Annotated in this window: 55 protein-coding genes; 22 read left to right on the top strand and 33 right to left on the bottom strand. The window is 73.8% G+C overall.

The window, feature by feature from the left end; all coding sequences use genetic code 11:
• Window positions 1–138: 138 nt before the first annotated feature.
• Window positions 139–489 carry a hypothetical protein gene (locus ABZ459_RS49240; RefSeq protein WP_357987267.1) on the bottom strand — a complete coding sequence of 117 codons (351 nt, stop codon included), beginning with the start codon at window positions 487–489 and terminating at the stop codon, window positions 139–141.
• A 247-nt stretch (window positions 490–736) separates the two neighbouring features.
• Here ABZ459_RS49240 and ABZ459_RS49235 point away from each other — a divergent pair, with 247 nt between their 5' ends.
• From ABZ459_RS49235 to ABZ459_RS49220, 4 genes are all read left to right on the top strand, one after another.
• Window positions 737–1,504, top strand: a complete 768-nt coding sequence (locus ABZ459_RS49235) for a hypothetical protein (protein WP_357987264.1) — start codon at window positions 737–739, stop codon at window positions 1,502–1,504.
• Between the two features lie 2 nt (window positions 1,505–1,506).
• The gene (locus ABZ459_RS49230; protein WP_357987261.1) at window positions 1,507–2,283 is read left to right on the top strand and encodes a hypothetical protein; all 777 of its coding nucleotides are present in this window, start codon (window positions 1,507–1,509) and stop codon (window positions 2,281–2,283) included.
• A gap of 234 nt (window positions 2,284–2,517) precedes the next feature.
• Entirely contained in the window at window positions 2,518–3,291 is a 774-nt protein-coding gene (locus ABZ459_RS49225) for an aminoglycoside phosphotransferase family protein (protein ID WP_357987258.1), read from the top strand.
• A 92-nt stretch (window positions 3,292–3,383) separates the two neighbouring features.
• Complete coding sequence (locus ABZ459_RS49220; RefSeq protein ID WP_357987255.1) at window positions 3,384–4,448, top strand: NAD(P)-binding domain-containing protein; 1,065 nt, start codon at window positions 3,384–3,386, stop codon at window positions 4,446–4,448.
• A 216-nt stretch (window positions 4,449–4,664) separates the two neighbouring features.
• On the opposite strand, the gene ABZ459_RS49215 is transcribed toward ABZ459_RS49220, so the two are convergent.
• A complete protein-coding gene (locus tag ABZ459_RS49215) occupies window positions 4,665–5,303 on the bottom strand; it encodes a GNAT family N-acetyltransferase (protein ID WP_357987252.1) in 639 nt (212 codons plus the stop codon).
• A gap of 136 nt (window positions 5,304–5,439) precedes the next feature.
• Here ABZ459_RS49215 and ABZ459_RS49210 point away from each other — a divergent pair, with 136 nt between their 5' ends.
• Window positions 5,440–7,146, top strand: a complete 1,707-nt coding sequence (locus ABZ459_RS49210; protein ID WP_357987249.1) for a protein kinase — start codon at window positions 5,440–5,442, stop codon at window positions 7,144–7,146.
• A 111-nt stretch (window positions 7,147–7,257) separates the two neighbouring features.
• Window positions 7,258–8,253 carry a hypothetical protein gene (locus ABZ459_RS49205; protein ID WP_357987246.1) on the top strand — a complete coding sequence of 332 codons (996 nt, stop codon included), beginning with the start codon at window positions 7,258–7,260 and terminating at the stop codon, window positions 8,251–8,253.
• On the opposite strand, the gene ABZ459_RS49200 is transcribed toward ABZ459_RS49205, so the two are convergent.
• From ABZ459_RS49200 to ABZ459_RS49190, 3 genes are all read right to left on the bottom strand, one after another.
• Window positions 8,250–9,176 (bottom strand): pirin family protein, encoded by a 927-nt coding sequence (locus tag ABZ459_RS49200; RefSeq protein ID WP_357987243.1) that lies wholly within the window; start codon window positions 9,174–9,176, stop codon window positions 8,250–8,252. The genes ABZ459_RS49205 and ABZ459_RS49200 overlap by 4 nt on opposite strands.
• A 58-nt stretch (window positions 9,177–9,234) precedes the next feature.
• Window positions 9,235–10,347 carry an MBL fold metallo-hydrolase gene (locus ABZ459_RS49195; RefSeq protein WP_357987240.1) on the bottom strand — a complete coding sequence of 371 codons (1,113 nt, stop codon included), beginning with the start codon at window positions 10,345–10,347 and terminating at the stop codon, window positions 9,235–9,237.
• A 96-nt stretch (window positions 10,348–10,443) separates the two neighbouring features.
• Window positions 10,444–11,232 (bottom strand): SDR family NAD(P)-dependent oxidoreductase, encoded by a 789-nt coding sequence (locus tag ABZ459_RS49190; protein ID WP_357987237.1) that lies wholly within the window; start codon window positions 11,230–11,232, stop codon window positions 10,444–10,446.
• 105 nt (window positions 11,233–11,337) lie between these two features.
• Here ABZ459_RS49190 and ABZ459_RS49185 point away from each other — a divergent pair, with 105 nt between their 5' ends.
• Complete coding sequence (locus ABZ459_RS49185; RefSeq protein ID WP_357987234.1) at window positions 11,338–11,964, top strand: helix-turn-helix domain-containing protein; 627 nt, start codon at window positions 11,338–11,340, stop codon at window positions 11,962–11,964.
• 13 nt (window positions 11,965–11,977) lie between these two features.
• Here ABZ459_RS49185 and ABZ459_RS49180 read toward each other — a convergent pair whose 3' ends face one another.
• The 5 genes from ABZ459_RS49180 to ABZ459_RS49160 form a co-directional block, all read right to left on the bottom strand.
• The gene (locus tag ABZ459_RS49180) at window positions 11,978–12,706 is read right to left on the bottom strand and encodes a DUF3152 domain-containing protein (RefSeq protein ID WP_357987231.1); all 729 of its coding nucleotides are present in this window, start codon (window positions 12,704–12,706) and stop codon (window positions 11,978–11,980) included.
• A 322-nt stretch (window positions 12,707–13,028) separates the two neighbouring features.
• Complete coding sequence (locus tag ABZ459_RS49175) at window positions 13,029–13,655, bottom strand: SMI1/KNR4 family protein (RefSeq protein WP_357987228.1); 627 nt, start codon at window positions 13,653–13,655, stop codon at window positions 13,029–13,031.
• A 364-nt stretch (window positions 13,656–14,019) separates the two neighbouring features.
• Window positions 14,020–15,432 (bottom strand): FAD-dependent oxidoreductase, encoded by a 1,413-nt coding sequence (locus tag ABZ459_RS49170; RefSeq protein WP_357987225.1) that lies wholly within the window; start codon window positions 15,430–15,432, stop codon window positions 14,020–14,022.
• A gap of 290 nt (window positions 15,433–15,722) precedes the next feature.
• On the bottom strand, window positions 15,723–16,151 hold the full coding sequence (locus ABZ459_RS49165; protein WP_357987222.1) for a type II toxin-antitoxin system PemK/MazF family toxin: 429 nt from the start codon (window positions 16,149–16,151) through the stop codon (window positions 15,723–15,725).
• On the bottom strand, window positions 16,144–17,046 hold the full coding sequence (locus ABZ459_RS49160; protein WP_357987219.1) for an AraC family transcriptional regulator: 903 nt from the start codon (window positions 17,044–17,046) through the stop codon (window positions 16,144–16,146). Before ABZ459_RS49160 ends, ABZ459_RS49165 begins: the two co-directional genes overlap by 8 nt.
• Before the next feature lie 280 nt (window positions 17,047–17,326).
• Here ABZ459_RS49160 and ABZ459_RS49155 point away from each other — a divergent pair, with 280 nt between their 5' ends.
• Complete coding sequence (locus ABZ459_RS49155; RefSeq protein ID WP_357987216.1) at window positions 17,327–17,677, top strand: VOC family protein; 351 nt, start codon at window positions 17,327–17,329, stop codon at window positions 17,675–17,677.
• Here the strand turns inward: ABZ459_RS49155 and ABZ459_RS49150 are convergent.
• A complete protein-coding gene (locus ABZ459_RS49150) occupies window positions 17,674–18,750 on the bottom strand; it encodes an epoxide hydrolase family protein (RefSeq protein ID WP_357987213.1) in 1,077 nt (358 codons plus the stop codon). The genes ABZ459_RS49155 and ABZ459_RS49150 overlap by 4 nt on opposite strands.
• A gap of 50 nt (window positions 18,751–18,800) precedes the next feature.
• Here ABZ459_RS49150 and ABZ459_RS49145 point away from each other — a divergent pair, with 50 nt between their 5' ends.
• Complete coding sequence (locus tag ABZ459_RS49145) at window positions 18,801–19,745, top strand: YafY family protein (protein WP_357987210.1); 945 nt, start codon at window positions 18,801–18,803, stop codon at window positions 19,743–19,745.
• Between the two features lie 7 nt (window positions 19,746–19,752).
• Window positions 19,753–20,526 carry an acyl-CoA thioesterase domain-containing protein gene (locus tag ABZ459_RS49140; protein WP_357987207.1) on the top strand — a complete coding sequence of 258 codons (774 nt, stop codon included), beginning with the start codon at window positions 19,753–19,755 and terminating at the stop codon, window positions 20,524–20,526.
• Window positions 20,527–20,549: 23 nt separating this feature from the next.
• On the opposite strand, the gene gndA is transcribed toward ABZ459_RS49140, so the two are convergent.
• Window positions 20,550–21,974: an NADP-dependent phosphogluconate dehydrogenase gene (gene gndA, locus ABZ459_RS49135; protein ID WP_357987204.1), complete on the bottom strand. Its 1,425-nt coding sequence runs from the start codon at window positions 21,972–21,974 to the stop codon at window positions 20,550–20,552.
• 68 nt (window positions 21,975–22,042) lie between these two features.
• A complete protein-coding gene (locus ABZ459_RS49130; RefSeq protein ID WP_357987279.1) occupies window positions 22,043–22,735 on the bottom strand; it encodes an HAD family hydrolase in 693 nt (230 codons plus the stop codon).
• Window positions 22,736–22,759: 24 nt separating this feature from the next.
• On the opposite strand from ABZ459_RS49130, the gene ABZ459_RS49125 reads away from it, so the two are divergent.
• Complete coding sequence (locus ABZ459_RS49125; RefSeq protein WP_357987201.1) at window positions 22,760–23,404, top strand: SDR family oxidoreductase; 645 nt, start codon at window positions 22,760–22,762, stop codon at window positions 23,402–23,404.
• An 80-nt stretch (window positions 23,405–23,484) separates the two neighbouring features.
• Window positions 23,485–25,989 carry an ATP-dependent Clp protease ATP-binding subunit gene (locus ABZ459_RS49120; protein WP_357987198.1) on the top strand — a complete coding sequence of 835 codons (2,505 nt, stop codon included), beginning with the start codon at window positions 23,485–23,487 and terminating at the stop codon, window positions 25,987–25,989.
• Between the two features lie 4 nt (window positions 25,990–25,993).
• On the opposite strand, the gene ptsP is transcribed toward ABZ459_RS49120, so the two are convergent.
• The 8 genes from ptsP to ABZ459_RS49080 are packed head-to-tail and all read right to left on the bottom strand — an operon-like array spanning window position 25,994 to window position 32,577.
• A complete protein-coding gene (gene ptsP / locus ABZ459_RS49115) occupies window positions 25,994–27,583 on the bottom strand; it encodes a phosphoenolpyruvate--protein phosphotransferase (protein ID WP_357987195.1) in 1,590 nt (529 codons plus the stop codon).
• Window positions 27,576–27,899 (bottom strand): HPr family phosphocarrier protein, encoded by a 324-nt coding sequence (locus tag ABZ459_RS49110; protein WP_357987192.1) that lies wholly within the window; start codon window positions 27,897–27,899, stop codon window positions 27,576–27,578. Before ABZ459_RS49110 ends, ptsP begins: the two co-directional genes overlap by 8 nt.
• A gap of 12 nt (window positions 27,900–27,911) precedes the next feature.
• Window positions 27,912–28,916: a zinc-dependent dehydrogenase gene (locus tag ABZ459_RS49105; RefSeq protein WP_357987189.1), complete on the bottom strand. Its 1,005-nt coding sequence runs from the start codon at window positions 28,914–28,916 to the stop codon at window positions 27,912–27,914.
• The gene (locus ABZ459_RS49100) at window positions 28,913–29,338 is read right to left on the bottom strand and encodes a PTS sugar transporter subunit IIA (RefSeq protein WP_357987186.1); all 426 of its coding nucleotides are present in this window, start codon (window positions 29,336–29,338) and stop codon (window positions 28,913–28,915) included. The genes ABZ459_RS49105 and ABZ459_RS49100 overlap by 4 nt, the downstream gene beginning before the upstream one ends.
• Window positions 29,331–29,639, bottom strand: a complete 309-nt coding sequence (locus tag ABZ459_RS49095; protein WP_357987184.1) for a PTS lactose transporter subunit IIB — start codon at window positions 29,637–29,639, stop codon at window positions 29,331–29,333. Before ABZ459_RS49095 ends, ABZ459_RS49100 begins: the two co-directional genes overlap by 8 nt.
• A 3-nt stretch (window positions 29,640–29,642) precedes the next feature.
• Window positions 29,643–30,803, bottom strand: coding sequence for a PTS mannitol transporter subunit IICB (locus ABZ459_RS49090; RefSeq protein WP_357987181.1), 1,161 nt, complete (start codon window positions 30,801–30,803; stop codon window positions 29,643–29,645).
• A gap of 32 nt (window positions 30,804–30,835) precedes the next feature.
• Entirely contained in the window at window positions 30,836–31,819 is a 984-nt protein-coding gene (gene pfkB / locus ABZ459_RS49085) for a 1-phosphofructokinase (RefSeq protein WP_357987178.1), read from the bottom strand.
• Window positions 31,816–32,577: a DeoR/GlpR family DNA-binding transcription regulator gene (locus ABZ459_RS49080; protein ID WP_357987175.1), complete on the bottom strand. Its 762-nt coding sequence runs from the start codon at window positions 32,575–32,577 to the stop codon at window positions 31,816–31,818. Before ABZ459_RS49080 ends, pfkB begins: the two co-directional genes overlap by 4 nt.
• Before the next feature lie 102 nt (window positions 32,578–32,679).
• On the opposite strand from ABZ459_RS49080, the gene ABZ459_RS49075 reads away from it, so the two are divergent.
• Window positions 32,680–33,540: a hypothetical protein gene (locus tag ABZ459_RS49075; protein ID WP_357987172.1), complete on the top strand. Its 861-nt coding sequence runs from the start codon at window positions 32,680–32,682 to the stop codon at window positions 33,538–33,540.
• A gap of 16 nt (window positions 33,541–33,556) precedes the next feature.
• On the opposite strand, the gene ABZ459_RS49070 is transcribed toward ABZ459_RS49075, so the two are convergent.
• The 5 genes from ABZ459_RS49070 to def form a co-directional block, all read right to left on the bottom strand.
• Window positions 33,557–33,907 carry an MmcQ/YjbR family DNA-binding protein gene (locus ABZ459_RS49070; protein ID WP_357987169.1) on the bottom strand — a complete coding sequence of 117 codons (351 nt, stop codon included), beginning with the start codon at window positions 33,905–33,907 and terminating at the stop codon, window positions 33,557–33,559.
• A gap of 9 nt (window positions 33,908–33,916) precedes the next feature.
• Window positions 33,917–34,333, bottom strand: coding sequence for a CBS domain-containing protein (locus ABZ459_RS49065; protein WP_352325227.1), 417 nt, complete (start codon window positions 34,331–34,333; stop codon window positions 33,917–33,919).
• A gap of 131 nt (window positions 34,334–34,464) precedes the next feature.
• On the bottom strand, window positions 34,465–35,886 hold the full coding sequence (locus ABZ459_RS49060; RefSeq protein ID WP_357987165.1) for a pyridoxal-dependent decarboxylase: 1,422 nt from the start codon (window positions 35,884–35,886) through the stop codon (window positions 34,465–34,467).
• Window positions 35,879–36,508, bottom strand: coding sequence for an XRE family transcriptional regulator (locus ABZ459_RS49055; RefSeq protein WP_357987162.1), 630 nt, complete (start codon window positions 36,506–36,508; stop codon window positions 35,879–35,881). Before ABZ459_RS49055 ends, ABZ459_RS49060 begins: the two co-directional genes overlap by 8 nt.
• Window positions 36,509–36,515: 7 nt before the next feature.
• On the bottom strand, window positions 36,516–37,082 hold the full coding sequence (gene def / locus ABZ459_RS49050; RefSeq protein ID WP_357987159.1) for a peptide deformylase: 567 nt from the start codon (window positions 37,080–37,082) through the stop codon (window positions 36,516–36,518).
• A 124-nt stretch (window positions 37,083–37,206) separates the two neighbouring features.
• Between def and ABZ459_RS49045 the strand changes: the two genes are divergently transcribed.
• Entirely contained in the window at window positions 37,207–38,001 is a 795-nt protein-coding gene (locus tag ABZ459_RS49045; RefSeq protein WP_357987156.1) for a methyltransferase domain-containing protein, read from the top strand.
• Window positions 38,002–38,079: 78 nt separating this feature from the next.
• On the opposite strand, the gene ABZ459_RS49040 is transcribed toward ABZ459_RS49045, so the two are convergent.
• Together ABZ459_RS49040 and ABZ459_RS49035 are read right to left on the bottom strand one after the other, a co-directional pair.
• Complete coding sequence (locus ABZ459_RS49040) at window positions 38,080–38,595, bottom strand: hypothetical protein (protein WP_357987153.1); 516 nt, start codon at window positions 38,593–38,595, stop codon at window positions 38,080–38,082.
• Window positions 38,596–38,694: 99 nt separating this feature from the next.
• Complete coding sequence (locus tag ABZ459_RS49035) at window positions 38,695–39,696, bottom strand: hypothetical protein (protein WP_357987150.1); 1,002 nt, start codon at window positions 39,694–39,696, stop codon at window positions 38,695–38,697.
• 241 nt (window positions 39,697–39,937) lie between these two features.
• Here ABZ459_RS49035 and ABZ459_RS49030 point away from each other — a divergent pair, with 241 nt between their 5' ends.
• Window positions 39,938–40,873: a GNAT family N-acetyltransferase gene (locus ABZ459_RS49030; RefSeq protein WP_357987147.1), complete on the top strand. Its 936-nt coding sequence runs from the start codon at window positions 39,938–39,940 to the stop codon at window positions 40,871–40,873.
• 33 nt (window positions 40,874–40,906) lie between these two features.
• Here ABZ459_RS49030 and ABZ459_RS49025 read toward each other — a convergent pair whose 3' ends face one another.
• Window positions 40,907–41,674, bottom strand: a complete 768-nt coding sequence (locus ABZ459_RS49025) for a nucleotidyltransferase domain-containing protein (RefSeq protein WP_357987144.1) — start codon at window positions 41,672–41,674, stop codon at window positions 40,907–40,909.
• On the bottom strand, window positions 41,671–42,309 hold the full coding sequence (locus ABZ459_RS49020) for a nucleotidyltransferase domain-containing protein (protein ID WP_357987141.1): 639 nt from the start codon (window positions 42,307–42,309) through the stop codon (window positions 41,671–41,673). The genes ABZ459_RS49025 and ABZ459_RS49020 overlap by 4 nt, the downstream gene beginning before the upstream one ends.
• Before the next feature lie 57 nt (window positions 42,310–42,366).
• Between ABZ459_RS49020 and ABZ459_RS49015 the strand changes: the two genes are divergently transcribed.
• Window positions 42,367–44,232, top strand: a complete 1,866-nt coding sequence (locus ABZ459_RS49015) for a propionyl-CoA synthetase (RefSeq protein WP_357987138.1) — start codon at window positions 42,367–42,369, stop codon at window positions 44,230–44,232.
• Between the two features lie 76 nt (window positions 44,233–44,308).
• Window positions 44,309–47,134, top strand: a complete 2,826-nt coding sequence (locus ABZ459_RS49010; protein WP_357987135.1) for a hypothetical protein — start codon at window positions 44,309–44,311, stop codon at window positions 47,132–47,134.
• A 22-nt stretch (window positions 47,135–47,156) separates the two neighbouring features.
• Here ABZ459_RS49010 and ABZ459_RS49005 read toward each other — a convergent pair whose 3' ends face one another.
• Both ABZ459_RS49005 and ABZ459_RS49000 read right to left on the bottom strand, forming a co-directional pair.
• The gene (locus ABZ459_RS49005) at window positions 47,157–48,296 is read right to left on the bottom strand and encodes a HAMP domain-containing sensor histidine kinase (RefSeq protein WP_357987132.1); all 1,140 of its coding nucleotides are present in this window, start codon (window positions 48,294–48,296) and stop codon (window positions 47,157–47,159) included.
• On the bottom strand, window positions 48,293–48,949 hold the full coding sequence (locus ABZ459_RS49000; RefSeq protein WP_357987129.1) for a response regulator transcription factor: 657 nt from the start codon (window positions 48,947–48,949) through the stop codon (window positions 48,293–48,295). Before ABZ459_RS49000 ends, ABZ459_RS49005 begins: the two co-directional genes overlap by 4 nt.
• 155 nt (window positions 48,950–49,104) lie before the next feature.
• Between ABZ459_RS49000 and ABZ459_RS48995 the strand changes: the two genes are divergently transcribed.
• The 3 genes from ABZ459_RS48995 to ABZ459_RS48985 are packed head-to-tail and all read left to right on the top strand — an operon-like array spanning window position 49,105 to window position 52,462.
• Window positions 49,105–50,577 (top strand): hypothetical protein, encoded by a 1,473-nt coding sequence (locus ABZ459_RS48995; RefSeq protein ID WP_357987126.1) that lies wholly within the window; start codon window positions 49,105–49,107, stop codon window positions 50,575–50,577.
• Window positions 50,578–50,626: 49 nt separating this feature from the next.
• A complete protein-coding gene (locus tag ABZ459_RS48990; protein ID WP_357987123.1) occupies window positions 50,627–51,514 on the top strand; it encodes a hypothetical protein in 888 nt (295 codons plus the stop codon).
• A 57-nt stretch (window positions 51,515–51,571) separates the two neighbouring features.
• Entirely contained in the window at window positions 51,572–52,462 is an 891-nt protein-coding gene (locus tag ABZ459_RS48985) for a hypothetical protein (RefSeq protein WP_357987120.1), read from the top strand.
• Here the strand turns inward: ABZ459_RS48985 and ABZ459_RS48980 are convergent.
• The gene (locus ABZ459_RS48980) at window positions 52,432–53,658 is read right to left on the bottom strand and encodes a UDP-N-acetylglucosamine--N-acetylmuramyl-(pentapeptide) pyrophosphoryl-undecaprenol N-acetylglucosamine transferase (RefSeq protein WP_357987117.1); all 1,227 of its coding nucleotides are present in this window, start codon (window positions 53,656–53,658) and stop codon (window positions 52,432–52,434) included. The two genes, ABZ459_RS48985 and ABZ459_RS48980, sit on opposite strands and share 31 nt — an antisense overlap.
• A 164-nt stretch (window positions 53,659–53,822) precedes the next feature.
• Between ABZ459_RS48980 and ABZ459_RS48975 the strand changes: the two genes are divergently transcribed.
• Together ABZ459_RS48975 and ABZ459_RS48970 are read left to right on the top strand one after the other, a co-directional pair.
• Complete coding sequence (locus ABZ459_RS48975) at window positions 53,823–54,782, top strand: Ppx/GppA phosphatase family protein (RefSeq protein ID WP_357987114.1); 960 nt, start codon at window positions 53,823–53,825, stop codon at window positions 54,780–54,782.
• 58 nt (window positions 54,783–54,840) lie between these two features.
• Entirely contained in the window at window positions 54,841–55,218 is a 378-nt protein-coding gene (locus ABZ459_RS48970) for a hypothetical protein (protein ID WP_357987111.1), read from the top strand.
• Window positions 55,219–55,324 lie beyond the last annotated feature (106 nt).

Raw genomic sequence — 55,324 nt, 5'->3', positions numbered from 1 at the left:
CCTGCGCAAGGACGGTTGGCCATCGGGCTGCGCGAGGACGGTTGGGCGCCGCCCCCTCGCCGGGGCGGCCGGTGCGTCGCCTGCTCCCGGCCTGCTCCCGGCCGGCCCTCTGTCGGAGGGCCGCCCGTCAGTGGCCGGTCAGGGGGCCGGGACCTCGGCGCACACGCTGACGTGCAGCGTGTCGTCGCCGTCGAAGCGGAACTCCTCGACCAGGCGCAGCAGCCCGTCCTCGCCCCGCTCGACTCGGCTGCTGCTCTGGCCGCCCGCCTTGCCGCCCGCCTTGAGCGCATGGGCGTAGGAGATGGAGACGTCGGCGCCGTCGCGCGTCCCGACGAAGCGGCCGTGGGTCACGGTGTCGCCCGTGTAGCTGCCCCACACCACGCCGTCGGCCTCCCAGTACAGGAACTCCGTCGGGCTGTCGGGGTCCACCGCGCTCGCCGTCGAGCTCACCATCACGAATTTACGGCCGTTGAGATTCACGCCGTCCATAGTCACCATTTTTCTGGATCATCACCGACCGGCTGGACGTTTGGTCAGAACGCCCGGTCATGATCAACGATCCGTCCAGCGGCGGCGCCGCCCCGGACCCCCGCGCGAGCAGGTTCTCGGCCTCCGGCGCCGCCCGGCGGCGCCCGACACGCTCGCCCGCGACTTTACCTGCCGGTAGCTGACACCAGCGTTGCATAGTGTGATAGTCATGTAACACTGTGTATTCGAGAAGATTTGGGAGATCTTCATGCTGGCGTACACGCTCTCGATCGTGGCGGCCGTGGGCGTGGTGGCGCTCACCGCGCTGGTGTTCCGGCTCACGAAGAAGGGCAGCGAGGACGCCGAGCCCGACGGGGTCTCGGCCGGTCACGCCGGGTCGATGTTGTCGGCCCTGTTCCTGCTGGTGTTCGCGATCGCGATCATCGTGCCGTGGACCACCGCCGACGCCGCCCGCCAGAACGCCCAAGCCGAGAGCCAGGCCGCGATCGACGCCTACTGGGCCGCGGCCGACCTGCCCGGCACGGCTCAGCAGACGGTCCGCACCGCGCTGCGCGACTACATCACCTTCGTGGTCAGAGACGAGTGGCCGCTGATGGCCGAGGGCCGGATGGACCCGGTCGGCGCCGCCCGGCTCGACGCCATGCGCAGCCGGGTGAGCGCCGTCGCCGCCAAGACCGACGACGACAAGGACGCCCGCGACACCGTGCTCGAACGCGTCGCCGCGATCGCCTCCGCCCGTTCGCAGCGCTCGATGGACGCCGCCGCCACCCCGCCCCAGGGGCTGCTGTTCCTGACCGTGCTCACCGGTCTGCTGGTCGTCGTCTTCCCCTACCTGGCCGGCGCGCGGCCACGCGGCCTGGCGTTCCTGCCGCTGCTCGCGATGGCCGCGATGCTCGGCTTCGGCACCTATCTGACCTGGGACATCTCCCACGCCTTCGCCGGGCCGCTGGCGGTCGGGCCGCAGGCGTTCCAGGGCGCGCTGCAGGAGTTCTCCCGCATCGCCGGGGGAATGTGACCGTGGGCGCCAGGCGCGCGCCGCTGCTGCTGGCCGCCGCTCTGCTCGCCGCGAGCGCGGCCGGTCCGGCGGCGGCCGACCTGCAATCCCCGGCGTCCGGCATGCGCGCACGTCCGTCGCAACTCCCGAGCCCGGGGATCACGATCCACGGGAGGCCGGGGAGCGACGGCCGTGGCGGGCCGGTGGTGTCGGTGCCGGGTGCGCAGATCTGGGACGATCCGGGGCCGCGCGTGTCGGTGCCGGGCGCGCAGATCTGGGACGACCCGGGGCCGCGCGTGTCGGTGCCGGGCGCGCAGATCTGGGACGACCCGGAGCCGCGGGCGTCGGTGTCCATGCGGCCCGGCGGGCGGGCGCCGCGGACGGGCGTCCCCGTGCCGCGCGTGTCGATCGGCCCTGACTCGGTGTGCGTGTACGGGCCGAGCGGCAGCGTCGAGGTGGGCGACTGCCACGTCCGCCCGTCCCCGCCGCCTCCGCCTCCGCCGCCTCGCTCGTCGCCGCGGCCGACACCGCGCCCCACGCTGACGCCCGCTCCGCCGCACACGCGGAGGCCGGTGCACCGTCCCACGCCCCGGCCGGTGCGCGTGGCACCTCCGGTGCGGGTGCCCGTCCAGGAGGTCAGGCCGACGCCCAAGCCCACCCCGACGGTCGCGGTGCGCAAGCGGGTCAAGCAGGTTCAGGCGCCGCCGAGGCGCAAGAACCCGCTCGGCACCGTCCTGGTCATGGTGGTCCTGGTGACGGCGATCGCCTCCACGACCGCGGTCGCGTTCAGGGTCCGCTGACGCCTCCGGCGGGGTCGGGCTCGACGGCGGTGGCCGGTGCGCGCCGGGATGCGAGGATGGCGGTGTGTCCGAGCGTGACGAGGAACCGCCCACCGGGGGCGGTTGTGGCGGGGAGTCGCTGACCGGTGGTGGCGGTGACCGGGAGCGGGTGACCGGTGGCGGCCCTGACGAGGGGTTGCTCACCGGGGGTGGTTGTGACGGGGAGTTGCTGACCGGGGGGGTTGTGACGGGGAGTTGCTGACCGGGGGCGGCGTCAACCAGGTGGTGCGGGTCGGTGCCACCGTGCGCCGCCCGACCGGCCCGTGGACGCCGTCCGTGCACGCGCTGCTCGCCCACCTGGCCGCCCGCGGCTTCACGGGCGCGCCGGCCGGGCACGGGATCGACGCCCAGGGCCGGGAGGTGCTCGACTTCGTCCCCGGCGAGGTGCCCGATCATCCGTTGCCCGCGTACGCCCGTTCCGACCGGGCCCTGCGCGACGTCGCCCGGCTGCTGCGCCGCTACCACGACGCCACCGACGGGTTCCCGCCCGACGCCGGGGCCGCCTGGTATTTCCCGCCGCGTGAACCCGCCGAGGTCATCTGCCATGGGGACGTCGCGCCGTACAACTGCGTGTTCCGCGACGGGCGGCCGGTGGCCCTGATCGACTTCGACACCGCCCACCCGGGGCCGCGCATGTGGGACGTCGCCTACGCCGCCTACCGGTTCGTCCCGCTGAGCGATCCCCGCCACGACGGGGCTGGTCCGGTGGAGGAGCAGGCACGCAGGCTGCGGCTGTTCGCCGACGCCTACGGCCTGGCCGAAGGTGACCGTCCGGCGCTGCCCGCCACGGCCGCCGACCGGCTGGCGCACCTCGTACGGCACATGCGCGAACGCGCGGCGGCCGGGGACCGGGCCTTCGCCGCGCACATCGCCCGCGGCGACGACGCGCTGTACGACGCCGACCGCGAGCACGTCCTGTGCCACCGCGCCCTGTTCGCGGCGGCCCTGACCGAGCCGCCACCCGCGTGACCCGGCCGGGCCTCGCCATGGGAACGGCGGGCCTCGCCGCCCGGACCGGCCGGGTGGGAAGAGCGGGCGGGCGCGCGGGGTTGCACTCGACCGTGGAGACGACCGAGGTTGTGGTGATCGGGGCTGGGCAGGCGGGGCTGTCCAGCGCGTACTTCCTGCGGCGGTTCGGGATCGGGACGATCGTGCTCGACGCGGCCGCGGGGCCCGGAGGCGCGTGGCGGCATCGGTCGCCGTCGCTGACCATGGACAAGGTGCACGGGATCTTCGACCTGCCCGGCGTGCCGGACGGGGTGGAGGCGGCCGGTGACCGGCCCGCGGCGGAGGTCGTCCCGGAGTACTACGGCGACTACGAGCGGCGGGTGGGGCTGGAGGTCCTGCGGCCGGTCAAGGTGACGGCCGTCCGGGAGGGGGAGGACGGACGGCTGGTCGTGGCGGCGGACGTGGGGGAGTGGGCAGCCAGGGCCGTGGTCAACGCGACCGGCACCTGGACCCGTCCGTACTGGCCGTACTACCCGGGGGCGGCCGGCTTCCTGGGCGAGCAGCTTCACTACGCGGGGTATCGGGGGCCGGCGGCGTTCGCCGGTCGGCGGGTGGTCGTGGTCGGGGGTGGTGCCTCGGCGATGCACGTCTTGTCGGAGGTGGCCGGTGTCGCCGCCGGCACCGTCTGGGTCACCCGGCGTCCGCCCGTCTTCCGGGGCGACGACTTCGGCGAGGACGCCCGGCGTGAGGCCGTCGCCCTGGTGGAGGCGCGGGTGCGGGCCGGGTTGCCGCCGCAGAGCGTGGTCAGCGTCACCGGGCTCGGGTACAGCGTCGTCGTGCGGGAGGCGATGGCCAAGGGGGCGCTGGAGCGGCTGCCGATGTTCCGCCGCCTCACCCCGTACGGCGTGGAATGGGCCGACGGGCGGCAGACCGCGGCGGACGTCGTCGTGTGGGCCACCGGCTTCCGGTCGGCGCTCGACCACCTCGCGCCGCTGCGCCTGCGTGAGCCGGGCGGCGGCATCAAGGTGGACGGGACGCGGGTCGTCCGGGAGCCGCGGCTGCAACTCGTCGGTTACGGGCCCTCGGCCAGCACGGTCGGCGCCAACCGCGCGGGCCGCACCGCCGCCGGCAACATCCGTGCCCTCCTGACCCCACGCCCGGCGGTCCGGGCCGCCTGACCTCGCGACCGGCCCTTTCCGCGGCCTGGCCTCGCGTCCAGCGGACCGGGCCGCCTGGCCCCGCGTCCGGCCCTTCCCACGGCCTCACTTCGTTTCCGGCGGTTCGGGCTGTGTGCCCTTGCGGCGTGTCACCCGACTGCGCGTCCGGTGGCCTGGTCCGGTGTGTGGTGGGCTGGGCCCGTTTTGCCGGGTCCGGGCCCGGTCCTGCGCGGGGGGTCAGTTCTCGGCGACGCCGAAGGCGGTCCAGCCGAGGTCGGGGAAGCCTGCCGCCTTGGCGACGGCGGCCGAGGCGGTGTTGCTGACCGCGTGCATGTACGTCGGCACCGCCCCCTCGTCCAGCACCCGCCGCGCCGCCTGCGCCACCAGCCGTCTGGCCAGGCCGCGTCCCCGGGCCTCGGGCGCGGTCACCACCGACAGCTCCCGTCCGAAGCGGTCGTGCCGCTTGATGCCCACTCCGGCCAGGTGTTCGCCGGTCTCGGGATCCACGGCCACCAGCACCTCGCCGCCGAACACGCGCAGCCATCCGGGCACGGCGTCGTCCGTCGCGGGCACCCACTCACCGGCGTCGGGCAGGGACGCGGGCTCGGTGGTCCACCGGAAGACGGCGTCGAACCAGCCGCGATCCCCATATCCGATCAGCTCGGGGATCTCCCGGACCGTCCGCGCGGCGCGCACCCGCGCGACGTGCTCGGGCGGCACCGACAACATCGCCCCCTCCGGGGTGCCGACGCCGATGGCCGGGTGCACGCGGCCATCCCAGGCGGGCAGCGTACGCAGCGGCGAGCCCGTGACGTCGAGGTTTCCCGTGGGCGGCCAGGCCCCGAGCCATTCGCGCAGATGATCGGTGAGAGCCACGGACCTACTATAGGAAGTAGGAAAAATACCGATTGCGACAGGGGGTCGGTTACTCCTGCGAAGGGGCTCGACACGGCGTGTTACCTTCGGCTAGCGTCCTGACATAAGGATCTTTATCCGGTCAGGAGGGCCCGACATGGCTGTTCCCGGTTACACGGAGATCCGGGAACTCGGTCACGGAGGAACCGGCCGCGTCATGCTCGCCGTACGCGACTCCGACGGCTTACCGGTCGCGATCAAGCACCTGTCCGAAGCCCTGCGCGCGGACGGCGAGTTCGCCGCCCGCTTCCGCGCCGAGGCCGGGGTCATCGGCGAGATCGACAGCCCCCACACCGCCCGCCTGCTGGACTACGTCGAGGCCGGGGACACGTCCGTCATCGTGATGGAGCTGGTCGACGGCGTCACGCTGCGCCGCCTGATCGCCGCCGAGGGCGGCACCGGCGTGGAGGCCGCGCTCACCCTGCTGAAGGGGGCCCTGCTCGGCCTCGCCGAGGCGCACCGGCGCGGGGTGGCGCACCGCGACTTCAAGCCCGAGAACGTCATCATCACCCCGGACGGCGACAGCAAGCTGGTCGACTTCGGCGTCGCGGCCCGGTTCGGCGAGACCGGCGCCCTGGCCGGCACCCCCGCCTACATGTCCCCCGAGCAGTGGGAGGACGCCCCGGCCGGCCCGGCCTGCGACGTGTACGCCGCCGCCCTGGTGTTCTACGAATGCCTCACCGGCCGCCGCCCGTTCACCGCCGCGAACCTGGCCGCCCTGGCCTTCCAGCACCAGCACATGCCGCCCCCGCTGGAGCACGTGGACGGACGCCTGCGCGGGCTCGTCGAGCACGGCCTGGCCAAGGACCCCGCCCACCGGCCTGCCTCGGCCGAGGCGTTCCTCGCCGAGCTGGAGGAGGTGGCGCGCGGGACGTACGGCGCGGGATGGGAGCTGCGCGGGCGGTCCGGCCTGGCCGTGCTGGCGATGCCGTTCGCCGCGCTGCTGCCGTCGGCCGGGACCGGCGGGGGGATGGTCGAGGGCCTCGGCGGAGGGATCATCGGGGGGAGCGGTGCGGAGAACGGCGCCGCGACTGGCACCAGCGTGGTGCGCAGCTCGTTGGGGGCGCCGGCCAAGCTCGCGGTGACCGGCGGGCTGGTGCTGGCGACGGCGGCGGCGGTGGCGTCGACGTTCGTGATCTGGAGCGGCTCGCCCTCGCTCGACAGCGGCACCGCGATGCCGCCGGAGTCCATGGGGAGCTCGTTCACGACGCCGCCCGTCTCGCCGGATCCGGTGCTGCCCGTGCCGAGCGGGTCCTGGACGGTCTCGCCGCCCGCGACGGCCACCGCCGGGCCCAGCGGGCATCCGACCGTGCCGACCGCGGCGACCGTGCCGACCGCGGGGCCCGCGTCGTCCGCGCCTCCGGCGCCGCCCGCCACGAGGGCCTCGAACAGCCGGCCGCCGAGGCCGACCAGCGGGCCGTCGGAGTCGGGGCCGCCGAAGTCCGGGCCGCCGAAGTCGGAGCCGCCTTCGGAGCCGCCGCCCACGCGGTCGTCGCCGCCGTCCACCCGGCAGTCCGCCACCGGCGGCCCGGTTCCCAGGCCGCCCGCCACGAGCGCCCCCGCTCCTGAGCCCTCCGCCAAGCCGCCCGCCAAGAGCCACGAACCGCTCCTGTCCGTCTCGGTCGGGTTGTCGCTCGGCGGGTCGCTGCTCGGCCGCGGCGGGGGCGGGCTGCTGGACGCCGACCTCGACGTCGGGCTGGGCTCCAGCCTGCTCGGCATGCTCGTGGTGCCCGGGTCTGCCCTGCTCGGAGGGCGTATCGCGGTCAGACGCGCACGAAAATCACGCAGTCAGGAAAAGTCATGAGTTGCGGGGAATGAGGCTTGATCCCCTACTATCAGCGTCGGAAAGAGGGCGTCCCGGACTCTGATTAGCTCCTGACCGGACCCTGCCCTGCGGCTCAGGCTAAGGAGGACAGTGGCGGTCGCCTCCCCCGCCGTGGGCCACGTGGCGCGGGCCGTGGTCGCCGTACTCGCCGGGCTGCTGCTGATGGCGGGCAACGCCTCAGCCGGGCACACGGCCCCCAAGCCCTCGGTGAAGCAGCTCAAGAAGGAGCTGGCCGCGCTGAGCAAGGAGTCGGACCGGCTCATCGAGGAGTACTACAACAGCCGCCGCGCCCAGCAGCAGGCCGAGAAGACGGAGAAGAGCGCGCGCGAGCGGCTGGCCGCCGCCCAGGAGGTCTACGACCGGGAGTCCCTCCAGCTCAGGACGCTGGCCGTGGCCCAGTACATCGGCGGCGAACCCAACCAGATCGCCCTGTTCGCCGGCAGCCAGAACCCGGACGCGCTGCTGAGCCGCCTGGCGCTCAGCCGTCACCTCATCGACGTCCAGGACGCCCGGCTGCGCGGCTACGCCAAGGTCAGGGACGAGCGCCGCAAGGCCGAGCAGGAGGCCGCCGCCCGCGCCGAGGAGCTCGGGACCGCGGTGTCCGACCTGGAGCGGCGCAAGGAGAAGGCCGAGAAGCTGATCGAGAAGATCAGGGACCGGATCGACAAGCTCTACACGGCCCCGGGCGTGCGCCGCCCGGACGGCACGTGGGTGCCGCAGCTCCCGGACGGCTCCGAGAACATCACGCCCCGCATGCGCCTGGTCAAGACGCTGATCAAGGAACGGTTCGTGGTGCCGTACGGGATCGGCTGCTTCCGGACGATCCAGGACGGCGGCGAGCACCCGCTCGGCCGGGCCTGCGACTTCATGCTCAGCCACGGCGGCGCGATGCCGTCGGCGGCCGAGGTCAAGCGCGGCTACGAGATCGCCGACTGGGCCATCAAGAACTCCCGGCGCCTCGGGATCATGTACATCATCTACCGCCAGCGCATCTGGCACGCCAGGACGGGCACCTGGCGGACGATGTCCAACCGCGGCGGCACGACGGCCAACCACTTCGACCATCCGCACATCTCGGTCTACTAGCTCGCTCCGGGGCGTACCCGCCCGCGCGGCTTCAGGCGGATGGAGGGCAGCGCCGGGGCGGGCAGCGGCTCGCCGTCGAAGCCCTCGACGGCGCCGAAGCCCTCGCCCTCCGCCCACTCCTTCCGGAAGGCGGCGATCTCCTCGTGGGAGCGCCCCACGAAGTTCCACCACATGACGATCTCCTCGCCGAACGGCTCGCCGCCGATCAGCAGCACCCGCCCGCGCCCCGACAGCCGCAACGTCTCGGGGCCCGGCGGCAGGTAGCGCAGCGCCCCCGGCACGGCCTGCTCGACCTCGCCGTCGAGCAGCAGCAGCCCGTGCTCGAAGGCGGGGTCGAGCGGCACCTCGCCCGCGCCGTCGACCGTCACCTCGGCGCCCACCAGAGGGGTGTAGGTGGTGGCGGGCGAGGTCACGCCGCCGAGCGTGCCCATGATCACGGTGGCGTCGAAGCCGGGGCCGGACAACACGGGCAGGGTGGCGTGGTGCTCGAAGGCGGGGGCCGTGCGCCGGTGGGCCTCCGGCAGGGCCACCCAGAGCTGGACGCCGTGCAGCGTCGTGCCGGGCGACTCCTCCGAGTGGGAGATGCCGCGCCCGGCCGTCATCAGGTTGAGCCGGCCGGGGCGCACCCGGCTCAGGCTGCCGACGCTGTCGCGGTGGAGCACCTCGCCCGCGACCAGCCAGGTCACCGTCTGCAGGCCGGTGTGCGGGTGGGGCGGCACGCGCATCAGCGCCGGCTCGGGGCCGTAGGCGTCGACGAAGCACCAGGCGCCGACCATCCGGCGGTGCACGCCGGGCAGCGTCCTGCTCACCCGCATCGCGCGCGGGCCGCCCAGCGGCACCTCGCGTCCGGTCAGCACCTCGCTCCGGTCGCCGGCGTCGGCGGCGCAGCGGAGTTCGCGGGGGTCACGTTCCATGTTGCTCACCCCATGACTGTAGGGGGCCGTACGACCCCCCACATCCGGCGTCTTTCGGACGTGACGGCTATCCCAGGGTCTCCCACCAGCCGTCGACGGACTGGACGGCGGTCACGTCCACGCCCTCGCCCGGCCGGGGCACCACGATCTCGACGTCGCGCGCCTTCGCCTCCCGCCACAGCCGGTCGACCGGCTCGGCCCACGGGTGCAGCGCCAGCGTGAACGTCGCCCAGTGGACCGGCAGCAGCAGCTTGCCGCCGAGGTCGAGGTGGGCGTTGACGGCCTCCTCCGGGTTCATGTGGATGTCGGGCCAGGCCGGGCTGTAGGCGCCGATCGGCATCAACGTCAGGTCGAACGGCCCGTGCGTGGCCCCGATGCCCCGGTAGCCCTGGAAGTATCCTGAGTCGCCGGCGTAGAACACCCGCTTGCTCGCCCCGGCCACCACCCACGAGCCCCACAGGGTGTCGTTCCTGGTGAAGGCCCGCCCCGAGAAGTGCCGGGCGGCGGTGGCGACGAAGCGCAGGCCCGCCACCTCGGCCTCTTCGTCCCAGTCGAGCTCGATGATCCGGTACAGCGGCACGCCCCACCGCTCCAGGTGCGCGCCGATGCCCAGCGGGACCAGGAACGGCGCCTTCTGGGTGCGCGTGAGCGAGCGCACGGTGGCCATGTCGAGGTGGTCATAGTGGTCGTGCGAGATCGCGATCGCGTCGACCTGCGGCAGGTCGCCGATGTCCAGCGGCAGCGGGTGGTGCCGCTTGGGGCCGACGAGCTGGGAGGGGGAGACCCGGTTGCTCCACACCGGGTCGAACAGCACCCGCCTGCCCTCGATCTCCACCAGGGTGGAGGCGTGGCCGTACCAGACCGCGCGCAGGCCGTCGGCCGGCGGCGGGCCGGACGGCGGAAGGCGCAGCGGGATGGGCCCGGCCGGATGTCGTTGCTCCTTGTTCCTGGCCATCTCGGCCAGCAGGCCCACGGGGGGCGTGGTCATCAGGGCGGTCGGCTCGGACATGGGGTTGACGAACGTGTCGCCCCTGAACTGCGGCGAACGCCGCATCCTGCCCACCCGGTCCGGCCCTGACGTCAAAGGTCGCACGCCCAGCTCGGCCGGTATCCCGCGCAACGCCCACCCGGCCGCGGCGGCGAGCGCGCCGCCCGCAAGGATCCGCCGTGCGGTCCGCATTCCTGCCATTGCCCACACTCCCCTGGAGATGATGTCCATCCCGCCCAACCGGGCGGGATTCCCCGGTGTTCCCGTTCTACGATATATCGCGATAGTTCATACCGTCTTGATCGCTCCGCCGTCGATGACGTAGTCGGCGCCGTTCACGCTCGCGGCGTGCGGCGAGGCCAGGTACGTCACCAGGGAGGCGACTTCTTCCGGTTCGACGAACCTACCGGTCGTCATTCCGGTGACCGACGGCAGCCCCGCGAGCAACTGCTCGTGCTCCATGCCGAGCGAGGCCGCCAGGGCGGCGCCGTACCCGTCGGGGGCCTCCCACAGCGAGGTGCGCGCGGCGCCGGGGGAGATGGTGGCGACGCGCACCCCTTGCGGGCCGAACTCCTCGGCCAGGGCCTTGCCGAACGCCGTCAGCGCGGCCTTGGCGGTGGTGTAGACGACCGGACCCATGTGCGGCACGCGGGCGCCGTTGGACGAGATGTTGATCACAGTGCCGCCGCGCCGCAACAGGCTGGGCATCGCGGCCCTGGTGGCCCGCACGGCGCTGAGGAAGTTCAGGTCGTACGACTGGCGCCAGGCGTCGTCGTCGAAGCCGAGGAAGCCGTTGAGCTGCCCCTCGCCGCCGTCGCCGCCGCCCACGTTGTTGACCAGGAGATCGATCTCGCCCAGCTCGGCCAGCGCGCGTTCGGCCAGCTCCACCGGGCCCGCCGCGGTGGACAGGTCGGCGGGCACGGTGATCGCGCCGGTGCGCTCCAGCTCGGGGGAGATCGTACGGGCCGCGGCCACGACCCGCATGCCCTCCGCCGTCAGCGCCTCGACGATCGCCAGCCCCAGCCCCCTGCTCGCGCCGGTGACGACGGCGGTCTTGCCGGTGAGTCGCATGTCCATGTGAATCGCCCTTCTTGCATCAGTGGTGATGCGATGACTCTAGAACTTGCAACACTGATGACGCAACTCCGTCTTGAACGGGTACTGTCATGTACCCTCTGGGGTGTGAGTGGGACGACGCGGGCCCTGCGGTCCGACGCGGAGCGGACCGTCCGGACGATCCTGGAGGCCGCCGAACGGGTGCTCAGCAGGAACCCGGCGGCCAGCATGGAGCAGATCGCCGAGGCGGCCGGGGTGGCGCGCACGACCGTCCACCGGCGCTTCGCCTCCAGGGAGGCGCTGGTGGAGGCGATGACCGAGTGGGCCACCCGGCAGTTCGCCGCCGCCGTGGACGCCGCCCGTCCCGAACAGGCGCCGCCCCTGGTCGCGCTCTACCAGGTGACGGCCAACGTGCTGCGGGTGAAGATCGACTGGGGGTTCGCGATGAGCCGCGGGCCGTCGGCGGGGGCCGAGGTGGCCCAGGTGCACTCCGAGGTCGAGGCGAGGTGCGACCAGCTGTTCCGGCAGGCGCGGGTGGCCGGGGTGCTGCGGGAGGACGTGGAGCCGGAGTGGGCCCGGCGGGTGTACTACGCGCTGATCCACGAGGCGGCACAGAGCCGCGACGGCGAGCCGGAGGCGCTGGCGGGCCGGCTGGTGGACACCTTGCTGCGCGGCGTGGGCCCGGGCCACGGCCTTCCCCCCACCCCGAGCCCTCCCGCCGCCCCGCCCGCCTCCCCGAGCCCTTCGGAGTAGGAGGTTCGTTCGGTCAGGGGTTGCGGGCCAGGGCGTCGCGGCGCTCGTCCGGGCGGCGTTCCGGGTGGGGCCACGGGTTCGGACGGCAGCGGCCCAGCGACTTCGACTGCTGGACCATCACCGGAGCCGGCAGGCCGGGGCCCGGGCAGGCGCGATGGCCGTGCCCCAGGCTGTGGCCGACCTCGTGGCTGATGAGGTAGTCGCGGTAGGCGGCCAGGTCGCCGTCGTACTGCGGGACGCCGTCGGCCCAGCGGAGCGCGTTGATGACCGAGCGCGTCCCGTTCCAACATGACAACGTGCCGCCGGTGCGCAACGGCAGGCACTGGCGGACGGTCAGCCCCGGGCTGGACAGTGCCACCCGCACCCGTACCGGGCCGTGGTCGACGCGCTGGAAGCGGGCCCATCCGCGCGGGTCGTTGAGTGTCCGGTGCACGGCGGCCGCGAACACGGGCCCGTCGATCGGCAGGCCGCGTTCGACCTCCACCAGGTACCGCACCACCTCGCCCTCTCCCGGCCGGGCGGGCGCGCCGCCGGGCACCACGGCGTACGAGCCCGAGGCGGCGTACGGCACCTTGACGTGCTCGGCGGGAAGGGGGATCGGCGCGGGGACCGAGGGGAGCGGCGGAGGTGTGGCGGCGGGAGCGGCCCGTTGAGTGGGGGGCTCGGGCCCTTCCGTTCGTTCCGGGGCGGAGGCGCATCCGGCGGCCAGCAGCAGGATGATCAGCAGCGCGAACAGCGGCAACGCGGCCTCCCCACGAGATCACGGTGGGGAGAAATCCACCATATCCGCGCAGTGTCGCCTGGATCATGCCGGGGTCTGGCCAAGGGGTCGCGCGGACAGGCGCGCGACTGCCGCGCCTCGGCTGTTCTTACGAGGCGATCGCCGACACCATCTGTACCTCGACGAGATCGCCGTGGACGGCTCCCTCACCAAGGCTCCCGGAGGTGGAGTGGCGGCCGGGCGTTACCTGGCACGTCGGACGCACCCACTCCTGCCAGCGGACGCCCGCTGCTGCGAGCGGCGCGAATCGCCGGCCATGACCGCGCCCTGCCCGTACGGTCTCCTACGACCCCGGGTGGAAGCCCGGAGAGCCCAGCTCCGCGAACCAGCTCAGTGGCTCGGGCGCGGTGAACGCGGTGGTCATCGCGTCCAGCCAGGCGGCGAACGTGGGGAAGTCCGGGGTGGAGTTGTCCGGGTCCTCCCAGCTCCCGTCCTCGACGTAGCGTGCGCGCCCTTCCTGGTCGTCGTAGTGGTGGTAATAGACCGGGTATTCGCCGTCCGCGTCCGGCTGGGTGACGTCGAAGCACCAGACCGCCTCGTTGTCCGCGTCCGCGAGGGCGAAGCCGACCAGGTGGTTGGTGGACAGCCACCGGCCGTCGCCGCGGTCCACACCCTCGGGCATGTGCACGAGATCGGAGTTCAGCTCGACGATGGCGTCGTCACCGACGACGACGAACTCGATGTACTCGTTGGACGAGACGTCCCGGCGCTTGCAGGCAAAGGTGTTGTGCTCGGCGAGGAAAGCCCGGTAGCTGGGCGGAGCCGTCCAGTCGACGGTTCCGAAATGGGGCTTCAGCCCAGTCTCGCGGTTGCGGACGGCTTCGGCGGAGGCGGGTTCCGACGCCGTGATGATGACCGTTCCGGATTCGGCGGCGCGGTGAAGGATTGCCAGACTCTCGTGTATCGACATCGCGGTCCTTGATCGGGGGATCGTACGGCTATGTGGGCGTGGCTCATCAACTGTCAGGTGCCTGATTGTGGCCGATGACCACGATCGGCGGAGTGGGCACCTCCTGTCCGGGCCCGCGGACAGCCTCCGTCCGCACCGATCCGCGTGGCCTTTTACGCCGACCTACCGCCAACCCCCGCCATCCGGACGCGGCACGCCCCGCTCACGTCCTGGGTCGGCCTGCCGTCTGGGGGCGGCGTCGTCGGTGTCGGCGCCCGATGGACGCCTTTCCTCCATCGCGGGGACCTTCGCCGGGCGTCCACCAGCCGGCCTGGTCGGCGCGGGGGTCCGCGCCGGCCCGCGGTTTCGGCGGGCCTGCTGGTGGTCAGACGGTGCGGGGGGCGTAGGGGGTGAGGTCGATGGGGGGTTGTTCGTCGAGGGCGAGCTTGGCGACGAGTTCGCCGGTGAACGGGCCCGCCGTCAGCCCGTACGCGCTCAGCCCCGTCGCCACGACCACCCGCGGCGTGAGCCGGCCGATGAGCGCGGGGCCGGGGGCGTTGACCGGGCGCAGGCCGACCCTGGTCTCCGACACCGTCGCCCCGAACAGGCCGGGCGCCACCCGCAACCCCGCCTCGATCACCTCTTCGAGCCCGCCCATCGTGACCCGGGGCGCGAACCCGACGTCCTCCACGGTCGCGCCGATCACCACCCGCGAGCCGGGGAACCCCAGCAGGTACGGCCCGCTCCTGGGCAGCACGATGGGCCAGAACGCGGTGTCCACGCCGTCGAGGGTGGCGTGCAGGATCTGCCCGCGCCGGGGGAACACCGGCAGCTCCACCCCGAGCGGACGGCACACCTCGCCCGTCCACGCCCCGGCCGCCACGATCACGACGTCCGCCTCCAGCGGGACGCCCTCGTCGGCGGGCACGCGTTCGGCCACGAAAGGGGCGGCGGGTTCGGCCGGTGGGACGGGCACGACCGGCTCCACGGGCGGGGCGGGCGCGGGGGCCGGGGCGGGGCCGCCGGGGGAGCCGTCCGGAGGGCCGCCGAAGGGCGCGTCGCCCGCTGCGCCGACCGGTCCCTCGTCGGACGCCTCGAACGGGCTCTCGGTCAGGCCGCCGGTGGCGGACGGCGTGTCGCCCGGCGCGTGGGGAGCGGCCTGGCGCCAGGAGGTGGTCCGGCCGCTCACCGCGCCGGCTCCCGGCCCCGGCTGGGCCCACTGCGGCCCGTTCCCCGCCGGGATGTCCTCGTCGGCGGCGTGCAGGCGCACTTGTCCGTCGGGGGTGAGGACGGCGCTGCCGTGCAGCACCTCGGCGCCCCGGGCGACGGCGGCGCGCAGCAGCGCGTCGCGTACGGCGCTGCCGTCCACCCGGGCGGCCCCCGGCACGAGGAGCGCGCTGAGGTCGTCGGACAGCGGCGGGAACAGGTCGGACGGCGTGAGCACGTCGGTGACCTCGCCCATCTCGGGCGCGTCGGCGTAGCGGCGGCGCAGCAGGGCCCGCACCGGTTCGAGGTCGACCGGGTCCTCCGCCACGAGCAGGGCCCCGACCTTGGCGTAACCGATGTCCTCGCCCAGGGCCTCGACCAGCCTGGGGTAGTGGCGGGCGCCCTCGCTGGTCAGCCGGTACCAGGAGTCGTCCTCCGGATGGTCCACCCACGGGCACACGATGCCCGCGCCCGCCTGGGTCGCCTGGCCCTGGGAGCCGCGGTCCACCACGGTCACGGCCACGCCGCGGCCGCTCAGGTAGTAGGCGGCGCTCGCCCCGACGATCCCGCTGCCGATCACCACAACACGCATGCCCACATGATCGCAGGCGCGAGCGATCTCGGACGATGACCGGATCGTGCGCTTACCATCCGGATACTCCCTCACGCCCATCCACGGGGCTACGGGGACCGCTCGCTGCTACAGGACCGTCTGCTCCTACAGGACCGCCCGCCACCAACTGCAGGACCGCCACCAACCACAGGAACGCCCGCCACTGCGGGAGCGGGCCGGTGCGGGCAAGACCTGTGTGGGCAGGACCGGGGCGGGCAGGACCGCGGCGGGCACGGGCGCGGGTCGGGGCGGGCGCCGACCGCACCGGGTCAGCCCACGCCCCACCCGTGCTTCTGCATGAGGACGGAGGCCACTCGCGCGAACCGGTCGCCGTCGAGCACCGCGCCCTCGCGGCGGATGTCGTCCTCGTCCAGCACGAAGACCCGGTCGAGCCGCAGGTACGACACCCGCCCGTCGCGGCCCCACGCGCCGACCTCCAGCCAGTCGGAGCCGTCGTCGCCCTTGCTGGACAACATCATGCCGAGCAGCCTGCGCCCCGTACGGCCCACGACCAGCAGCGGCCGGTCCTTGCCCCGCGACGGATCCTCCTCGTACGGCACCCACGCCCACACGATCTCCCCCGGATCGGCCAGGCCGTCGAGGTCGGGGGAGTAGGCCAGAGAGACGGGACCGCTGAGCGAGTGGACCTCGCGTACGACGCCCCGGGCGGGCCGGGGGTCCTCACCTAGATCACGCATTGGGGGAGCTTACGGCGGCAGGCGACCCGAAATCCACCCGCCCGAGGGCAGCGGGGGAGGTCAGCAGGCGGCGTAGGACCGTCGGGGTGTGGCCGACGTGGCGGCGGATCGTACGGGTCAGGTGGGCCTGGTCGGCGAACCCGAGGTCGGCGGCGAGCGCGGCCAGGCCGGTCTCGCCGCTCTCCAGGCGGTCGAGCGCCCGGCTCACGCGCACCCGGTTGCGGTAGTGGGTCAGCGAGACGCCCAGCTCGCGGGTGAAGGCCCGGCTGAGCCGGTAGGGGGAGACGGCCAGGAACTCGGCCAGCGGCAACAGGCCGGCGGCCGCCGGATGATCGGCCGAGATCGCCTCGCGGGCGGCGGCGGCGATGGCCGCGGTGGAGCGGGCGGGGGACGGGGCGGGCCGATGCGCCGCGGCCGCCCCCTCTGTGGTGGCCGGGGTGGCGGGCCCGGCCAGCTGGTTGAGGGTGGCGCCGGTCAGCGACAGCAGGGATTCCACCAGGGCGAAGTCGGGGTCTCCCACGCGGGCTGCGGCCAGCAGGCGGCGGTGCGCGAGCTCGAAGCGGGCGTCGACGTAGACCGTCGAGCGGGCCAGGCGGGTGGCGTCGCCCGCCAGCGTGCGCCAGAGGGCGGGGGACAGGGAGAGGGAGGTGCAGACGTCGCCGCCCGCCGGGTGGGCGAAGCGTTCCTCCTCGCCGGGCGCCCCGAGGTAGGCCATCGTCGGGTCGACGGCGGCCTGGCGGCCGTCGGCCATGCGGCGGAACGCGCCCCGGTGGACCAGCACCATGCGGTGGGCCCGGCCCACCTCGGGCCGTGACCATCCGCGGTGGTCGTCGACGCAGGTCACCAGGTCGAGGGTGAAGCCCTTCCCACGGACCAGCAGCTTGGAGGATCGCACCCGCCGAACGTTACGCCCCACCACCGACAATCTCGCCCTCGGCACGGCTCGGGGCCTTCGACGACCTCTGCGGCCTCCGGGGTACGCGTCGGCTGGGGTACACGGAGGAGGCATGGCGGTATGCGGCGGGCGTAGGGCGCGGGGGGGCGTGCGGCGTGGGCCGGGTGCGGCGGAGGCGTGTGGTTGCGAGGGGGGGGCGGCCGGTGGGCGGCGGTGGGGTGGGCGGCTGGGTGCAAGGATGTTCAAGACCCTGGGGGGGCGTCACCGGCAGGGTGGTGGCATGACAACAGGGATGTCCTCCATGGTCTTCGACTGCGCCGACCCCGTCGCCCTGGCCGGCTTCTACGCCAAGGCGACCGGCTGGCAGGTAGGCGACTCCGACTCCGACTACGCCACCGTCACCGGCGGCCCCGTGCCGCTGGCCTTCCAGCGGATCGACGGCTACCGAGGACCGGGCTGGCCCAACGACGGCAAGCACGTGCACCTCGACCTCACCGTCCCCGACGTGGAGGAGGCCAGGCGGACGCTGGTCGCCCTGGGCGCCACCCTGCCCGACCACCAGCCGGGCGGCGACGACTGGACGGTCGTGCTCGACCCCGAGGGCCACCCGTTCTGCGTGATGCCGGGCTAGAGCTCGGCGAAGAACGACCTGACGTCCTCGGCCAGCAGGTCGGGGGCCTGCAGGGCGGCGTAGTGGCCGCCGCGCGCCGGCTCCGACCAGCGCACCACGTTGTGGGAGCGCTCGGCGTAGCGGCGGACCGTGCTGTCGCCGGGGAAGACGGCCACGGCCGTCGGCGTCCTGCCGGGCTCGGCGGGCGGCGCCCAGTCGCCGCCGCTCTCGCGGTACAGGCGCGCGGAGGAGCCGGCGGTGCCGGTCAGCCAGGTGATGGTGACGTTGGTCAGGACGTCGTCGGGGGCGACCCCGCCGGCGTCCTGGCCCCAGCTCGCGAACGCGTCCAGGTGCCAGGCGAGCTGGCCGGCCGGGGAGTCGGCCAGGGCGTAGGCGAGGGTCTGCGGCCTGGTGCTCTGGACGGCGGCGTACCCGGAGAACTCGCGGTGCCAGCGCTCGATCCGCCGGGCGCGTTCGGTCTCGGCCTCGGTCAGGCCGTCCAGGTCGTCGGAGACGAACGCCGTGAGCGCGTTCAGGTGAACACCCGCCACGCGCTCAGGGGCCATCCGGGCCAGGGCGGGCGAGACGAGCGAGCCGAAGTCGCCGCCCTGCAGGCCGTACCGGTCGTAGCCGAGACGGTCCATGAGCTCGATCCAGGCGGCGGCGACCCGGCGCACGCCCCAGCCGGTCTCGGCGGTGGGGCCGGAGAAGGCGAACCCGGGCACTGACGGGATGACGAGGTGGAAGTCGCGGCTGAGCGGCTCGGCCACGCGGGAGAAGTCGGCGAACGTGCTCGGCCAGCCGTGCGTCAGCAGCAGCGGCAGCGCGCCGGGGCGTGGCGAACGTACGTGGGCGAAGTGCACGCGCTGGCCGTCGATCTCGGTCGTGAGCTGCGGCAGCTCGTTGAGCCGCGCCTCGTGCGCCCGCCAGTCGTAGCCGTCCAGCCAGTACGCGGCCAGCTCGCGCACGGCCTCGGGCGGCACGCCGTACGACCAGCCGACCCCCTCCAGGGCGTCCGGCCACCGCGTACGGCCCAGCCGCGCCCGCAGGTCGTCGAGCGCGGACTGCGGGATGTCGATGACGAATCGGTTCATGCCGCCCACGCTAGGCAGCATTGCGGCCAGGATCGGGCCACAATGGACCCGTGCTCGACACCTCGGCGCGGCTCCTGCGCCTGCTCTCGCTCCTGCAGACCCGGCGCGAGTGGCCCGGCGCGGAGCTGTCGCAACGGCTCGGCGTGGCCCCGCGCACGCTGCGCCGCGACATCGACCGGCTGCGCAGCCTCGGCTACCCGGTGGGCTCCACGCCGGGGGTGGCCGGCGGCTACCGGCTCGGCCCCGGCGCGGAGCTGCCGCCGCTGCTGCTCGACGACGAGGAGGCCGTGGCGGTCGCGGTCGGCCTGCGCACGGCCGCCGGCGGCACGGTGACCGGCATCGAGGAGACCTCGCTGCGCGCCCTGGCCAAGCTCGAACAGGTGCTGCCCGCCCGCCTGCGGCAGCGCGTGAACGCCCTGCAGACGCACACCGTGCGCGTCGGCGGGCGGGGCCCGACGGTCGACCCCGAGCTGCTGACCCGCATCACCGCCGCCTGCCGCGACCGCGAGCAGCTCCGCTTCGACTACACCGACCACGAGGGCGCCGTCACGCTGCGCAAGGCCGAGCCGCACAGCCTGGTCAGCAAGGGCAGCCGCTGGTACCTGGTCGGCTGGGACGTCGACCGCCACGACTGGCGCACGTACCGGGCCGACCGGATCGAGGTGCGCACGCCCAACGGCCCGCGTTTCGCCCCGCGCGAGCCGCCGGAGGCCGACGTCGCCGCCTGGGTGCGGCACCGGCTCGGCCACCAGATGTGGCCGGTCCAGGCCCGCTTCCTGATCCGCGCCCCGGCCGGACGGCTGGCCGGCCGCATCGGCGGCGAGGTCGAGCCGGTGGACGAGACCACCTGCGTGCTCACCATGCGCGGCGACGACCTGCACCTGATGGCCGTGGCCGTGGCCTTCCTCGACCTCGACTTCGAGGTGCTCGAACCGGCCGAGCTGAAGGAGCGCCTGCACGCGCTGGGACGGCGGCTGCTCTCTTCCAGAATATGATTCGGTCATGGCGACGTCAGCGTTCTTCACGCGCAAGGAGGGCGAGTTCGTGCCCGCCCCGCACGCGCGCAGCCCCTGGTCCCCCGACATGCTCCACGGCCGTCTGCTCGGCGGCCTGGCGGCCGGCGCCCTGGAGGAGCGGCACGCCGAGCCCGGCCTGCACTTCGCCAGGCTGACCGTCGACCTGTTCCGCAACAGCCCCATGCTGCCGGTCACGGTGGTGACCACCCTGGTCAGGGACGGGCGGCGGATCCGGGTCGCCGACGCCGTGCTCTCCACCGAACAGGGCGTGATCGGCCGGGCCTCGGCCGTGCTGCTCCGGCAGGGCGAGCAGCCCGGCGGCCGGCTGCCGCACACGCCAGCCTGGGACGAGCCGCCGCCCGCCGGCGACCCGGCCGAGGGGCAGGGCTGGAAGCCGCCGTTCGACCTGTGGCGGCTGACCGAGTGGGGGCAGGGCGGGCGCGACCGGGTGTGGCTGCGGGAGACCCACCCGCTGGTGGACGACGAGCCGCTGACACCGCTCACCCGCGCCGCCCTGGCCGCCGACTTCGCCAGCCCGCTGGCCAACGTCGGCTCGGCGGGCGTCAGCTTCATCAACGCCGACTACACGCTGACGCTCGCCCGGCTGCCCGAGGGCGAGCTGATCGGCGTCGAGGCCACCGGGCACCTCAGCGCCGGCGGCGTCGCGACCGGCCAGGTCACCCTGCACGACACGGCCGGCCCGATCGGGTTCTGCGCGGTCACGGCGGTGGCCAACCCGGTCGCCCTGACCGGCCGCTGACGTCCGCCCAGCCCTGGGGGCGGTCAGGCGGGGTGCTCGGCGCGGTCGCCCGACCAGTCGGTGTGGAAGACGCCCTCCCGGTCCACCCGGTGGTAGGTGTGCGCGCCGAAGTAGTCGCGCAGCCCCTGCACCAGCGCGGCCGGCAGGCGGTCGCGGCGCAGCCCGTCGTAGTAGGCCAGCGCGGAGGAGAAGCCCGGCGTCGGCACGCCGATCCGCACGGCCGTGGTCACCACGCGCCGCCACGCGTCCTGTGCGGCGTTCAGCACGGCGGCGAAGGTCGGGTCGGCCAGCAGCGTCGGCAGCTGCCGGTCGGCGTCGTAGGCGGCGCGGATGCGGTCGAGGAACTTGGCCCTGATGATGCAGCCGCCGCGCCAGATGGTGGCCATGGCGCCCGGGTCGACGTCCCAGCCGTACTCCTTGGAGGCGGCGGCGATCTGGTCGAAGCCCTGCGCGTAGGCGACGATCTTGGACGCGTACAGGGCCTGGCGCACGTCCTCGATCAGCTCGCGGCCGCCGACGCCGGACAGCTGCGGGCCCTCCAGCGACGCGGCGGCGGCCCGCTGCTCCGGGTGGCCCGACAACGCGCGGGCGAAGACCGCCTCGGCGATGCCGGTCACCGGCACGCCCAGGTCGAGCGCGCTCTGCACGGTCCAGCGGCCGGTGCCCTTCTGCTCGGCCTGGTCCACCACGACGTCCACGAACGGCCTGCCCGTGGCCGCGTCGACCTGCTCCAGCACCTCGGCGGTGATCTCGATCAGGTACGAGTCCAGGTCGCCCCGGTTCCACTCCCTGAACACCTCGGCCAGCTCGGCCGGCGTCGCCCCCAGGGCCTGGCGCAGCAGGTCGTAGGACTCGGCGATGAGCTGCATGTCCGAGTACTCGATGCCGTTGTGGACCATCTTCACGAAGTGCCCCGCGCCGTCGGGGCCGACGTGCACCGCGCACGGCACCCCGTCCACCTTGGCGGAGATGTCCTGCAGGATCGGGCCCAGCGCCTCCCACGACTCCTTCGAGCCGCCCGGCATGATGCTCGGGCCGAGCAGCGCGCCCTCCTCGCCGCCGGAGATGCCGGTGCCGACGAAATGGATGCCGCGCTCGCGCAGCGCCGCCTCACGCCGCCGGGTGTCCTGGAAATGCGCGTTGCCACCGTCGACGATCATGTCGCCCGGCTCCATCAGCTCGGCCAGCTGGTCGATCACCGCGTCGGTGCCGGGGCCGGCCTTCACCATGATGATCGCCCGCCGCGGCCGCTTCAGCGACGCCACGAAAGCGGCCAGCTCCTCGGCCGGCACGAACGTGCCCTCCCCGCCGAACTCCCTGACCAGCTGCTGGGTGCGGGCCGTCGTGCGGTTGTGCACGGCGACGGCGTATCCGTGCCTGGCCAGGTTCCTGGCCAGGTTGCGCCCCATGGTGGCCAGGCCGGTCACGCCGATGTCTGCCAAATCCATCTCAATGCTCCTCTGTGGGGGATACGCACGATCAAGCTGGGAGGTTCGGCGAGATATTCCCCCTTCGCTCAGGACGGGGAGCGCACGCCGAGCTCGTCCAGCCTGTCGAGCATGTCCGCCGGATCGGCGTACACGCGGAAGGCTCCGGCGCGTTCGAGCTCGTCCCTGCCATATCCACCGGACAGCAGCCCGATGCCGAGCGCGCCCGCCCGGCGGGCGGCCAGCAGGTCCCAGACGCTGTCGCCCACCACCATCGCATGCAGCGGGTCCACCTGGACGAGCGCCGCACCGGCCAGGAACAGATCCGGGTCCGGCTTGGCCCGCCGCACCAGGTCGCGGGTGACCATCGGGGTGTCCTCCGGCAGGCCGAGCATGCCCAGCGCGAGCCGGGCCGTACGGGCGTAGCCGCTGGTCGCGATGGCCCACGGCACGCCGCGCGCGGTCAGCTCGCCGAGCAGCTCGGCCGCCCCCGGCAGCGGCCGGACCGACTCCACCTGCTGCTCGTACGCCTCGGCGTGGGTGACCTGCAACTGGTCGATCTGCTCCTGGCTCAGCTTCAGCCCGGTCTCGCGCAGCAGCGCGCTGACGAACAGGCCGCCGCTCATGCCGATGCGCCGGTGGATGCGCCACACCGACAGGTCGATCCCCATCCCGGACAGCGCCTGCCGCCAGGCGATGACGTGCTGGTAGACGCTGTCGATCAGGGTGCCGTCCAGGTCGAACAGGAACGCGGGCGTGGGGGCCTGCGGGAAGTCGTTCATGACGTCCATGACACCATGGGAGGTATGCGGATCATCATCGCGGGTGGGCACGGCAAGATCGCGCTGCGGCTGGCCGAGCGGCTCAGGTCCGGCGCGGTCGGCCTGGTGCGCAACCCCGCGCACGTGGCCGACGTCGAGGCCACGGGGGCCGCGGCCGTGCTGTGCGACCTGGAGAAGGCCACCGCCGACGAGGTGGCGGAGATCCTGCGCGACGCCGACGCCGTGATCTTCGCGGCCGGCGCCGGTCCGGGCAGCGGCGCGGCCCGCAAGGACACCGTCGACCGGGCCGCGTCCGTCCTGATGGCCGACGCCGCCGAGCGGGCGGGCGTGCGGCGGTTCATCCAGATCTCCTCGATAGGCGCGGGGCGCCCGCCCGCGCCGGGCAGCGACCCGGTCTGGGCCGCCTACATCGAGGCCAAGACCGCCGCCGAGGACGACCTGCGCGCCCGCGACGGCCTGGCCTGGACGATCCTGCGCCCCGGCCGCCTGACCGACGAGCCCGGCACGGGCCTGGTCCGGCTGGCCCCCGAGGTGCCGCCCGGCTCGGTGCCGCGCGACGACGTGGCCGCCGTCGTCATGGCGCTGCTGGAGAACCCGGGCACCGCGCATCGCACGCTGGAGCTCGTCTCCGGCGAAACGCCCGTCATCGACCTGGTGGCCACTGAGTAATACGTCCCCTTTGCCGATTGCTGGCTATGAGTTGCGGCTTCTTCGGCTAGATGTCCCCCTGATGCACTAGGGGGAGATCAATGTCCGACATGCCGTTCAGGTCGTTCTTCGGGGGAGATCCGTTCAGGGGGTTCGAGGAGCTCACCGGACGGGTGTTCGGCGGGATGGAAGGCTGGCCGCCGTCGCGTCCCAGCGTGCAGCGGGTCGACGTGGGCAAGCTGCTCAGCGCCTCGGCCAGGGAGGTGCTCAGCCGGGCCCTGGAGGTGGCCGGGCAGCGCGGCGCGCAGGACATGGACGTCCTGGACATCCTCGACGCGCTGACCGAGTCCGACGCCACCCGTCCCCTGATGCAGGCGGCGGGCGTCGACCTCGGCAGGCTGCGCGACCGCATCGACGCCCTGACCGGACCCGGCACCGGGACCGAGCCGCCCACCACGCTCACCCCGGCGGCCAAACGCGCCGTCCTGGACGCCCAGCGCATCTCCCGCGCCCTCCAGTCCTCCTACATCGGCCCCGAGCACCTGCTGCTCGCCGTGGCCGCCAACCCCGACTCCGGCGCCGCCCGCCTGCTCCAGGAGCAGGGCGTCTCGGCCAACGAGCTGCAGCAGGCCATCATGTCCGGCGCGTCCCGTCAGCAGCACGGCGACGGGCGGCAGCCCACCGACACCCCCGCGCTCGACGAGTACGGCCGCGACCTGACCGAGGAGGCCAGGCAGGGCAGGATCGACCCGGTCGTCGGTCGTGAGGACGAGATCGAGCAGGCCATCGAGGTGCTCTCGCGGCGCACCAAGAACAACCCGTGCCTGATCGGCGAGCCCGGCGTCGGCAAGACCGCCATCGTCGAGGGCATCGCCCAGCGCATCGTCAACGGCAGCGTGCCCGACACGCTCAAGGACCGCCGCGTCGTCGCGCTCGACCTGACCGGCATGGTCGCCGGGTCGAAGTACCGGGGCGAGTTCGAGGAGCGCATCAAGAAGGTCATCGACGAGGTGCGCGCGCACGCCGACGAGACCATCGTCTTCATCGACGAGGTGCACACCCTGGTCGGCGCCGGCTCGGCCGAGGGCGGCATGGACGCGGCCAACATCCTCAAGCCCGCCCTGGCCCGCGGCGAGCTGCACGTCATCGCCGCCACCACCATCGACGAGTACCGCAAGAACATCGAGAAGGACGCCGCGCTCGAACGCCGTTTCCAGCCCATCCTGGTCAGCGAGCCCACCGTCGAGCAGACGGTCGAGATCCTGGCCGGGCTGCGCGACGCGTACGAGGCCCACCATCAGGTGCGCATCACCGACGAGGCCCTGGACGCCGCCGCCAACCTCTCTGCCCGCTACATCCCCGACCGTTTCCTGCCCGACAAGGCCATCGACCTGATGGACCAGGCCTCGGCCTGGGTCCGGCTGCGCTCACGCGCCCCCGACAGCGACGTGCGCGAGCTGGAGGAACGCCTCGACGCGCTGCGCCGCGACAAGGACCAGGCGGTCACCTCCGACGACTTCGACCGGGCCAAGGAGCTCACCGTCCAGATCGACAAGCTCCGTCCCGAGCTGGATCGCGCCCGGCAGGGCCACGACACCGTCCCGCAGGTCATGGTGGAGGACATCGCCGAGGTCGTCTCCCGGCGTACCGGCATTCCCGTCACCCAGCTCACCGAGCAGGAGCGCGAGCGCCTGATGCGGCTGGAGGAGCACCTGCACGAGCGGGTCATCGGCCAGGACGAGGCCGTCGTCGCGATCGCCGAGGCGGTGCGCAGGGCCAGGGCGGGCCTGTCGGACCCCAACCGGCCCATCGGCAGCTTCCTGTTCCTCGGCCCGACCGGGGTCGGCAAGACCGAGCTGGCCAGGGCGCTGGCCGCCGCGCTGTTCGGCGGCGAGGACCACATGGTGCGCATCGACATGAGCGAGTTCCAGGAGCGGCACACCGTCTCCCGCCTGATCGGCGCGCCCCCCGGGTACGTCGGCTACGAGGAGGCCGGCCAGCTCACCGAGGCCGTCCGCCGCCGCCCGCACGGCGTCGTCCTGCTCGACGAGATCGAGAAGGCCCACCCCGACGTCATGAACATCCTGCTGCAGATGCTCGACGACGGCCGGCTGACCGACGGCCAGGGCCGCACGGTCGACTTCACCAACACCATCGTCATCATGACCAGCAACATCGGCGCCCAGCTCATCCTGGACGCCGAGGGCGACACCCCGCAGCTCCAGGACGAGCTCATGGACCTGCTGCGCCACTCCCTGCGCCCCGAGCTGCTCAACCGCATCGACGAGGTGATCGTCTTCAAGCGGCTGGAACGCGAGCAGCTGCGCCAGATCGTGGACCTGCTGCTGGAGCGCACCCGGCAGCGGCTGCGCGGCCAGGACGTCACCCTGGAGGTCAGCGACGAGGCCAAGGACTGGCTGGCCCGGCGCGGCTACCAGCCCGAGTTCGGCGCCCGCCCGCTGCGTCGCACCGTGCAGCGGGAACTGGACAACCGCCTGTCCACGATGCTGCTGACCGGCGAGGTGGGCGAGGGCGGCAAGGTCACGGTGGACGTCGAGGACGACCGGCTCCGGCTCAGGGCCCACAACCCCGAGCCGGTCGGCTGACCGGTCAGCGCCGCGGCGCGCGGACGCGCTCGCGGCACTCCTCCAGGGTGAGGGCCGCCAGCGCCTCGCGGACGACGGGCACGCACACCGGGGCCATCGACAGGCTCGACACCCCGAGCCCCACCAGCAGCGGCGCGACCGCCGGGTCGCCGGCGGCCTCGCCGCACACCCCGACCGGCTTGCCCGCCCGCAGCCCGGCCTCGGCGCACATGCCGACCAGCCGCAGCAGGGCGGGCTGAGCCGGGTCGAGCAGGTCGGACAGGCCGGGATGCTGCCGGTCGGCGGCGAAGGTGTACTGGGCCAGGTCGTTGGTGCCGACGCTGAGGAAGTCCACCTCGGCCAGCAGCTCGTCGGCCTGGAGGGCGGCGGCGGGCACCTCGACCATCACGCCCGCGCGGGCGATGCCGCGGGCGCGCACGCGGCAGGCGAAGTCGGCCGCCTCGCGCGCGGTGGTCACCATGGGGGCCATCACCCGCACGTCGGCGCCCGTGGCGCGGGCGGCCTCGGCGATGGCGTCGAGCTGGGCGTCCAGGACGCCGGGCAGCACGCGGTCGACGCGCAGGCCGCGCACGCCCAGCGCCGGGTTGGGCTCGGCCGGCAGGCCGAGGAAGGGCAGCGGCTTGTCGGTGCCGGCGTCGAGCGTGCGCACGGTCACCGGCCCGCCCCCGGCGAACACCTCCGCGTACGCGGCGACCTGCTCCTCGTGGGAGGGCGGCCGCCTGCGGTCGAGGAACAGGAACTCGGTGCGGAACAGGCCCACGCCCTCCGCGCCCGGCCGCAGGTCCGCGGCCGAGCCGATGTTGTGCAGCAGCCTCACCGGGTGGCCGTCGGCGGTCCTGCCGGGGCCCGCGCCGGCCGCCAGCCGCTCCCGGTCGCGCCGGTCGGACTCCTGTACGCGGTCGGCCTCCGGGCCGGTGAGGCCGACCGTGACCTCGCCGGTGACGCCGTCCACGCCGATCATCGTCCCGTCGGGGACGTCCAGGACGCCCGCGCAGGCCACCACGGCGGGCAGGCCCCGGCCGCGGGCCAGGATCGCGGTGTGGCTGGTGGGCCCGCCGCGCTCGGTGACCAGCGCCAGCACCCGCGGGCCCAGGCCGGCGGTGTCGGCGGGCGACAGGTCCCCGGCCACCAGCACGAACGGATGGCCGGGGTCGGGCACGCCCGGCATGGGCAGGCCCAGGGCGGCGGCCACCGCGCGGGACCTGAGGTCGTCGAGGTCGGCGGCCCGTTCGGCGAGGTAGCCGCCCAGCGCGGCCAGGGCCTCCTGGTGCGCGGAGAAGGCGGCGTCCAGGGCGTGGGGGGCGTCCAGGCCGTCGTCGCGCACGTGCGCCTCGGCCTGTTCGCGCAGCTCCGGGTCGGCGGCCATCATGGCCAGCGCCTCCAGGATCTCGGCCGCTTCGGCCTCCGCGTGGGCGGCGCGGCGTTCCAGGTCGGCGGCGAGGGCGTCGAGGGCCTTCGCGGCGGCGGCCGTCTCGGCGCCGGGGTCGGCGACCCGGCGGGGGGCGGGCAGCACGGGCGGGGCCGCCATCCGCACCACGGGCCCGGCGGCCCGGCCCTGGCTGACTCCCACGCCCTTCAGCGTCGCCTCAGGCATCGCACGCCTCACCGGCCCCGGCCCCAGTCGCCGCAGCCGCGCCGGGCGCGGGGGCGGCGTCGAGGTCGCGGGAGAGCAGGGCGGCCAGCGCGTCGAGCGCCTCCTCGGCCCCCGCGCCCTCGGCCTCCAGCGTCACCACCGTGCCCTGCACCGCGCCCAGCGACAACACCCCCAGCATGCTGCCGGCCGGCACCGACTTCTCGCCGAGCCGCACCCGCACCGGCACCCCGAGCCGGGCCGCCTCCCGCACGAACACCTTCGCCGGACGCGCGTGCAGGCCGCCGGCGCAGGCCACGGCCACCGTTCGACTCGCCATCGCCAACCTCCTTCAGGGTTCTATCGTCACCTTGATCGCCTTGCCCGTGCTGACGAGGTCGATCCCGTCGAGCACCCGGGGCAGCGGCAGCCGGTGGGTGATCAGGTCGGACACCACGACGGCGCCCTCGGCCACCAGGCGCAGGGCCTCGGCGTTGTGCGCGGGGCTGGAGCCGTTCGCGCCCACGATGGTCAGCTCCCGGTAGTGGACCAGGTTGGCGTCGAGGGCGATGACCGGGTCGTCCTTCGGCAGCCCGCCGAAGAAGCTCACGCGCCCCTGCCGGGCGGCCATCCGGACCGCCTGCTCCTGGGCCGCGCCGGAGGCCGCCGCGGTGATCACGACGTCGGCGCCGCGGCCGCCGGTCAGCTTGAGCACCTGTGCGACGGCGTCGGAGTCGATCACCGCGTCGGGACGCACCAGCTCGGCCGCCATCGCCAGCCGCTCGGCGTTGACGTCGACGAGGAAGATCCGGGACGCGCCGCGCGCCCGCGCCAGCCGTACGTGCAGGCAGCCGATCGGGCCCGCGCCCATCACCACCACGTCGTCGCCCGGGCCCACCCCGGCCAGCGACTGGCCGTTGAGCACGCAGGCCAGCGGCTCGGCCACCGACGCCTCGCCGTACCCGACGCCGTCGGGTACGGCGTTCACCCCGTTCACGGCCACCACCTTGGCCGGGACGACCACGTACTCGGCGAAGCCGCCGTCGTAGTGGTAGCCCATCGACTCCTGGCGCGGGCAGACGGTCAGGCGGCCCCGGCGGCACTCCACGCACGTCCCGCACGGGATGGCGGCGATCACCTGCACCCGCGCCCCGGTGCCCACGACCTCGCCGGCGATCTCGTGGCCCATGACGCGCGGCGGCCTGATGTGGTGGTGGCCGTACCGGAAGATCTTGGCGTCGGTGCCGCAGGTCGAGCAGTTGCGCACCCGGATCTTCAGCTCGCCCGGCCCGGCCGGCGGCTCCGGCGCGTCCTCGATCCTGATGTCGCCCGGGGCGTGGAACCTGGCTACCTTCACGTCAGCTCCTTCAGCACCTGGCCCGGCTCCGTCGCCTCGCGCAACGCCCTGGCCCGGTCGGGGTCGAGCAGGATCTCGGCCAGCGCCGCCAGCAGCGGCACGTGCCCGTCGCCGGCGGCGGCGATGCCCACGCACAGCGTGACGCGCTCGCCGTCCCAGTCGATCCCGCCGGGGAAGCGCACGACGCAGATCGCGTCGCGGGTGACGTCCCGCTTGGCGGCGGCCGTGCCGTGCGGGACGGCCACCCCCTCGCCGACGTAGGTGGAGATCGTGCGCTCGCGTTCGAGCATCGCCTCGACGTACGGCTCCGCGACCGCCCCCACCTCCACCAGCACCCGCCCGCACCGGCGGACGGCCTCCTCGCGCGAGGCCGCGCTCTCGTGCAGCCGGATCGCCCGCGCGTCGAGCAGGTCCTCACGCATCGACGGTGCCGCCGTTCCTGATGGTGTTCACCAGCCCGGTCACCGCCGGGTCGCCGAGGAAGACCTGGAAGGACACCAGCGCCTTGCCCGGCGCGGCGGCCCTGGCCCTGGCGGCCAGCCCGGAGTGGCACACGACGACGTCGGCGTCGGCGGGGATGGAGTTCACCGGGGTGTGCTCGACGGTGACGCCGCTCCCCTTGAGCTGCTTGCGGAGCTGGGAGGCGAGCATGACGCTGCTGCCCATGCCCGCGTCGCAGGCCACGACGATCTTGTGGATGTCCTTGCTGTCGATGCCGGCCACGGCTCACGCCTCCTTGCTGACGGGTTCGGTCCTGACGGGTTCGGTGCTCGCGGGCTCAGGGGGCGGCGGGTCCGCGACGGCGTCCCGCGGGCCGGGGACGTCCGGCTCGGGCTCCTTCTCGCCCCGGCCGAAGCCCAGCAGCACGGCGGCGACGGCGAACGACACGGCCGTGGCCACCGCGATCCCGGCGATCGAGCCGAGCCAGCCGCCGCGCGGCGTCACCGCGAGGTAGGCGAAGATGCTGCCGGGCGAGGGGGTGGCGACCAGGCCCGCGCCGGTGATCATGAAGGTGAACACGCCGGCCGCCCCGCCCGCGATGACGGCCAGGATGAGCCGTGGCTTCATCAGCACGTACGGGAAGTAGATCTCGTGGATGCCGCCGAAGAAGTGGATGATCATCGCGGCGGGCGTGCTCGGCCGCAGCGGACGCGTCCCGAACAGCAGGTACGCCACCAGCAGCCCGAGCCCAGGGCCGGGGTTCGACTCCAGCATGAACAGGATCGATCTGCCCTGCCGCACCGCCTCGGCCACCCCCAGCGGCCCCAGCACGCCGTGGTTGACCGCGTTGTTCAGGAACAGCACCTTGGCCGGCTCGATCAGCACCGAGGCCACCGGCAGCAGGTTGTTGGTGATCAGCCACTCGACCGCCTGGCCCGCCACGTCGGTGACGACCCGGACGACCGGCCCGATGCCCAGCACCCCGGCCACGGCCATCGCGGCGCCCACGATGCCGGCGGTGAAGTTGTCCACCAGCATCTCGAACCCGGCCCGGGTCCGCTGCTCAGTGAACTTGTCCACATATTTCAGAGTCACGGCGGCGAGCGGGCCGACGATCATCGCGCCGAGGAACATCGGGATGTCCGAGCCCACGACCACGCCCATCGCCGCCACCGCGCCGACGACCGCGCCGCGCTGCCCGTGGACCATGCGGCCGCCGGTGTAGGCGATGAGGATCGGCAGCAGGGCCTTGATGACCGGGTCGACCAGCGCGGCCAGCTCCTTGTCCGGCAGCCAGCCGGTGGGGATGAACAGCGCGGTGATCAGGCCCCAGGCGATGAACGCGCCGATGTTCGGCATGATCATCCCGGCCAGGTGGCCGCCTAGGCGCTGGATGGTGGCCTTGACTCCGGTGCCGTGGACCGGAGGGGTGTAAGTGTCGGCCATGGACGTGCTCCTTCGGGGGGATGAGCAGTGGATCAGCCGTACGGTGAGGGGGCGACCGGCTCCGGGACGGGCGGCGCGTGCGGGACGGTGAGCGGGCGGGCCGGGTCGTGGGCTCCCGTGCGCACCCCGGCGCGGTCGATGTCGGCGGGGCCGGGCATCCTGCTGCCGGGCAGCCGGACCGCCGCCGCGCCCCACGCCAGCGCCTCGGCCAGGGCGGGGACACCGTGCCCGCCCGCGGCCAGGAACCCGGCCAGCATGGCGTCACCGGCGCCGACGGAGCTGCGCGGGCCGGTGACCGCGGCCTCGCCGTACCAGACGCCGTCGTCCTCGACGAGGACGGCGCCGTCGGCCCCGAGGCTGGCCAGCACCGTACGGGCGCCCGCGGCGCGCAGCCCGGCCGCCGCCTCGACCACGTCGCCGACCCGGCACAAGGGGCGGCCGGTCACCGCGGCCAGCTCGTCGAGGTTGGGCTTGACCAGCGCCGGACCGGCCTCCAGCGCACGGGCGAGGGCCGGGCCGCTGGTGTCCACGGCGACGTGCAGGCCCGCGGCGGCGAAGCGGCGGCACAGCCGGGCGTAGACGTCGGCGGGCACCCCGGGCGGCAGGCTGCCCGAGGCCACCACCCAGTCCGCCTCCCGCGCCGCGGCCAGTACGGTCTCGGCGACCGTGTCCAGCTCGGCCGCCGACAGCGCGGGCCCCGGCTCGTTGATCTTGGTGACGGTGCCGTCGGGCTCGGCGAGCGTGACGTTGGACCGGGTCGTGCCCGCCACGGGGACGGTGACCATGTCCAGGCCCTCGGCGGCCAGCAGGCGGACGAGCTGCGCGCCCTCGTCCCCGGCGAAGGGCAGCACGGCGCGGGCGGCGACGCCGTTGGCCAGCAGCGCCCGCGAGACGTTGACGCCCTTGCCGCCCGGGTCGAGCCGGGCACGGGCGGCCCGGATCACCGCGCCCCTGGCCAGGGCGGCGATCTCGATCGTGCGGTCGAGGCTCGGGTTGAGCGTCAACGTGAGGATCACGCGCGGATCACCTCCGGCCCGGCCGCGGCGACGTCGGCGGCCAGCGCCGGGTCGATCCCGGCGTCGGTGATCACCACGTCGATCTCGCCCAGCTCGGCGAACGTGGCCAGGTAGGTGTTGCCGAACTTGGTGTGGTCGGCCAGCAGCACGCTGCGCTGCGCGGCCCGGACCATGGCCCGCTTGATCGCCGCCTCGGCCGGGTCGGGCGTGGTCAGGCCCCGGGCGGGCGAGCAGCCGTTGGTGCCCATGAACGCGACGTCGACGTTGAGGTGGGCCAGCGGGCGCAGCGCCCAGTCGTCGACCGTGGCCAGCGTCTTGCCGCGCAGCCGCCCGCCCAGCACGATCACCTGGAGGTTGGCCCGCGAGGCCAGGACGGTGGCCAGCGGCGGCGAGTTGACGATCACGGTGAGCTCGCGGTCGGCGGGCAGCGCCTGGACCAGGCGGCCGGTGGTGGTGCCGGCGTCGATGATGATCGAGCCGTCCTCGGGCAGCTCGGCCAGGGCCGCCTTGGCGATGCGCTCCTTCTCCGCGGTCATCACCTCGTCGCGGGCGGCCAGCGCGGGCTCGAACCCCAGGCGTTCCACGGGGATCGCGCCGCCGTGCACCCGGCGCAGCACGCCCGCCCGCTCCAGCGCGGTCAGGTCGCGGCGGATCGTCTCGGTGGTCACGTCGAGCTCGGCGGCCAGCCTCACCACGTCGACGCGGCCCGCGTCCCGTGCTCTGCGGAGGATCTCCTGCTGCCGCTCCTCGGCGTACATGATGTTGGTTCACCGCCGTTTCTATTTGGTTTCTCCTGTGTTTATACCCGCTTTCGTTGGACGGTCAAGGGGTGGACGACACAATCTGGTAGTTATAGGCGGGTGCGAATCAAGCCCCTGGCCGCCGCGGCGGCGGTCGTCCCCGTCGTCGCCCTGGCCACGCCCGCCCACGCCGCCGTCGCCCGCCCGATCCAGGTGCCAGCGGGCACCACGGCGGCCTGGGTGGTGTTCGACCGGAAGGCCGGCAAGATCGTCGCCGTCCGGAACGCCCACCGCAAGTTCCGCTCGGCGTCGGTCGTCAAGATCCTCATCGCGATCGACTACCTGGAGCGGCGCAAGAGCGTGCCGCCGGCCGACGCCCGGCTGCTGAAGATCATGCTGCGCTCCAGCGACGACGACGCCGCCTCGGCGTTCTGGGATCGTGACGGCAAGGGGCAGATCATCGTCCGGACCGCCCGCCGGCTCGGCCTGTCCGACACCACCCCGCCGCCCGCCTCAAAGCCGGGCTTCTGGGGCTACACCTCGCTCAGCGCGTACGACGTCGTCCGGACCTACCGCTACCTGCTCGACACCGCCGACGCCCGGGTGCGCGACCTCATCCTCGGCCACCTGCGCGCCTCCACGCCGTGCGGCACCGACGGCTTCGACCAGACCTTCGGCATCCCGCGCGCGGTGCCGAGGCCCTGGGCGGTCAAGCAGGGCTGGTCGGGGTTCGGCACGACGCCGCCCGGCAAGTGCGACCCCAAGGCGCTGGCCGCGCCCGTCTCGTGGATCGCGCAGCGCGCGACCGGCTCGGGCGTGCCCGACTACGGGCGGCCCGTGCTGCACACGACGGGCCTGGCCGGCACCGGCGACCGCCTGGTCATGGCGGTGCTCACCGCCCACCCGGCGGGCAGCGCGTGGAGCGGCTCGGTCAAGCGCGTCACCGACCTGACCTCGGCCCTCTATCGCTCGGTGTCGTGACCACGGCGGAACGGCTTCAGGGGCCGGTCTGGAGCTGCTGTTCCAGGCGGACCTTCTTCGGGACGCACATGCGCCACGCCTCCAGCACCAGCTCGCGCATCTCCGTCGCGTCGAGGGCGTCCATGCGGGCGACCACCCAGTTGAAGCGCAGATCGGACTCGCCGGGCATGAGGAACTTGGCCGGCTCGGCCGCCACCAGGGCCTCGCGTTCCTCCTTCGGGAACCCGAAGCCCATCAGCGTCTCGTCCCGCGAGAACGCCACGTAGACGATCTTTCCCACGCGGAACTTGACCCGGTCCCGGATCAGGTGCTCGGACGAGCGCGGAAGGGTGCGCGCGAAGCGCCGGACGTCCTCGACTGTGATCACACAGCCACGTTAGCGGTTGCCCTCCGCGGCCGAGATGTCGGCGAGCGCGGAGTCCGGGTCGCGCTCGACCGCCAGGTCGCCCAGGCTCACGATGCCGACGGGACGGCCGTCCTCGACGACCGGAAGGCGGCGCACGGCGTGCGAGCGCATGATCTGCACGGCCTGGTCGATGCTCGTGTCCGGCCCGACCGCCTCGACCGACGGGCTGCACGCCTCCCTGACCGGCGTCTCCGGCCCCCGCTCGTCGGCCACCACGCGGATCGTGATGTCCCGGTCGGTGACGATGCCCTTCATGCGCCCGTTCTCGTTGACGATCACCGCGCCAGCGTCGTTGTCGCGCATGAGCGCCGCGGCTGCCGACACCGGCTGGTCGCACTCGACCGTCGCCGGGTGGGAAGTCATCACGTCTGCCACGGTCTCTGCCATGGGATCCTCCTGATTGCTCACGTCCCGGCCGCTTACTACCCGGGCAGGGGGAGAGCTCACAGGGCTTTGTCGGATCCCGGCGTCCGGCCATGCGTGTCCGGTACGTCCGTGGAGCAGCCCTTTACCGGGCCTCAGAGCGTCTTCGCCGCCAGGCGGATCTCCGCCAGCAGGATCGCCAGGTCGTCCTTGGTGGTGTCGGGATGCAGGAAGCAGGCCCGCAGCGCGTCCCGGCCGCCGAGGCGGGTGCCGGTGAGGAAGGCGTTGCCGCGCGCCTGGACCGCGCCCGGCAGGGCCCGGTTGAGCGCGTCGAGCCCGCCGGGTCCGCCGGATCCGTCGGTCGCGGGCGTGTGGCGGAAGGCCGTGATGGAGGTGGCGACCGGCGCGAGCAGCTCGAAGTCCGCGGCCTGCTCGACCATGGCGGCCAGCGTGCGCGCCAGGCCGCCGGTGTGCTCGACCAGGCGCGTGACGCCCTCCCTGCCCAGGTACGACAGCGTCGCCCAGGTCTTCAGCGCCCGGAACGGACGGGTCTGCTCGGGCCCGTACTCGGCGAACCAGCCCAGGTCGTCGGCGTTGTCGTCGACCAGGTACGACGGCACCAGGCTGAAGGCGGCCCGCGCGGCGGCCGGGTCGCGCAGCAGCGCGCAGCCGCAGCCGACCGGGACGCCGAGCCACTTGTGCGGGTCGAGGGCCAGCGAGTCGGCCCGGTCCAGGCCCGCGTAGGCGGGCGCCGAGCGCGCGTCGAGCACGCCGAGCGCGCCGTAGGCGCCGTCCACGTGGAACCAGAGCCCGTGCTCGGCGGCCACGTCGGCGATGGCGTCGAGCGGATCGACCGCGCCGGAGTTGACGGTGCCCGCGCTGCCCGCCACGCAGAACGGCCGCAGGCCCGCCGCCAGGTCGTCGGCGATCATCGTGCGCAGCGCGCCGACGTCCATGCGGAAGGAGGCGTCCACCGGCACCTTCCGGACGTTCCGGGCGCCGAGGCCGAGCAGCTGGGCCGCCTTGTGCAGGCAGCTGTGGCCCTCCTCGGTGACGTACAGGACCATGGGCGGGCGGCCGTGCAGGCCCTCCTCGCGGGCGTCCCAGCCGTCGGCGAGCGCGGCGTGCTGCCGGGCGGCGGCCAGGCAGACGATCGTGGCCATCGACGCGCCGCTGGTCAGCAGGCCGCCGCCGGGCGGGTGGTGGAAGCCGACCAGCTCGGCCAGCCAGCGCACCACCGTACGCTCCAGCAGCGGGCCCGCGTGGTCGCCGCCCGCGCAGCTCGGGTTGAGCGCGGCGGCCAGCGGCTCGACGAGCACGCCCGCGGGGGAGGGCGGCGAGTTCACCCAGCCGAAGAAGCGCGGGTGCCCGTTGCCCATCGGGTACGGCAGCACATGGGCGCCCACGTCGTCGAGCAGCGCGTCGAGGGGACGCCCGGCTTCGGGCAGCGGCAGCTCGGCCAGCCAGGCGCGCTCGGCGGCGGGCACCGGCCGCCAGACCGGCCCGGCCGGGACGCCCTCCAGATGGGCGGCCGCGATCTCGGCCGCCCTGACGCCGGCGCGGCGCAGCTCATCCATGCGGGGCTTCCCTCCAGGTCTCGTGATGCCTGCTCTCATGGCCGCCGCCCAGCTCCATGGCCAGGTAGAAGACGCAGTCGGCGGTCCCGTCGTTGGCGAAGGCGTGGCGGTGGTCGCCGGGGTAGGCGGCCGAGTCGCCGGCCGCCAGCTCGTACGGCCGGTCGTCGATCGTCAGGCGCAGCGTGCCGCGCTCGACTGCCAGGTACTCGCGCGAGCCCCGGACGTGCGGGGCGAACTCGCCCGCGTCCACGCCGGGGCCGATCGTGGTCCGCATGAACTCGAACTCCACGTCGGCCAGCACCGGCGACAACACCCGCCGTTCCCAGCCCGACGGGTCGCGCAGCACCCGCTGCCGGTCGTGCCGCAGCACGCGCACGTCCTCGCGGGCCGGTTCGTCGAGGAGCCGGGAGATGGACGTGCCGAGGGCCGTGGCCAGGCGGTCGAGCACCAGCACGGTCGGCGACTTGGCGCCGCGCTCGACGTCGGAGACCATGCTCCTGCTGATGCCGCTCAGCTCGGCCAGGCGCTCGACGGACAACCCGCGTCCGCGCCGCTCGGCGCGGATGCGCCCGCCCAGCTCGGCCAGGGACAGCCCGCTGGACAGTACGCCTTCACCTTGCATTCCTCCACTATAGCGGAGAAATGTCCTCTTTAGCGGCCTTGGTCTGCTCGTACGCTGCCAGCACCTGCTTGCGGCGTTTGGCCGACAGGCGGTCGATGTACAGGTAGCCGTCGAGGTGGTCGGTCTCGTGCTGGAGGCAGCGCGCCAGCAGGCCGGTGCCCTCGACCGTGACCGGCCGCCCCTCGGTGTCGAAACCGTGGACGGTGGCGTGGTCGGGCCGGGGGAGCGGGGCGAACTGGCCGGGGACCGACAGGCAGCCCTCGTCGTCGGGGTCGAGGCGGCGCTCACCGAGGCCGGGCAGCTCGAGGGCCGGGTTGACGACGACGCCCTTGTGGGCGACGCCCTCGGCGTCGGGGCAGTCGTAGACGAACACGCGCAGCGGCACGCCGATCTGGTTGGCGGCCAGGCCCACGCCCTCGGCCGCGTACATGCTCGCGAACATGTCGTCGACCAGCGCCGCCAGCTCGCCGTCGAACCGGGTGACCGGCTCGCACGGATTGTGCAGCACCGGATCGCCCACGTGCACGATCGGCCGGACCTCTCCCACGACCACGCCTTCCTTTTGCCAGGACATTGCCGTGACCAGTCTACGAGCGACGCCGGACGACCCAGGCCGTCTCATATAGAAAGACGGTCCCTCTCGAAAGGTGAGACTCGCGTTAAGGTCGGAGCACACATCGTCGTGAAGGAGTCTTTCGATGGACGCCGTCTACACCCATGGGCACCACGAGTCCGTCCTGCGCTCGCACCGGTGGCGCACCGCGGAGAACTCGGCCGCGTACCTGCTGCCGCACCTGCGGCCCGCGATGAGGCTCCTCGACGTGGGCAGCGGGCCCGGCACGATCACCGCGGACCTGGCCGCGCTGGTGGGCCACGTGACGGCGTCGGAGGTGACCGCGGACGCCCTGGCGCTGGCCAGGGCCGAGATCGGCGCGCGCGGTCTGGGCAACGTGGACTTCGCCGTCGCCGACGCGCACGCCCTCGACTTCCCCGACGACACCTTCTGCGTGGTCCACGCCCACCAGGTGCTCCAGCACGTGGGCGACCCGGTGCGGGCGCTGCGCGAGATGCGCCGGGTGACCAAACCCGGCGGGTACGTCGCGGCCAGGGACAGCGACTACTCGGCCTTCGCCTGGTACCCGCGCCTGCCCGCGCTGGACGACTGGATGGCCCTGTACCAGCGGCTCGCCCGCCAGAACGGCGGCGAGCCGGACGCCGGGCGGCGCCTGCTGTCCTGGGCCCGCGCCGCCGGCTTCCAGGAGGTCACCGCCACCTCCTCCACCTGGTGCTTCGCCACCCCCGAGGACCGCGCATGGTGGGGCGGCATGTGGGCCGACCGCGTCCGGCGGTCGGCCCTGGCCGAGCAGGCGCTCGCCACGGGCGCGGCCACCGAGTCCGATCTGGAGCGCATGGCCGAAGGCTGGCTGGAATGGGCCGCAGACGACGACGCCTGGCTCTCGGTGCTGCACGGCGAGATCCTCTGCCGCCCCTGACCCGCGGGGCGGGCGACGGGCCGCCCGTGATCCGCCGGGAGGGTGACGGGCCGCTCCTGACCCGCTGGGGGGTGCGGCTCAGAGGCCGAGGGTGCGGGTGCGCTGCCACTGGGGGTCGCGGTAGAGCACCTGGTCGGTGCCCAGCAGCTCGTCGGGGGCCGACAACATGGCGATCTCGCCCGCCGCCTGGAGCTGGAGCAGCAGGTCGCGCACCCGCGGCCCCACCGGCAGCCGCCCGGCGGGCAACCCGAACCCGGCCCGCACCGTGTCGGCGATGTCCGACAGGTGGAAGGGCCCGTCGATCCCCGCCACGATGCCGCGCACCACGGTCATCGTGATCAGCTCCTCGGCCTCGGTGTGGGCGAGCTGCCAGGTGATCTGCTCCTTGCGGCCCCCGGTCGCCGCGCAGACCGTGCACCCTCGCGTGAGGTCGGGGGCCAGCTGCTCCACCGCCGAGCCGAGACAGGCCGAGCACCGGCCGTTCTCGGCGGCGTGCAGCTCGGCCGCCATCCGCCCGGCCAGCACCGCGCCGCAGTCGCAGCCGAAGCCGTCGCCCAGGATGCCGCTCTGCGGCGAGATCGTATGCTTCGTCATCGAGCCGACTCTACCGGCCCCGGCCGCCGCGCCCGCGTCCCCTCGGAGCCCTGTCCCCGCAGCCGTGTCCCCGCAGCCGTGTCCCCGCAGTCGCGTCCGTCAGGTGCGGATGTCGGCGAGGCCGCGCAGGCGGCGCAGGGCCTTGCGGGCCGCGGCCGTGACGCGCTCGTCCGGGTGGTGGTCGATGACGACCCGCAGCACCCGTCCCGTCCACGGGTGGTCGCCGAAGGCGAGGATCGCGATCGTGCCCGCCTGCTCCTCCGCGTCCATCCCCATGGCGATCGAGTCGATCACCTCGCCCGCCTCGCCGCCGCCGAACTCCAGCAGCGCCGCCGCCATGTCCACCAGCACCCAGGCGATCTCGTCGGGGGTGGGCGGCCGTTCCTCGCGGCCCGTCCTGGCCGCGACCACCGCGCCCAGCCTGGGCTCCTCCAGCAGCCCGCGCAGCGCCCGGCGGCCCTCCTCGCCGAGGCCCGACTCCAGCAGATCCACCCCGACCGCCCGGCTCAGCGGGCTCACACCGGCCAGCGCACCGGCGATCTCGGCGGCGGCCCGCTCCCGGTCGCGGCCGGCCAGCCAGCCCGCCAGCTCCTCGCTCCGCTCGGCCTCGGGGTAGGAGCGCAGGCCGTGCAGCAGCGTGGCGGCGTCGGCGCCGGCCAGCGTCCCCATGACGGGGATCTCCTGACCGGCGGTCTCGGCGATGATCAGCCGCGCCACCCACAGCCCGAGCCAGCTCAGCGTGTACGGCTCCGCCTGCCGCACCAGCCCCAGATCGGTCAGCGCCTGAGGCACCCGCCCGGCGACCGGCTCCCTGGACAGGAACATGCGGATGAGCTCCAGCAGCAGCCGCTCGTCGGCGGCCAGCCGCGTCCGGCACACCCGCGCCCACGCCTCCAGCACCCGCGCGTCGCCGGCGCGCTCGTGCCCCTGCTCGTGCCCCTGCTCGTCGCCATGCTGAGGCTGCGGGTCGTCGGGCGGGTCGAGCAGCGCCTTCAGCTCGCCCGCGAGCGGCGCGGCGCGGACCGCGGAGGCCAGGGTGGCGGCGTCGGGGAGCCGGATCGGCGGTTGCAGCGGCAGCGTGTCGTCGTCGTTGGACCTCACGGAGCCCATCCTGTCCTCATCGTCGGCCGGATCGGAATCGTCCCGCCGGATCGGGAAACGCCGGAAACTGGACGCGGTCCAGCGTACTCACGTCGTCCTCCGGCCACGAGGGGAAGATCATGTCCGGGAAAACGGCGGGCGGGCGGTGGCGGCTTGGACTAGAGTGCTGCGAAATGTCGGGAGAAGGGAGGCACTGAGATGTTTGGCAGTGTAAGTGTGATTTTCATTTCTCGGAGGAACTGTGCTTTTCCGTACCGCGGCCGAGGCTGACCTCGACCGCCTGCTCGGCTGCGTCGTCGACGAATCCATCAGCTGGGCCCATCCCGACCGGCTGCTCTCCTTCCTGGAGAGCCGCAACTACCGCTACGACCGGATCTGGCTCGCCGAGGAGAACGGCGAGATCCTGGCCCGCGCCGTCTGGTGGGGCTTCGCCGGCGAGGAGCGACCGCTCGCCCTCGACTGCGTCTACGTCCACCCCTCCGTCGAGGACCGTGTGGGGCTGGCCGCCGAGCTGCTGCGCCACGCGCACGCCGCGTTCGGCCGGACGCCGGAGTACCACGTCTTCGTCTCCAACGGCTGGCGGGAGGACCCGAAGGCGTCGGCGGCCATCGCCTGGCGCTGGGAGGCCGCCGGCCGCGCCGGGCTGACCGAGGAGCTGGAACGCCTGCGCTACGCCTGGACGCCCGGCTCGCCGGTGCCCGAGCCGTCCGACCGGCTGGTCTTCCGCGGCGATGACGACGACGAGGTGTTCGTGGACGCCTTCCGCCAGGTCGCCGAGGGCACCCTCGACTTCCACACCCGCCAGGCCCTGATGACCATGGATCCCGTGGAACAGGCCCGCGAGGACGTCCGCGACAACCGCTCGATGCGGGGCGATCGGTCCTGGTGGCGGCTGGCCTATGACAAGGCCGGCGACCTGGTCGGCGTCGCGCTGCCGTCCGCCAACGACGCCGGGCCCGTGGTCGGCTACCTCGGCGTGGTGCCCGCGCACCGGGGCCGCGGCTACGTCGACGAGCTGCTCGGCGAGATCACCCGCTTCCACGCCGAGCGCGGCGTGCCGGGGATCATGGCCGACACCGACGCGGGCAACGTCCCGATGGCGCGGGCGTTCGAACGCGCCGGGTACGAGAACGTCTCGGTCCGGCTGGTCCTGTCGGCCGACCCCGGCGCAGCCTGACCCCCTGTCCCGTCCCTGACCGGCCGCACCCCGTCAGGGACGGGACGCCAGGCGCGCCCGCACGGCCAGGTCGTGCAGGGCGTCTTCCGCGGTGGCCCGCTCGGGCAGCGCGGAGCCCTCGCGCGCCGCCTCCAGAGCGGCCGTCATCCGCGCCACGTCCTCGGCCACGCCCGCCACCGGCGGCGCCGCGCCGTGCTCGGCCTCCCGCTTGGCCGCCACCAGCTCCGGCAGGTACGCCGGCCCGTAGGGCAGCAGCCGGGTCAGGTCGGCCTCCAGCTCCCCGGTGCGCATGAGGTGGGTGCCCGTCGCCAGCACGCGGAAGGTGTACAGCAGCGGCTTCAGCTCGCCCGTACGCCCGAACAATTGCCACTGCGTACGGGCGAACCCCAGGTAGTGGTGGGCGTGGTGCCGCGTCACGCACCCGGCCGCCAGCGCCGTCAGCTCCTCGTGCACCGGCGAGGAGGTCACCACCAGCGGCGACAGGAGCTGTTCGAGCACGTAACCGTTGCGGCCGAGCAGCAGGCGGCAGAACTTGACCAGGTCGTGCGTGACCAGGTCCACCTCGACGCCCTCGCGCGTCCACGTCCAGTCGAGCGTCTGCGGCCCGGTGCGCAGCCCGGCCACCTCCTCGACCGGCAGCACGTGCACGCCACGCAGGTCCACGTCGGAGTCCACGGACGGGAAGCCGTACAGGTGGGCGCCGCTCACCGTGGAGAACGCCACCGGGTACGGCTGCTCGCCGGGGATCTCCGGCAGCCAGGACGGCAGCCCGGACGGCAGCCCCCACGGCAGCGCGTTCACAGGTGCTCCTTCCGCACGCCCACCAGGAAGTCCTCCACCCGTTCGCGGTCCGGACGCTCCGGCAGGACGCAGGGCGCGGCGGCCAGTTCCGCCGCCAGCTCGGCCCGCCAGGCGTCCACCTCGACCCATGGGACCTCGCCGCGCCTGACCGCCAGCAGCCGTTCGCGGTGCGCCCCGACATCGACCAGCGGCTCGCCGTGCCGCATCAGGTGCAGGCCGCTGAGCAGCAGCCGCAGCATGTGCATCGCCTGCTTCCACTTGGGCGCCGCCGGGTCGAGACGCCGGAACTGGTCGACGGCGTACCCGGCGAAGGTCTGCCGCGCCCGCCGCGACACGAACGCCCCGCGCAGCTCGCGCAGCCGCCGCCCGGCCGGGGTCTCCACCTCCACGATCGGCGACCACAGGCATTCCAGCACCGTCGGGTTGGCCTCCAGCGCCAGCACGCAGAAGCGCTCCACCTCCCACGAGAACTGCTCGGGCAGCGGCCCGTCGCGGTGCGTGGGCGGTTTGGACAGCCGCCAGAAGTCCGCGGTGGGGGCCACGAACACGCCGCGCCGGTCGATGTCGGACGCCGCGGTCTCCAGCCCGTACGCCCGCGAGCCCGTCACGACGGACAGGATGAGATCGTCATTCATCCGGACACCCTCCCACGGGGCTTGCGTTCGGGGGCCGGCGGCTGGTCTGATCGAAAAGTGGGCGGTTATGACGAGGCTTACCGGCGGAGCATCCAGCGCCCGGAGGAGTTCTGGGCGCAGGCGGCGCGCGACATCGACTGGGACGTCGCGCCCGCCGTCGTCAGCGACGGGAACAGGTGGTTCCCCGACGGGCGGCTCAACACCTGCCACAACGCGCTCGACCGGCACGTCGCGGCCGGCCGCGGCGGCCAGGCGGCGCTGATCTACGACAGCCCGGTCACCGGCACCATCCGCACGATCACCTACGCCGAGCTGCTCGACGAGGTGGCGCGGACGGCGGGCATGCTGAAGGCGCTCGGCGTGACGGCCGGCGACACCGTCGTGATCTACATGCCGATGGTGCCCGAGGCGGTCGTCGCGATGCTGGCCTGCGCGCGGCTCGGCGCGGTGCACTCGGTGGTGTTCGGCGGCTTCGCGGCCAGGGAGCTGGCCCTGCGCATCGAGCACGCCGAGCCCAAGGTCGTGCTCTCGGCCTCCTGCGGCATCGAGCCGGCCCGCGTCGTGGCCTACAAGCCGCTGCTCGACGCCGCCCTCGACCAGGCCGCCCACCGGCCCGCCCACTGCGTGATCCTGCAGCGCCCGCAGGGCCCGGCCGAGCTGACGCCGGGCCGCGACCTCGACTGGCACGAGTCCGTGCGCGCCGCCGAGCCCGCCGGATGCGTGGCCGTGGCCGCCACCGACCCGCTCTACGTGCTCTACACCTCCGGCACCACCGGCCTGCCCAAGGGCGTGGTGCGCGACAACGGCGGCCACGCGGTCGCCCTGCGCTGGAGCATGACCAACGTCTACGGCGCCGCCCCCGGCGAGGTCTTCTGGGCGGCCTCCGACGTCGGCTGGGTCGTCGGCCACTCCTACATCGTCTACGCGCCGCTGCTGACCGGCTGCACGACCGTCCTGTACGAGGGCAAGCCCGTCGGCACCCCCGACCCCGGCGCGTTCTGGCGGGTGACCGCCCAGCACGGCGTGCGCACGCTGTTCACCGCGCCCACCGCGATCAGGGCCATCAAGAAGGAAGATCCGGCCGGCAATTTCGCGAGAAAGTGGGACCTGTCCGGGCTGCGGCACCTCTTCCTCGCCGGTGAGCGCCTCGACCCCGACACCTACCACTGGGCCGGCGACCTGCTCGGCGTCCCGGTCATCGACCACTGGTGGCAGACCGAGACCGGCTGGCCCGTCGCGGCCAACTGCGTCGGCATCGAGACCCTGCCGATCAAGCCGGGCTCGCCGACGAAACCCGTCCCCGGCTACGACGTGCGCGTCCTCGACGCCGAGGGCCGCGAGTGCCCGCCCGGTGTGGAGGGCGCGGTCACCGTCCGGCTGCCGCTGCCGCCCGGCTGCCTGCCCACCCTCTACCGCGACGAGGAACGCTTCACGGCCTCCTACCTGTCCCGCTACCCCGGCCACTACCTCACCGGCGACGGCGGCCACATCGACGCCGACGGCTACCTCTACGTCATGGGCCGCATCGACGACGTGATCAACGTGGCCGGTCACCGCCTGTCCACGGGCGCGATGGAGGAGGTGATCGCCGCCCATCCCGACGTCGCCGAGTGCGCGGTGATCGGGGTGGCCGACGCGCTGAAGGGGCAGCTCCCGGTCGGGTTCGTGGTGCTCAAGTCCGGCGCGGCCCGCGACCCGGCCGACGTCGAGCGCGAGCTGACCGCCCTGGTGCGCGAGCACGTCGGGCCGGTCGCCGCCTTCCGCCGGGCCGTGGTGGTCGCCCGGCTGCCCAAGACGCGCTCGGGCAAGATCCTGCGCGCCACGATGCGCGACATCGCCGACGGCCGGCCGTACGCCACGCCGTCCACCATCGAGGACCCCGGCGTGCTGCCGGAGATCGCCGACGCGGTGAACGGTCCATAGCGGAGCGGGCATCCGGGCGGCGCCGGGGGCGCCTCCCGGCGCATGATGGGACCTCCCGGTCCCGGAGAGAAGGCTGATGATCGAGACCCCGAGTTACGCCGACGCCCTGAGGGTGCTCGGCTGCAAGGAGGGCAGGCTCGTCAAGGTGGTCGGCTTCGCCGCGGCCGCCGCCCGCACGGGGTGGGCGCTGGCCGGGGGCGGGCTGCTCACCATGGGCCTGGCCGACCTGCGTTCCGACGTCGTGCGCTACGGCGAGGAGGTCATCCGCAGGCTGCCCGAGCTGAAGAGCGGCGTGGACCGTTACACCCGCACCCAGCGCCTGGCCGCCGCGCACGCCGTGATCGTCGTCTCGGCCTGGTTCGAGGCGCTGGGGGAGGCCAAGCTGCCCTTCACCCTGGAGCAGCTCGACCGGGCCGACAAGATCTCCCACGGCGTGCCCACCCCCGAGCGCTTCGCCCGCCTGGTGGCCGGTCTCCTCATGGAACGCCTGCCCACCCCCGAGCCGCACGTGCCCTTCGCCGAGACCCGCCAGGCCGTCGAACGCGCCCACCTGCGCATGTCGGAGGCGATGGCCGGGTTCGTCGGCGGCCTCAGCGTGTGGGACGAGCTGCCGGTCGACGACCAGCTCCTGTTACCCCGGATGCTGGCCGAGGGCCCGCCCGCGCACGCCCTGCGCATCTACGACGAGGACTTCCGCTCGCTGTCCCTGGACAGCCACGAGTTCGGCGTGCGCAGCCTGGTCACCGACCGCCAGACGCCGGGCACCGGCCTGTCGCGGGTGGCCTGGCTGCTGGCCGAGCTGGCCCCGCCGCGGGTCGGCGACCGTCCCATGATCCACCGGGCCAGGATGGCCGCGAACGCGCTCGACCGTCCCCTGCTGGCCGCCGGGAAGCTGCCCGAGGACGTCTCGCTCCCGCTGCTCGGCGAGGGCTATCTCAGCCCGCGCTGCCGGGTCGCCGAGCTGGCCCGCGAGTCCGATCCCTCCTCCGTGGGCTGGTGGCGCGACCAACGCCTGCTGCCCGACGCCGAGGCGTTCCTCGTCGGCCACCTCACCTCGCTGCGCGCCACCCAGGCGCCCCTGCTGGTGCTCGGCGAGCCCGGCTCGGGCAAGTCCAAGCTGACCGAGGTGCTGGGCGCCCGGCTGGCCAGGTCGGAGTTCCTGCCGTTCAGGGTGGAGCTGCCGCGCGTCTCGCCGCGCGCGCCGGTCACCGAGCAGATCCAGCAGGCCGTCGCCGCCGTGCTGGAGGAGGAGGTCGCCTACGCCGACCTGGTCGCCGCGGGCGACGGCGCGCTGCCGGTGATCCTGCTCGACGGCTTCGACGAGCTGCTGCAGGGCGGCGTCAACCGCTACGACTACCTCGGGCACCTCCAGGAGTTCCAGCGCCGCGAGGCCGCGCTGGGGCGGCCCGTCGTGGTGATCGTGACCAGCCGGACCGTGGTGGCCGACCGCATCAGGTTCCCCGACGGGCTGCTGGCGCTGCAGCTCCAGCCGTTCGAGGACGACCAGGTGCGCCAGTGGCTCGACATCTGGGACCAGGCCAACCGCGCCCTGCTGGCCCGGCGCGACCTGAAGCCGCTGCCCGCGGCGACCGCGCTGGCCCAGGGCGAGATGGCCCGGCAGCCGCTGCTCCTGCTGTTGCTCGCCCTCTACGACGCCGGTGGCAACGCCCTGCAGCGCGAGCACCGCCCGATCGGCCGCGCCCGCCTGTACGAGGTGCTGCTGCGCGACTTCACCGAACGCGAGACGGCCACCCCGCAGCGGGTGGCGATCGACAGCGAGCTCGTCCTGCTCGGCACGGTCGCCCTGTCCATGCTCGCCCGCGGCCGCCAGGTCATCACCGAGGAGGACCTCGCCCGCGACCTGCCCGCCCTGTGCGAGGGCGGTCAGGACGAGCCCGACGAGCCCGGCGAGCCGCGCCCGCCCGTCGACTGGGCCCGCCGGGCCACCGAGCGCTTCTTCTTCATCCGCCGGGACGGCCACTCCTTCCTCCACTCCACCTTCGGCGAGTTCCTGACGGCCTGGCTGACCGTGTACGCGCTGCGCGACCTCGACCGGCGCCGCCGCCTGGCCGGGGACGAGCCGCTGGCCCTGGCCCAGAGCGTGGACGACGACCTGCTGTACGCGGTCACGTCGTTCTCCTGCCTGGCCGAGCGGGGGCCGACGGTCGGGTTCATCCTGGAGCTGCTGGACGAGGTGCCGGCGGCCGTACGCGCCCGGTGCGTGGCCCACCTGGCCGGGCTGCTGCGCCGGTCCCTGTACGAGCGCCGCCGCCGCTGTTTCACCGGCTTCGAGCCGGTACGCCATCCCGTCACCCGCCGCCTGGCCGCCTACTCGGCCAACCTGGCGCTGCTCATCGTGGCCGCCTCGCCGGAGCCCGTGCCCGTCTCGCACATCCTGGGCGGGCCCGACCCGCTGGGCCGCTGGGCGTCCTTCAGCCACCTGTGGAAGGGCCAGCTCGGGCACGAGGGCTGGACGGGTCTGGTCAACGCCCTGTCGGCGCACCGCGTCGCGGGGCGGGGCCAGGAGGAGGTGATCCTCGGCGGCGCCGAGGGCACCGCCATGGGCGACGTGATCGTCGCCGCCGCCACCGGTCACGCGCCCCGCCACCGCAGGCTGCTCGACCTGCTGATGCTGGCCGTGGGGGAGGGGCGCGCGCTGCGTTTCCACGACCGGGTGGCCGTCCTGCGGGAGCTGGTGGAGACGGCGGCCGTGCGGTCCCCGGCGGTGCACCGGGCGCTGGGCGCGTTGTGGCGCGCGGACGGCGCCGACCACGCCGAGCTGCGTCCGCTGCTGGGCCTGGTGCTGGCCGACCCGACCGAGCGCGTCGCGACCTGGGAGCAACTGGTCAAGGCGGGCGTGCCGGAGGAGGAACTCTGGCAGATCCGCCAGGGCGCCGACTGATCCACCGGCGGCGCGATCACGGTCAGGGCACGGATTGATCCACCGGCAGCTCCACGGTGATCGTCAGGCCGCCCTCGTCGCGCGGCCTGGCGGTGACCGTGCCCTTGTGGGCCTCGGCGATGACCCGCACGATCGACAGGCCGAGCCCGCTGCCCCGCTCCGAGCGCAGCCGGTCGCCGTGCAGCCGCCGGAACGGCTGGAAGATCGTCTCGATCTCGTACGGCGGGACGTGCAGCCCGGTGTTGGCCACCACCAGCTCGACCTGCTCGGCCCGCCGCCGCGTCGTCACCCACACCTCGCCCTTGGGCTGATTGTGCCGGATCGCGTTCTCCACCAGGTTCTGCACCAGCCGCTCGACCAGCACCGCCTCGCCCGTCGTCGGCGCCGAGTCCAGCAGCCGGTGGATCGTCACCTCCCGCTCGGCCGCCTCCTCGCCGGCCTGGTCGAGCACGTGCTCGGCGACGTCGGTCAGGTCGAAGGGCCGCCGGTCCAGCACCGCCTGCTCGCCCTCGGCCAGGGCCAGCAGGCCGTCGATGAGGCGTTCGTGCCGGGCGTTGACCAGCAGCAGCGACTCGCCCAGCCGCTTGACGTCGTCGGTGGCGTCGGGGCGGCGCACCGCGACGTCCACCAGGGTGCGGTTGATCGTCAGCGGGGTGCGCAGCTCGTGCGAGGCGTTGGCGACGAAGCGGCGCTGCCCGTCGAACGAGCGGGCCAGCCGGCCGAGCATGGTGTCGTAGATCTCGGTGAGCTCCTTGACCTCGTCGCGCGGGCCCTCGTACCCGATGCGCTCGGTCAGGTCGTGGCTCTGGGCGACCCGGCGGGCGGTCTCGGTCACCGTCTTGACCGGCCGCAGCACCCAGCCCGCCGCCCGCCAGCCGACCCCGAACGCCCCGGCCGTGGCGGCCAGCACGATGAGCCCGCCCAGGGTGCGCACGCCGCTCAGCGTCTCGCGCTGGTAGGCCGCGCGCACCCGCATCGCGTTGCGGTAGGCGACCTCGTAGGAGTCGCCGTAGGAGTACTGCCGGGGGAAGTCGGGCCTGATCAGGTCCGCCCGGTACTCCAGCTGCGACCGGACGACGAAGTACACCCCGGTCACCGCCAGGGCGCCGAGGAAGAAGAACACCCCGGCGCAGGCCAGGGCGAAGCGCATGCGTACGGTCATGGGATGCGGTACCCCGATCCGGGGAGGGTCTCGATCACCTGCGGTTCGCCGAGCTTCTTGCGCAGCTTCATCATCGTGGTCCGCACGGTGTTGGTGAACGGGTCGATGTGCTCGTCCCAGACCTTCTCCAGCAGGTCCTCGGCCGAGACCACCGCGCCCTGGGCGCGCAGCAGCTCGGCCAGCACGCCGAACTCCTTGCGGGCCAGCGGCACGTACACGCCGTCGCGGAACACCTGCCGGTGCGCCCAGTCCAGCCGCACGCCCGCCCGCTCCAGCATCGGCGGGTCGGCCCGGCGGGCGCGCCGCCCGAGCGCGTGCACCCGCGCCACCAGCTCCTCGAACGCGAACGGCTTGGTCAGGTAGTCGTCGGCCCCCAGCGACAACCCCGACACCCGCGCGCGCACGTCGCCGGACGCGGTCAGCATGAGCACCCTGACCAGCCGATCCTGCTCCGCCACCGTCCGGCACACCTCGTCGCCGTGCACCCCAGGCAGGTCCCTGTCCAGGATCAGCACGTCGTAGTCGTGCACGCCGAGCCGTTCCAGCGCCGCCTCCCCGTCATAGGCGACGTCGACGGCGAGAGCCTCGCCCCGTAACCCCTCGGCGATCGAGTCGGCGAGCATGCGCTCGTCCTCGGCGATCAAAACCCGCACTTGTAGCCCCCAAGAAGATCATAAATGCCGCAAGTCTGGACCAGACCGCATAACGCGGGCGTAACCACTTCCGGTGACGCTCAGGTTATCGGCGTCCCGCTGGACTGCCTCCCTCACGACCGGGACCGGCCCGGTCGGCTACGGGGGAGAAGGTCATGGCAGCCACCCTGGCCGGGACGCGTCCGCTCGCGCCCGCCGCGCGCCGCCCGCGCGGCCACGGGCTGTTCGCCTGCGTCCTGGCGCTGGCCGCCGCACTGCGCGTGCTGGTCATACTCGGCTACGACACGGCGCAGCTCTACTGGTACGACTCCTTCACGTACCTGGACACCGCCGTGCACATGCAACCCCAGGCGGCCTTCCACCCCGCCGGGTACTCCTGGTTCCTGTGGGCCCTGCGGCCCTTCCGCAGCGTGGAACTGATCGCCGGGGTGCAGCACGCCATGGGGCTGGGGATCGGCGTGATGATCTACGCGTTGCTGCGCCGCCGTTCGCTGCCCGGCTGGGGGGCCGCCCTGGCGACCGTGCCGGTGCTGTTCGACCCGTCCTTCCTCCGGCTGGAGCACGCCGTGCTGTCGGACCTGCAGGTCATCTTCCTGATCACCGCCGCGCTGGTGGTCCTGATGTGGCGCCGGGCCCCCTCCGGCGCGCCGCGGGGCCTCTGGCCCGGTGTGCCGTCGGCGCGGGCCGCGGCGGTGGCGGGGCTGCTGCTCGCGCTGGCCGGGCTGACCAGGACCGCCGCCGTGCCGCTGCTCGCCCTGGCGGCCGGCTGGCTGCTGCTGCGCCGCGCGCCCTGGCGGCGGGTGGCCGCGCTGGTGCTGGCCGGCGTCCTCCCGCTGGCGGCCTACGCCGGCTGGTACGCCCAGCACCACGGCCGTTTCGCCCTCAGCGGCTCCGACGGCGTCGCCCTGTGGGCCAGGACCATGACCTTCGCCGACTGCTCGATCATCAAGCCGCCGCCCGCCGAGGCCCCGCTCTGCCCGAACGGCACCGTCGCCGACGCCGCCTCCGAGTACGTCTGGGCCCCCGGCGCCTCGCTCAACCGGCTCCCCGGCGACCGGTTCGCCCACAACGACCTGGCCAGGTCCTTCGCCCTGCGCGCCATCGCCGTCCAGCCGCTGGACTACCTGCGCGAGGTGGCCCGCGACACCTCCCTCGCCTTCACCTGGTCGCCGGTGCCCCACCCCCGGCGGATGAACCCGTCCACCACCTTCCCCCGCGGCTCCTGGCCGCTGCCCGAGCAGCACGCCCTCGTCGCGAAGGTGCGCTCGGAGTACGACCCCGGCATCCGCGGCATGAGCTCCGTCGAGCCGTACGCCTCGATCCTGGCCGCCTACCCCTATCCCTGGTTCCTGCACGGCACGGTCTTCGGCGTGCTGCTCCTGGCCGGCGGCCTCGGCTCGGCCGGACGCCGGCGCGCCGCGCTGCTGCCCTGGGCGATCGCGGCGTTCCTGCTCCTGGCCCCGGTGGCGGCCCTCGACTTCGATCACCGCTACGTCCTGCCCGCCATCCCCTTCGCCTGCGTGTCCGCCGCTCTGGCCGTCGCGGGGGCCGTCTCGGGGACACCGCGGACCTGGGGGTTTCCGGGCCTGACCTTTCGGAGGCTGACATCCTTGCGAAAGAATACGTAATATCCACTGCATCGCGAGCGTTGGGGGCGCCAAGGTGCCGGGACAGAGCGTGGGTGTGGTCGTCGATCCGGGGGTTCCTCCGGAGGTCGCGGGGATGCTGCGGGCCAACGCCGCGCTGCTGTCCAGGATCCGGTCGGGCTGGGTGCCACCGGCCGACGCGCGTCCGGGCCGGTTCCGGAACGTCTCCAGCGTCGCCCTGCTGGCCGCCACGCCCGGGGTGGTCGCGCTCATGGCCGTGCTGCTGGCCCTGTCCCACCCGGCCGCCGGGTTCACGTTGCTGGGCACGTTCGTCTTCATCGTCCTGGTCAAGATCGCGTCGATCAGCGAGCTGCCCGAGCACGACGTGTCGCGCGACCGCGAGGTGTACGAGCGGGCCCGCCCGTACCGGGACCGCTACCTGCTGCCCGAGGACTTCGACCGGGACGCCGCGGACGTGCTGACCAGGGCGCAGCGGGCCATCGGTTCGGTGCTGCGCTCGCACGTCAACGCCGAGGGGCTGCTCGACGGCGCCCGCAACGCGCTCATGCTGCCCGCCCAGGAGTGGGAGATCGCCCGCCTGCTGGCCAAGCTGTCGGCCTTACGCGCCGAGCACGCGGCCCTGGTGTCCAGGGGCATCGCCCCCGAGGTGGCCGCCGTGATCGAGCCGCTGGACAGGGCCCTGGCCACCAGCGAGGCCGCCATGATCGCCCGCGTCGAGGCCCTGGAACGTTACGCGGGGCACGTCGCCGAGGCCGAACGCGCCTACCACGCCCGCGGCCAGATCGAGGAGCTGCGCGCCCGCCTGCCGCGTTACGAGGAGCTGCTGGCCGAGACCGGCGCCGACGCGCTGGCCGTCCCGGAGATCGACCGGCTCGCCGAGGACGCCGACCACCTGGAGCAGGTGTTGCGGCGCAGCGTGCGGTCGGCGCACGAGGCGTTCCGTTACCTGGAGAGCTGACCTCGGAACCGCCCTCGCAGGAGGTGAATCCCCATCCGATCCGACATCATGGCCGACGTGATCGTCGACCCAGGCGTGCCGCCGGCCGACGCGCGGCTGCTCAGGGACAACCGGCGGCTGCTGCTCAGGACGCGCAGGGGCTGGGTCCCGGACGCCCCGGGCCTGCCCGCCGCGCCGTACTGGCGGCTCGGCGCCGTCTGCGGGGCGACCGTCTGCCTCGGCCTGCTGCTGGGCGCCGGCGGGCTCGGCCGCTCCCTGGGGCCGCTGTTGCTCGTGCTCCTCGCCATCCCGCTGATGATCGTGACGTTCGTCCGCACCGAGACGCCGGAGGGCGAGGAGGCCGAGCACGAGCGGCGGGTGCACGCCCAGGCCGTCCGGCACGAGGGCCGGTACGTGCTCCTCGACGACCTCGACGAGTCCTCGCGCAGGCTGCTGCGCCGGGCCCAGCGGGCGGTCGCCACGGTGTCGCAGTCGCGGGTCAACCTCGAAGGGCTGCTGGACGACGTGCGCAACGCGGTGATGCTGCCCGCCCAGGAGTGGGAGATCGCCCGCCTGCTGGCCAAGCTGTCCGGCCTGCGCGCCAGGCACCGGCAGACCCTGGCGGGGGAGAGCGCGCCCGAGGTCGCGGCCGTGGCCGAACCCCTCACCAGGGCGCTGGACAGCAGTGAGGAGGCCGTCGTGGCCCGCGTGGAGGCGCTGGAGCGGTACGCCGCCAACGTGGCCGAGGCCGAACGCGCCTACCGGGCCAGGCAGCAGATCGCCGAGCTGCGCGCGCGGCTGCACGAGTACGAGGAGCTCGTCGCCGAGACCGGCGCGGGCGACGCCGCGATGGACGAGCTGACCCGCCTGACCGAGGACGCCGACCGCCTGGACCAGGCGCTGAGGCGGAGCGTCAGCTCCGCCCACGAGGCCTTCCGCTACCTGGAGCCGGGCCCCCCGAATCCCTGACCGCCCTGACCGCCCTGACCGCCCTGGACGTGCGGAGCGGGGGAGCCGGCGGCGTGCGGCGGGTGGGTTCCGCCGTGGGCGGCCTCCAGGAGCAGGTCGCACAGGGCGTCGGCGGCGTCGACGCGGCCCAGCTTGCCCGCCGCCTGCCCCATCGCCGCGCGCAGCCCGGGATCGGCCAGCATCGGCATCAGCTCGGCCAGCAGCTGCTCGGCCGTCGGCCGCGGCTCCAGCAACGCCCGCGCGGCCCCCGCCGAGACCAGGTAGCCGGCGTTCTTGCGCTGCTCGTCACCCCCGGTCGGGATCAGCGGGACCAGCAGCGACGGCTTGCCGATCGCGGTCAGCTCCGACACCGTGCCCGCGCCGCTGCGCGAGATCACCACGTCGGCCGCGGCGAACAGGTCGGGCAGCTCGGCCCCCACGTACGGCACCGGGTGGTAACGGTCGGCCAGGCCGGGCGGCACCTCGACCGCCCGCATCTGGTCGATCCAGGCCGGCCCGCACTGGTGGACGATCTGCGCGTGCGGCAACAACCGCGGCAGGATCTCGGCGATCAGCGTGTTGATCTGCTTGCTGCCCTGCGCCCCGCCGGTCACGTAGATCAGCGGCACCTCGAACGTCAGCCCGAACAGGTCGTAGGCCGCCGCCCGGTTGCCCTGCAGCAGCTCCGGCCGCACCGGGTTGCCGGTCACCACGGCCTTCGCCCGCGCCGAGGGCGGCAGGTACTCCAGCGACGACTCGTGCGACAGCGCGATCCGGGTCGCCAGCCTGGCCAGGATGCGGTTGGCCAGGCCCACCACGGTCGTCTGTTCGTGCATGACCAGCGGGCGGCGGATCAGCTTGGCCGCCACGCCGATCGGCACCGCCACGTACCCGCCGGTGGACAGCACCACGTCGGGCAGGTAGCGGGCGGCGTGCCCCACCGCCTGGAACACCCCGACGGGGATGCGGAACACGTCGGCGATGTTGGTGCCGAGCTCCTTGAGGTTGGGACGGCGGCGCAGCTTGCCCGTGGTGATCGCCTTGAACGGGATGCCGTGCTCGGCCGTGATCCGGGCCTCCAGGCCGTTCTCCGTGCCCACCCACAGCACGTCGTGCGGCACCTGACGTCGCTGGACGGCCGACAGGGTCGTCAGGGCCGGATAGGTGTGACCGCCGGTGCCGCCGCCGGTGATCAGCAGTCGCAGGGTTCGTGACATGCGATCAGACTATGGCCGCGCGGCGGAAGCCCGTGTGCCCGGTCCGGCCGCCGGGCGTGTTCGACGCGCGCGCGGCAGCCCGGCGGCGGCCGGCCGGTTCCGCCCCGTTCGGCCGGGGCGGAGCCGGCTTCGCCGGAAAAGCCGCAGAACGGTAGCGTTTTCCCATGCGACTAGGCGTGCTGGACATCGGCTCGAACACCGTCCATTTACTCGTCGTCGACGCCCACCGGGGCGCGCGGCCCATGCCCGCCTACTCCCACAAGGAAGAGCTGCGCCTCACCCAGTACCTGGGTGCGGACAACAGGCTCGCGCCCGAGGGCATCGAACGGCTCGGCGCGTTCGTCGAGGAGGCGGTGCGCCTGGCCGAGGACAAGGGGGTGGAGGACCTGCTCGCCTTCGCCACCTCGGCCGTGCGCGAGTCGGCCAACGGCGAGCAGGTGCTCGCCGAGATCGACAAGCGCTGCGGCGTGCACATCGCGGTGCTGTCCGGGCGCGACGAGGCCCGGCTGACCTTCCTCGCGGTGCGGCGGTGGTTCGGGTGGTCGTCCGGGCGGCTGCTGGCCTTCGACATCGGCGGCGGCTCGCTGGAGATCGCCGCCGGGGTGGACGAGGAGCCCGACGTCGCGGTGTCGCTGCCGCTCGGCGCCGGGCGGCTGACGCGCGACTGGTTCACCGGCGACCCGCCGTCCGCCGAGGAGGTGCGCAAGCTGCGCAAGCACGTCCGTACGGAGATCGCCCGCACGGTCGGCGACGTGGCCAGGTACGGCGAGCCCGACCGCGCCGTGGCCACCTCCAAGACCTTCAAGCAGCTCGCCAGGATCGCCGGCGCGGCCGCCTCCAGCGAGGGCCCGTACGTCTCGCGCGCGCTCTCGCGGGCGGACATGGCGGCCTGGGCGGCCAGGCTGACCGGCATGAGCTCCGCCGAGCGGGCCGAGCTGTCCGGGGTGTCGGAGGGCCGGGCCGCGCAACTGGCGGCCGGGGCGCTGGTGGCCGACGCCGCCATGGACCTGTTCGAGGTCGAGCGGCTGGAGGTGTGCCCGTGGGCGCTGCGCGAGGGCGTGATACTGCGCCGGCTCGACCTCCTGCCCGGACGGCTGGACCAGTCCACGGGGATTGCCGAGTAAGGCCGATCTATCCTAAAAAATTGGCATAATTCGCTGGTGAGCGGGCACTTTTCGCCCAATGTTGACAGTCCTCGGTACGATCGGCTCCCTGGTGATCGTCTTCGTCCTCATCGTCCTGGCCGTCCTGGTCATCGCGGTGGTCGCGGTGCTGGCGATGGGCGCGCTGGCCGGAACGATGGTGGACTGGCACACGTTGTGGCGGCGGCTGACCCGCCGAGGGGCACGGTTGCCGCTGAAACTCAGCGCCCCCGAGGCGCCCGCGCGGCTGCGGGCGAAGCTGAGCGGCGGCACGCCCCTGGTGAGCCGCCGTCTCCGGCTCGCGCCCGTGATCCGCGGGGGCGACCGGCGTCCCGACGTGAGCCGTCCCGGCCGGAGCGCCCGCGGGCGCAGGCCCTCCGGCCTCACCTCCACCGCCGTCTCCGGCAACGAACAGTGAGAAGGCCGGGCCGCCGCTGACGCGGCGGCCCCCGCCCCCCGGGGGGGGGGCCCAGGGGTTTAGTAGTATTACACCCCCCCCCCGGGGCTACCCGCGCGAGTAGAAA

This window comes from Nonomuraea sp. NPDC005692 (assembly GCF_040631115.1).
In the GTDB taxonomy this organism is placed as follows: domain Bacteria; phylum Actinomycetota; class Actinomycetes; order Streptosporangiales; family Streptosporangiaceae; genus Nonomuraea.
Note: the sequence above shows the minus strand (reverse complement) of the source record. Positions and strands in the feature narration are given on the sequence as shown.

Bases quoted from the DNA above. Each gene is read 5' to 3' on its own strand.
- ABZ459_RS49120 (WP_357987198.1), top strand. From the start codon at position 23,485: ATGTCCGACATGCCGTTCAGGTCGTTCTTCGGGGGAGATCCGTTCAGG.
- ABZ459_RS49240 (WP_357987267.1), bottom strand. From the start codon at position 489: ATGGACGGCGTGAATCTCAACGGCCGTAAATTCGTGATGGTGAGCTCG.
- ABZ459_RS49210 (WP_357987249.1), top strand. From the start codon at position 5,440: ATGGCTGTTCCCGGTTACACGGAGATCCGGGAACTCGGTCACGGAGGA.
- ABZ459_RS49150 (WP_357987213.1), bottom strand. From the start codon at position 18,750: ATGAACCGATTCGTCATCGACATCCCGCAGTCCGCGCTCGACGACCTG.
- ABZ459_RS49020 (WP_357987141.1), bottom strand. From the start codon at position 42,309: ATGAATGACGATCTCATCCTGTCCGTCGTGACGGGCTCGCGGGCGTAC.
- ABZ459_RS48975 (WP_357987114.1), top strand. From the start codon at position 53,823: ATGCGACTAGGCGTGCTGGACATCGGCTCGAACACCGTCCATTTACTC.
- ABZ459_RS49040 (WP_357987153.1), bottom strand. From the start codon at position 38,595: ATGACGAAGCATACGATCTCGCCGCAGAGCGGCATCCTGGGCGACGGC.
- ABZ459_RS49090 (WP_357987181.1), bottom strand. From the start codon at position 30,803: ATGGCCGACACTTACACCCCTCCGGTCCACGGCACCGGAGTCAAGGCC.
- ABZ459_RS49125 (WP_357987201.1), top strand. From the start codon at position 22,760: ATGCGGATCATCATCGCGGGTGGGCACGGCAAGATCGCGCTGCGGCTG.
- ABZ459_RS48970 (WP_357987111.1), top strand. From the start codon at position 54,841: ATGTTGACAGTCCTCGGTACGATCGGCTCCCTGGTGATCGTCTTCGTC.
- ABZ459_RS49170 (WP_357987225.1), bottom strand. From the start codon at position 15,432: ATGCGTGTTGTGGTGATCGGCAGCGGGATCGTCGGGGCGAGCGCCGCC.
- ABZ459_RS49060 (WP_357987165.1), bottom strand. From the start codon at position 35,886: ATGGATGAGCTGCGCCGCGCCGGCGTCAGGGCGGCCGAGATCGCGGCC.
- ABZ459_RS49155 (WP_357987216.1), top strand. From the start codon at position 17,327: ATGACAACAGGGATGTCCTCCATGGTCTTCGACTGCGCCGACCCCGTC.
- ABZ459_RS49005 (WP_357987132.1), bottom strand. From the start codon at position 48,296: ATGACCGTACGCATGCGCTTCGCCCTGGCCTGCGCCGGGGTGTTCTTC.
- ABZ459_RS49165 (WP_357987222.1), bottom strand. From the start codon at position 16,151: ATGCGTGATCTAGGTGAGGACCCCCGGCCCGCCCGGGGCGTCGTACGC.
- ABZ459_RS49235 (WP_357987264.1), top strand. From the start codon at position 737: ATGCTGGCGTACACGCTCTCGATCGTGGCGGCCGTGGGCGTGGTGGCG.
- ABZ459_RS49110 (WP_357987192.1), bottom strand. From the start codon at position 27,899: ATGGCGAGTCGAACGGTGGCCGTGGCCTGCGCCGGCGGCCTGCACGCG.
- ABZ459_RS49100 (WP_357987186.1), bottom strand. From the start codon at position 29,338: ATGCGTGAGGACCTGCTCGACGCGCGGGCGATCCGGCTGCACGAGAGC.
- ABZ459_RS49195 (WP_357987240.1), bottom strand. From the start codon at position 10,347: ATGCGGACCGCACGGCGGATCCTTGCGGGCGGCGCGCTCGCCGCCGCG.
- ABZ459_RS49130 (WP_357987279.1), bottom strand. From the start codon at position 22,735: ATGAACGACTTCCCGCAGGCCCCCACGCCCGCGTTCCTGTTCGACCTG.
- ABZ459_RS49175 (WP_357987228.1), bottom strand. From the start codon at position 13,655: ATGTCGATACACGAGAGTCTGGCAATCCTTCACCGCGCCGCCGAATCC.
- ABZ459_RS49065 (WP_352325227.1), bottom strand. From the start codon at position 34,333: ATGGCAGAGACCGTGGCAGACGTGATGACTTCCCACCCGGCGACGGTC.
- ABZ459_RS49190 (WP_357987237.1), bottom strand. From the start codon at position 11,232: ATGGACATGCGACTCACCGGCAAGACCGCCGTCGTCACCGGCGCGAGC.
- ABZ459_RS49140 (WP_357987207.1), top strand. From the start codon at position 19,753: ATGGCGACGTCAGCGTTCTTCACGCGCAAGGAGGGCGAGTTCGTGCCC.
- ABZ459_RS49080 (WP_357987175.1), bottom strand. From the start codon at position 32,577: ATGTACGCCGAGGAGCGGCAGCAGGAGATCCTCCGCAGAGCACGGGAC.
- ptsP (WP_357987195.1), bottom strand. From the start codon at position 27,583: ATGCCTGAGGCGACGCTGAAGGGCGTGGGAGTCAGCCAGGGCCGGGCC.
- ABZ459_RS49055 (WP_357987162.1), bottom strand. From the start codon at position 36,508: ATGCAAGGTGAAGGCGTACTGTCCAGCGGGCTGTCCCTGGCCGAGCTG.
- ABZ459_RS48980 (WP_357987117.1), bottom strand. From the start codon at position 53,658: ATGTCACGAACCCTGCGACTGCTGATCACCGGCGGCGGCACCGGCGGT.
- ABZ459_RS49045 (WP_357987156.1), top strand. From the start codon at position 37,207: ATGGACGCCGTCTACACCCATGGGCACCACGAGTCCGTCCTGCGCTCG.
- gndA (WP_357987204.1), bottom strand. From the start codon at position 21,974: ATGGATTTGGCAGACATCGGCGTGACCGGCCTGGCCACCATGGGGCGC.
- ABZ459_RS49010 (WP_357987135.1), top strand. From the start codon at position 44,309: ATGATCGAGACCCCGAGTTACGCCGACGCCCTGAGGGTGCTCGGCTGC.
- ABZ459_RS48995 (WP_357987126.1), top strand. From the start codon at position 49,105: ATGGCAGCCACCCTGGCCGGGACGCGTCCGCTCGCGCCCGCCGCGCGC.
- def (WP_357987159.1), bottom strand. From the start codon at position 37,082: ATGTCCTGGCAAAAGGAAGGCGTGGTCGTGGGAGAGGTCCGGCCGATC.